Genomic DNA, 57,671 nt, shown 5'->3' on the forward strand with positions numbered 1-57,671 from the left:
TTGCGGCCGTAGCGGGCGGCGAACTGGAAGGCGAGCTGGGCTTGTTCGCGGTAGGAGGCCGGGGCGGCGAAGTCGGCGCCATAGCGCACCGGCACGTTCTCGGCATCTCGCTCGGCGGCGGGGTAGGTGTTGGCCATCCAGCCCGGCATGGTCTTGAGGCACGCTAATACCTCAATGCCTTCCGCCTTCAAGCCAGTGTAAAGCGCATCATAGTTCCAGCTGCCCATGTGGGAGGGGTTGAAGGTGTAGGCGCCCTGCACCGACTCCAGTTTGTCCCAGTCCAGGTAGTGGCGCATGCCCCGGAAGTTGCGCATGGCTCTCATCCGGGTGGAATCTATAACTAACGGGTCATTACCGTCTTCCAGATCCCACTCAAAAGCATTAACACCGAAAGTTTTCTGCAACATTACGTGCTTCTGTTGAGCCAATTGGGCAGCAGTAGGCACGGGTGTGGCCGAAGGGGTGGGCAGCGTGTAGGAGCCATACAATTCCATCTCGGTGGGGTAGGCCCACGACGAGGTCAGGACGATGTAGCGGGCGTTGGTGATGACGTTGTCGAGGGTGAAGGTGGTGGGCCGGTTCGGGTACGGCCCGATCCACTGCTGGTCGTTCACGCCATGAAAGGCCCCAATCGGGATACGCTGCCAGGTGTCGGTGATGATGGAAATGGTCATCGGAGCCGAGGGGTTCTGACCCCAGCCGTCGAAGAGGCGGATGCTTTCAATAGTGAAGTTCTCACCCGGCTTGAGTGGGTAAAACGAGTCGAAGGTGCCAATCACCCGCCCGTAGCCGTTAGGTACATTGGCACTGGTAATGCCGTCGGTGAGAGCGGCTATGCCATCCGGCGAGTTAGTAACCTGAAACCAGCGGCTGCCATCAATCGGAATTTTACCGGTTGTTATTTGCTGCCCATGAGCAGTTGATACCAAGAAGTGACTTGCCAGAAAACCCAGCAGTGAGATTCCTTTATAGAAGTGTCTCATAGAAAAGAGTTAGTTATGTTTTCGAGGATTGATCAGACGCTATGAACCAAGCCATAGCCTGAAGAGTAGTGCGTAGAGGAGGACTAACTATTTTGGCCCTTTTATCAAGGAGAATTTTGTATTAAAATCAGTAAGCGAAAGTTTCTTAAAAGGCGTCAGAATGCCTGATTTATTCGTTGGTGACTTTTATAATTTTGCTTGATACCAAGTTAGGGGCGTATAACACCCTAGTAAAGCAGGACTGTTTATTTTCTAATAATAGTATAATATATTATGTATAAACCTCATAATAGAGGCGATTTTGTTCTTTTTATAGTTGTTGTTTATAAAAAAAGTTAAAGTTGATTTTAGTAATTATCTATTATTGATGTTTAATAAAATATAATTAAATTAAGTAGTTGCATATTTTTTATACTTGTTTGTTGCTTGTAGTTGCCTTGGTAGCAGCCTGAGCGATACTAGAATTATATTTATGTGCTTGGGTTGGGTGTATTTCCAAGGGTATCACTTCGCCTCTGCAAGGCGCAATTGGCGAGTGTGGCAGAGAACAGAAGCATTGAGCGACTCGACTCATTAGGTCGTTGTCCGTCAGCCAGCTATTTGCGCTGAAACCCCAGTAGTAGCAGTCACTTAGTTTCTGGTAGCTGCCGGCTGCCTCCTAGGGTAGCGCGGAGCAATGCACTGCTAGGTATGAGTTGTTCTTGGCCAGCCTATGACGGCAGCAGTGCCTCCATAAACGGCGGCGTTGGCGTTATTCCTTACTGATGAAAAGCTGAAAGCCCAGCAGACTAGAATGCGGTGCTAGCAGCGCTGCATTTGGCATGTGGCTAGCCGCATTACCACGGGTGTGAAGACTTGTCTCGATGGCTGTTAGCACAGTGCCAACGTGGTTTTTTCGCTTACCTGCCGTTGGTAATGTGAAAAGTAGAGCTAAGCTCTGCTTGCCCTGAAAGCTGGCAGGAGTAGAACGGTTATGAGGAATACGCCTGCTGTTCGATACCTGGCAGAAGGAACTGTTGCACGTTTTGGTGCCAGAGCATCACTGGTTACTGGCTAGTTCTTGCTGCTAAATCAAAGAAGCCTTACTCTCTGTTACTTACACTACAATGCGCCAGTACCAGGGCTTTAATAAGTGCCGAAGGCCATCAGTGATAGAAAGAAGGATTAGCGAGTGCATGATATAGGACAGTGATTTTTCAAATATTTCATACTCGTATTTGAATTTCACAAAATTACAAAGTAGTTTAGCATTTAAGTATTATATAATGTGGTTTTAGGTAGTGTCTGTTGCCGCCACGTAGCAGATTGGGCTCCGTCAATTCCGTGAGCTACTCACAAACTGACTTAAATCCGCCCAAATTTTTAGTGTAATGCCTTCGAAGTCGGTTGTTGATATGCGTAATGTAAAAGCTGTCATTTTTGATGTCGACGGCACTTTATACGAACAGTCGCGGCTTCGCTCAAAAATGCTGGTTGATTTGCTGGCTTACTACGCTTTGCGGCCCTGGCGGCTACAAGAAATGCGTATTCTCCAACGTTTCCGCTCGGAGCGGGAAAAGCGCCCCGGTGCCTCCGGCCCCGACCTGGAAAATGCCCAATACGCTTGGTGTGCCGACAAAGGGCGCTTTCCCATCCAAAAAGTCAGGCAGGTAGTAGACCGGTGGATGTTCACGCACCCCAACCAATACTTGCTGAACTGCGTCTATCCGGGTACGCACTCTTTTTTCGATGCTATCCGCCAGCAAGGCATCAAGATTGGCATCTACTCTGATTATAAAGCGCATGATAAACTGGCGGCCATGAAACTGGCGGCCGATATTGTGGTCAGCTCCACTGACCAAGAAATAGACCAGTTGAAACCGGCTCCGGCCGGGCTGCTTTACATTGCCGAAGCGCTGAACCTGGCTCCCGGGGAATGCCTGTTTATCGGGGACCGGCAAGAACTGGATGGGCTTTGTGCCGAGCGCGCCGGTATGCCTTATCTTATTGTTGATAAACAGCCTTTTAGCAGCTTCACTTTCTACCAAGACCTCGAACAACGTCTCCACACCACACTAGCATCTACTACATTATGAGTCAGAATACTATTTCTTCTGCCGCCCTGGCAAGCGAGCCTGAAGTGTCTTTGGTCCCGGCGGGACTGAAGGACTATATTGCTATTGCCCGCCCCGATAACTGGGCGAAAAACGTATTTATGATGCCTGGGGTGCTGTTTGCCCTCATCATTTACCGAGCCCCTCTCGACGCTGCTTTCCTGATTAAGCTGGTCATGGGCGTAGCCAGTACCTGTCTGGTAGCATCGGCCAACTACGTAATCAACGAGTACCTCGACGCCGAATTCGACAAGTTTCATCCCCTGAAGAAGAAGCGTACTTCGGTTGTGCGGGTGGTGAATCCGGTGCTAGTGTACTCAGAGTGGGCAGGCTTGGCTTTGGTAGGCTTTGCGCTGGCGTATCAGATTAGCCTACAGTTCCTGCTGGTATCGGCCTTCCTGCTGTTTATGGGGGTGATGTACAACGTACGGCCCTTCCGCACCAAAGAGCGGGTGTACCTGGATGTGCTGTCGGAGTCGGTCAACAACCCCATTCGGTTTGCGCTGGGGTGGTTTATTGTAGCGCCCGCTCTCACCTTTAGCGAGTTCGATGGCATTGCGTTTTTCAACAGCTTGCCCCCTTCCAGTATCATTGTTGCTTACTGGATGGGTGGTGCTTATCTGATGGCTACCAAGCGTTTCGCTGAATATCGGCTGATTAAGGACCCCGAGTTGGCTGGCCTGTATCGTCGGTCGTTCAAGTTCTACACCGAGCACAGCCTGCTGATATCCATGTTCTTTTATGCGCTGACTTCGGCTTTCTTCCTCGGGATATTCTTGGTGAAAAACCGCATCGAACTGCTGGTAAGCTTCCCGTTCTTCGCGCTCCTGTTCGCCTGGTATCTGCGGATTGGGCTGTTGGAAAACTCGCCGGTGCAAGGTTCCGAAAAGCTCTACACTCGCAAATGGTTTATGCTGTACGTAGTGCTGTTCTGCTGCCTGCTGGTCACGCTGATGTTCGTTGACATTCCGCTTCTGAGCAACCTGCTGGCCGACCATTACAACTTAAACCAGCGCTAATCCGCCACCAACGCTAGCTACCTATAAGCCAAAGACCGGGCTCCCAGGCGGATCCTGTCTTTGGCTTTGGTTTGCGTGATAAAGGTTATCGGTAAACACCCCACTCGAAAACACAGTCTGGTTGCTTTAAAGTAGCGCATAGCATTGCGTTGTTGCTGGCAGCTAAGCTCGAAACCGTCTTTATTTTCTTTTTTCAACTGCTATAGCGTTTTATATAAGTATGGCAAAGAAGTATTCCTTCTGGATTCTGTTTGGATTGTTACTTGTAATACACAGTTGTATACTGCTTTCCATCAACTATTTTCCTTTTGCTGATGTACCTAACCACTTAGCCGAGGCAACTGTATATAAATATTATGCTAGCACTTTCAATGATTTTGATAAGTATTACGAGCTGAATTATTTCATGTATCCTAATACATTTCATTTATTCTTTTTTTCGCTGCCAATATTTAGTAATGTAGAAATAGCCAATAAGATATTTCATCTGCTTATCATCACTAGCCTGCCACTGCTGGTTTTATTGGTTATAACGGAGCTGAAAGGCAACAAATGGTTTGCGGTTGCTTCCTTTATTCTGGTGTACGGCTTCAACCTAACGTTTGGCTTCACCGATAATGCGTTGGCTAACAATGTAGTGTTGCTGATTCTGTGGCTGTGGCTGCGGAGCGTGGATCAGCACAGGAACCACACAGCAGCCATGCTAGGTATTGCGGCCCTGCTGGTTGCCGTGTATTTCCTGCATGCCATGATGGCTCTGTTCTGCCTGCTGATGGTTTTTGCCTTCATCCTGTACCGCTACCGGACCAACTTTCCGGGCTTGGTAGCCCACTCATTTGTGCTGGTACCGCTAGGGCTCCTGATAGTATACTGGTGGTTTTTCCTGCAACACTCAGCCGAAAGCACCACGGGCTACCGCAACGAAGACGTGTCCACTTTGCAGTCGATGAAGGGGTACTACGCCTCCGAGTTTCTGCAAACTTATAAGTGGCGACTCATGTTTTTGTTTGCTGATAACTACCAGTTGTTTGCAGGAAATGCTGGCTACCTTACAGGTGTTTTGCTTTCATTTATTCTGATTTCACCTATTTTTTATATTGTTTATAAATTATTTTTTGGTAAAAAGAAGTATCTAGAAGTGGTTCCTGCTTTGCAGGACAATAAGTTTGTTTATATTCTTATTTTATTTGTAGTAGCTGCTGTTTGCTTTTTTCTGCTGCCCAAACGAATTCCAGGGCAGGAGCCGCTGTATGAACGGTTCTGCACAATATTGTTGTTGTCTATTCTCTTTATTGGGTGCAGAATATTTCAGGAGAATAACCGGATATTTGCTGGTGCCGCCGTTTTGGTAGCCATAGTGCACTTGGCATTATGGGGGCAATATTTTCAGCAATTCGACCGGGAAAACCAGAATTTTGCGGAATTGCTGCCACAAGACAAAACCAAAGTGCTGTCGTATCTGAATTACGACCCGGCTTTTCGGGGCCGCATGGTGTACGACCAGTTTCAGAACTACTTCATTGTGCGCAAACAAGGTATTGCCACCAGCAAAATCATTGATTTTCGGTTTGGAATGATTCGGCGCAAGGAAAGCGGCGGCCTACCTACTCAAGGTGACATCTACCGGGGCGCCGGCCCTCGTGAGTTGATGAAAAGAGCCGATTACCTTTTGGTGAGGGGAGTGCCTAGTCCTGATCATCAGCGCATTCTGGACTCATTGGGTACTTTCAGCCAAATAAAAACCCTTGGGAAGTGGCATCTTCTAGAAAAGCAAGCCGCTCCCAGCGCGGTGGCCACAGTAGAGAACTAGCTGGAGGATGAGCCCGACCCGGAGCCGCCAGGATCGGTTGCAGTGAAATTCAGCCTACCTTGGATTGCCTTTTTCGCTTGAATAATCAGAGAGCAGTCTTCAGCAGGGCCCCCAACATGAGTTCTTACCCGCCTTACCATATCACCCATGTGCAGTTGCATGCCCAGCCGGGTATGCCGCAGCTTGCCCAAAACGGGCAGGGTAACTATTTGGTATTCTGGTGGGAGCAGATTGCGTTGGGCGATGTGTACCTGGAAGCCGACCAAGTGCCTGATGAAGAAGCATACCGGGCTATTGTGCTAAAGGCTATTACGCCTGCCGTGCAGCATTACGCCGCCAAAACCGGCCACCCCCCCAACCATTGGTCCGCTTGGTATAGTCAGCAGGAATTTGCGCGGTGGATTAGCTGGATGCAAACGGTGTTTGCGCCATACCAGCATGCTGCCTTGCCGCCACGGGTGCCCGTATCAGTGGTGATTTGCACCCGCAACCGAGCCGCTATTCTGCGGCTTTGTCTGGAGTCGTTGAGGGGCCTTGCCTGTCAGCCCGAAGAAATTGTGGTGGTAGATAATGCACCTACTGATGACAGCACCCAGCAAGTAGTAGCCGCTTACCCCGGCGTTCGGTATTGCGTGGAGCCCCGCCCTGGTTTGTCGCACGCTCGCAATACGGGGGTGGCTCAGGCTTCTTGCAGTATTCTGGCTTTCACCGATGATGATGTGGTGCTACATCCTGACTGGGTGTATCAGGTGTGGCAAACCTTCCAGGACCAAACGGTTTTTGCCATGACCGGACTGGTATTGGTGTCGGAACTACAAACGGAGGCCCAGCAGATATTCGAGAAGCACTGGAGCTTCAACCGCGGCTACCAGGACATTTATTACGACCCGGCGTACTTGCAGCGGGTGTTGCCCACCGGGCCACCAGTGTGGCACATTGGGGCCGGCGCCAACAATGCCTTTCGCAAAGCAGTGTTCGAGGAAGTGGGGCTGTTCGATGAGCGGTTGGGTGCCGGCGCATCGGGCTGTAGCGAAGATTCTGAAATGTGGTTTCGGATTCTAACGCACGGCCACACCATCCATTACAACCCGCGCGCCGTGGTATACCACGCGCACCGCCAACACCTGCACGAGCTGCAAAAACAGATTTTTGCTTACATGAGGGGGCACGCTGCCGCTGCCCTCATTCAGCAGGAGCAATGCCCGCAGGCGGGGTACACCAACTATCTGTATTGGAGCATGCCCAAGTATTATGCTCTTCTGATAAGAATCGGCTTTCCTTTTTTTCGTTTCCGGAGCCGGACGCTGTGGACAGAGGTAAAAGGCCTGGCTTCAGGAGTGCTCTTTTATTATCGGAACCGGAAGCGGGCTTCCAACTTACCCTCTTAGTCATGGCCGCTCCCACGCCTGCGTATCCATTGGTTTCAGTTATTATTCCGTGCTACAACCATGGGCGGTATCTACCGGAAGCCTTTGCCAGCGTTTGGCAGCAAGACTATCCGGCAGTGGAAGTGGTGGTAGTAGATGATGGCTCAACTGATACCACCCGGGCCGTAACCGCCACCGACCCGCGGGTGAAGTATGTTTATCAGGAAAACCAGGGACTATCTGCGGCGCGCAACACTGGCATCGACCATAGTACCGGGCAATATCTGGTGTTTCTTGATGCCGATGACTGGTTGCTGCCCGACGCGCTAAAAATCAATGCCGGGTATCTGATTCAAAATCCGGCGCTGGCGTTTGTGTCGGGAGGGCACGACAAGGTGTTTACGGCTCTAGGGCGCATCAAGCAGGAGGCGCAGGAAGTTACCACCGACCATTATCTGCACATGCTGCAAGGCAATTATATCGGTATGCACGCCACCGTTATGTACCAGCGCTGGGTGTTCGATGCGGTGCGCTACGATCCTACCCTCCGGGCCTGCGAGGATTACGACGTGTACTTGCGCATTGCCCGCACTCACCCGGTTGCCCATCATACGCACCGGATTGCCGCCTACCGCCTACACGACACCAATATGTCGGGCAATATCCCGATGATGCTACGCACAGTGCTGGCCGTGCAAGCGCGGCAGCAGCCTCTATTGCGCACCGATGCAGAAAAGCAAGCGTACGCACACGGCCAATTCGTGTGGAAAAAGTATTATAGTGAAGAAATTTATTACAAAATAATGGCTGGTGCAAAACCGGCTACTCTGGCTGAGTTAACTACTTTGCTCTCTCTGAAACCACGCTTCGTACTGCGTTACATCCTCCAGCACCAGACCCCTATGATCAAGAAAACCATCAAGAAGATTACTCCCAATTCTGGGTTGCGTCTGCTGCATAAAGTGGGAGCTTACAACCAGTACATGCCTGCTATTGGCAAAGTAGACTTGGGAGACTTTGCGCGCACCACGCCCTTTAGCACCGAGTTTGGCTACGACCGGGGCGGCCCCGTGGACCGCTACTACATCGAAAAATTCCTTACGCAGGAAGCCCCATCTATCAAAGGCCGAATCCTAGAGATAGGCGACAATGAGTACACGCTACGGTTTGGCAAAACGCAGGTGTTGCACAGCGACATTCTGCACGTGGATGCCAGCAATCCGCATGCTACCTTCATCGGCGACCTAAGCAACGCCCCGCATATTCCGGATAATACGTTTGACTGCGTGGTGCTCACCCAAACGCTGCACCTCATTTACGAGTACAAGCAGGCGCTGGCCACTTGCCACCGGATTCTGAAACCTGGCGGCGTGCTGCTGCTTACTGTGCCCGGCATTACGCCCATCGACCACGGCGAATGGAAGAAAACCTGGTACTGGTCGTTTACGGATAGTGCTTTGCATCGGCTGATGGCTGAAACCTTTCCCTCCGATAGCCTGACCATCACTTCGTACGGCAACGTATTTATTGCTACGGCCTTTCTCTACGGTTTGGGCTTGCAGGAGGTAACCCCAGCGCAGTTGGATGTGTATGATCCACAATTTCAGGTGATTAATGCGGTGAAAGCCGTAAAAGCTTATCCTCTTGCTTAAGCGTTTACGTTCCGTTCTGGGTTTGGCGTTGCCGCATCAGGCGTGCGTACTGATGTACCACCGCATTGCCAGCCCGGAAGCAGATATCTGGAAAATTGCCGTTGAGCCGGCCAACTTCGAGCAGCAAATCCAGTTCCTGGCCAAGAAAAGCACCGTTTTGTCGGTGCCGGAACTGGTAGAGGCCCTCAGCAAAAAGCAGGTTCGAAGCAATACGGTAGCCCTCACCTTCGATGATGGCTACGCCGACAACTTTCTGGTGGCGAAACCCATTCTCGACCACTATGGAGTGCCGGCTACTTTCTTCGTGGCCTCTCAAACCATCGACACAGCAGAGGAATTCTGGTGGGACGAGCTGGAAAACATCCTGCTGTTTACGCCGCAGCTCCCCACCACTTTTTCTCTGACTATTGCCGGCGAAGTGGTAGTTGGCTCCTTGGAACAGGAAGCGCACCTAAGCGCCGCCTTGCGGCAGCAGCTACAGCGCTGGGATGCCTGCGACGAGCCTGCTCCTTCGCGCCGGGCCGGCTTATTTCTGGAAGTATGGCGGAAGTTGCGGCTTCTGCCGTACACCGAGCAGCAACAGTATCTGCGCACTATTCGGGAGTGGGCAGGCGTACTGCCCAGCCAGCGGCCCGACTATCGGGCCCTGTCGTTGGCAGAATTGCGAGAGTTAGGAGCCAGTGAGCTGCACACTATTGGGTTGCACACGCACACGCATCCGGCGTTGGCATTTCATGCCGCCAAAGTGCAACAGCACGAAATCCAAAGCAACCAGTCCTTCCTGGAGCAAGAAACCGGCCGGCAACCAACCATCTTAGCGTATCCTTACGGCAACCACAATCAGGAAACCATAGCCGTAGCAGCCGAGTTGAAACTACAGGCCTGTTTCACCACCGAAGTAAAACCAGTGAACCGCGACGCAGACAAATTTCGGCTGGGGCGGTTTCAAGTGCTGAACAGCCCCTTATCTTCTTTCGCTCAGCAGCTACGCAAGTGGCAATCAGGCTAATCCGCTTCTTATGGTCGATTCTCGTTTCCCCCTTGTTTCCGTAGTGGTCGGCTTTCTCAATGAAGAGCGGTTTCTGGCCGAAACTATTGAAAGCGTACTGCACCAAACCTATCCGCACTGGGAATTGCTGCTGGTTGATGATGGTTCCACCGATCAAAGTACTGCTATTGCCAAGCATTACGCCGCCCGGTCGGAGGGGCGGATTATCTACTGTGAGCATGAGGGCCACCGCAACCGTGGAGTAACGGCTAGCCGCAACTATGGCGTGCAACTAGCTAAGGGTGAGCTGATTTGCATACTGGATGCCGACGATGTATGGCTGCCCACTAAGCTAGCCGAACAGGTTGCGCTTTTTCAGCAGTACCCCGGCATCGGGATGGTGGCAGAAGCTTCCGAATACTGGTACTCCTGGGAAGATGCCACCAAAGAAGACACCGTTGTGCTGGTAGGAGCCCCCGGCGGCCGCGCATACCAGCCTACCGAGCTACTGTATCTGCTGTATCCGTTGGTGCCCACGCCGGCACCCTGCCCATCGGGCCTGATGCTCACCAAGCAAGCCATTCTGAATGCCGGCGGCTTCGAGGAGTCTTTCACCAAGAAGTATCAACTGTATGAGGATCAGGCGTTTTTGTGTAAGATCTATCTAGCTGAGCGGGTGTACATCTCGGCGGCTTGCAACAACCGGTACCGCCAACGAGACGGTTCGTGCGTGCAGTCAGTGAATGAGGCAGGCCAGTACCATGAAGCCCGAAGGTTCTTCCTAAACTGGTTTGAAGCGTATTTGCGCGAACGGAATATTGCAGATTCGAAGCTAACGAAGTTGCTTGCCAAGTCTATTATGTTAAATAAAGTATCGGGCCTGTATGCTAAAGGAAAATTGTCGTTGAAGAAAGTGTTGAATAAGTAACCGAACATATTTATGCCTCGTTTATCCGTTTTGATGCCGGTGTATAATGCAGAGAAATTTTTGGCTGAGGCCATTGATAGTATTTTACAGCAAACCTTTACTGATTTCGAGTTTATTGTTATTGATGATTGCTCAACTGATTCGAGTGTAGCTATTGTTGAATCGTATCAGGATACCCGAATTCGATTGTATCGTAATGCCAGTAATTCAGGTATTTCCTACACGCTTAATAGAGGAATAGAATTAGCCGCCACCGACCTAATTGCGCGGATGGACGCCGATGATATTAGCTATCCGCAGCGGTTGCAACTACAGTATGATTATTTGCTGGCACATCCCGACTGTGCTATGGTTTCTTCGTTTGCCAGAATGATAACGGAAGAAAAGGAAGTAATCAGAATAGATGATTTTAAAAGCAAGCTGTATTACTATAATCTAACATTCTCCTGCTGGATTTATCACCCAACGGTAGTGTACCGCAAGCAGGCAGTGCAGCAAGTGGGCATGTATTCAGTGCCTTACGCCGAAGATTTTGACTTGTGGTGGCAGCTTTCGCGCCTCTTCGTAATTACTACACTGCCCGAAGTTTTACTTGATTACCGCGTTACCAGCCAGAGCTTGCATCAAGTGCAGAAAAGGCAAGAATACACGCAAGCTCAGCAAGACCAGATATTACGCAATATTCGCTATTACGCTGGTCCAGAGTATTATATTTCTGCCAACCACGTAGAGTGTTTGCAGCATAACTTCCAGCCGTTGCTGGATGAACAAAGCGTAAGTAGCGTACTGGAATGCTTGCGTAAGTTGGATTTTATATCGTCCTGCATTCTGGAAAAAGAAAACCCTAATCTTGATAAAGAAGACGTAGTAGAAGGTGCTTTTTACAAAAAATTATTTATTGCTCACTATTATATAGACCACCTGCCAAAACTGAAAGCTGCGCTTCTTGCTGCAAAACTAGGTTTGTTTAAAAAGTCGATAAGTGTTCTTATAAAATAATAATTGCTTATTATTTTAAGTGAATATTAATAATAATTAATAGCCATTTTAACTAAAAGCTTTGCTACTTTTCCATATAGTTTATAGTCTTTGTGCATATGTAAAAGCTGTTTTATAAAGCTTAGAGTCATTTTACGGTTGTGAGCCGTATGCCATACCTCTTCAGCTGTATACATGCCATAATGGCTGTGATAAGCTCTGGATTTTTTTAATAGCTCCTGTCTTTGATGAACAGGTATGTGTTGCTGGATGTATGACATGGCAAGCTCCAGGTCCAGAAAATACTCCCCATACGCGTGCTTGTTGCCAGATATCGAATTGGAGTGTCTGCGGTAGTCCGCTAGAATGTGGGGCGTATAGGCTATAGGATAGTTACGTGCAATGCGTACCCACATTTCCCAATCCTCCCCGTAGGTTATGCCATAAAACGAACCTAATTGCTCGTATACTTCTCGCTTAACAGCTATGGCCGCGTACTGAATTCTGTTGTTCTGGCTGATTTTGAGAAGCCAGTCGGGCAAAAGTCCCGGTTGCGGCGCTTCAATTGGGTGATCATACAATCTTTGGCCGCTTTCATTCATGTAACCAAAGCGGCAGAAGCCTGCTCCTGCTTCAGGGTATTGATTCAGCAAATGGCCAAGCTCCTCATAAAATCCTGGCCGTATTCTGTCGTCGCCGTGTAGCAGGTGGACTAGGCGCCCCCGTGAGCGGTTGATACAGGTTTCAAAGTTGCGTAGGCTGCCAACGTTATGTGCTTGGCGGAAGTAATGTATTCGGCCTTTGCCGACGCGCTGCACTAACGCCTCAACATCGGTATCGGTGCTGGCATCATCCACCACCTCAATTTGCATATCTGCTGCTGTTAGAGCCTGTACCAATACACTCTCCAAGGCTTCTGGCAGAAACTGACTGCAATTATATACAGGAATCATGACCGACCACAGAGGCCGTACCTCATAGCCGGGAAGTGGTGGAATGATTGGCGGTGCTAAAGGAATCCTATCCATAAAATGCAATCAGACCGCAGTAAGCAGAATATCAACTATGAAAATTATGCGCTAAGATGGTATATTTCCTAGTATGATTCAACATTTCTCTTAGGCATGCACAAGAGTACCGTTGAGCATAGGTGAGTTAATTGCCTGAACAGGAGCCCAGTTGTTTCTGTTTTATGTATTTGTGTTTGATGATTAAGCGGCTGAATTATAATTAGTTATATGTGAATAATTGAATTCCAATAATTCTCTGTGAGCTAGTTGATATTACTAGCAAAAGATTCAGGGAATAGGGGTGGTTCTGCTACATGCCTGATAAACGGATCATTGCTGGTTGATAGCGGTATCAGAAAATTCATATTTGCATTATTTGATTATAAAGCACGGAAAAAGCAACTTAAGTAAGGATAATTGTAGGATAATTGTTTAATAAACTATAAAATATTTGAGTTGTTGGGCTGTTGAGCTATATTTGTAGCTTCAGTAGTAGAGATAAATGCTTGTCAATGAGGATTGTATTAGTAGCAAGCAATGATCCTAGTTGTTTTGCTCTCTAATTCACGAGCATAATCTGAATAGGGCAGAATTGTTGGATGCCGGATCTATTCCGTCTGACAAAGCCATTTTACCAACAATAGCGCGCTGGGTTGTTAGTGAGAAAACAACGTTGCATTTCATATGCAAGCCCGCTGGCATTACCGCACTACCTATGGTGACTACCACTTCTTCTGAACAGGGTAAAGACAGGAACGCTATTTACTTTCCTGGCCTTAATGCCTTACGATATTTTGCTGCGGCTGCTGTAGTAGTGTGCCACGTGGAGGAAATGAAAGGAATCAGTCTGTATACCAATTGGTACGCTACTGTTTACGGGTTAGGCACTCTGGCAGTGACATTCTTTTTTGTGTTGAGTGGTTTCCTGATTACTTATTTGCTGCTTGTTGAGAAAGAAAAAATCAATACCGTTCGGATAAAGAATTTCTATATCCGACGGGCATTGCGGATTTGGCCGTTATATTATCTGATTGGCGCACTAGGATTACTAGTAATTCCGCATATCAGTTCGTTGGCAATACCGGAGTTTTCCGCTAAGGTGATACCAGCATATCCAACCAATATAGCATTGTATGCATTGTTCTTGCCCAATATTGCGGCGGGCTTAAAATATTATGTGCCCTACGCTTCACACTTATGGTCGGTGGGAGTGGAGGAGCAATTTTATTTGTTTTGGCCCTGGATATTTAAATATGTAAAAAAGCCTCTGCCCGTTATTATATCTGTGATTGTAGCCTTTGTGCTGATGCGCGTGTGCTGTAGCTATGCACTGGCACACTGGCCCGAACGGCAGGTGGAGTTGAGCATGCTGTACAAAATACTCGATTTAACCCGCATTGATTGTATGGCAGTAGGTGGTGTTGGAGCCTATATGGTGTTTCGAGATTTTTCCTGGTTTCGGGCGTATTTTATCAACTACAAAGCTGAGCTAGCTTCCTTGATTATACCCTTAGTGCTTATTGCAACGTCTACGAAGCTTGGTGATATTCAGCATACTGTATATTCATTCTGCTTTTTAATTTTTATAATTAATGTTTCCTGTGGTAGTAAGTCGTTCTTTCGTTTAGAGGGTAAAGTGTGGACTTTCTTAGGGAATATTTCTTATTCCATTTATATGTATCAGTATTTAGCAATTGGCATTGTAATGGTGCTGTTCAAAAAAGCTAATGCTTTATCTTTTACCATGCCCTATAATATAGCCTTCCATCTTTTGAGCCAGGTATTGGTGATTATCTTGGCTCAGCTTTCCTACCGCTTCCTCGAAACACCTTTTTTAAAGCTCAAGAAGAAGTTCATGGTTGTGCAGAGTACTACCAATTCTCCTGATGCAGGCTATACGCCTTTGGCAGCCAATGCCTTGAGTGATGCTGCCACGCTTGCCAAAGCCAGCAACGCCACGGGGGGGTAACTACACGGCTGCTCAGCAAGTAAGTGGCATCCCAACAGTTGCGGCGGCTTATAAAAACCGCAACACTGATGCTACGCGCCATTCTGGTAGCTTAGGGCGCAGTATTTGCCAGTGCGGGCAGGGCTCCTGCTGATGCTATTGGGCAAAACTCCATGTACTTATAACCCCCGAAAGATGACAGAGCAGGTATGTTCGTACGGCACCCGATTTTCAACGAAGCTGGCGGCAGTGTTATTCCTGCTCTTGTACTCCATAGCGTGTAGCTCCTGTAGCCAGCCTTCGGATGCGGGAAGCGCCGACCCCAACACAATTCCTATCAGCAGTAAATACTGGTATCAGCTCAACAATACGGGCGACCAGACGACGGATAGTACCGGCTTGCAACAACTGACGGACGGCGTCACCGATAAAGAGGTGTTCATGGGCTGGGGCAAGCTCCTGCCTAACTATGAGTCATACTATGAGTTCAAGGACCTGTCGGACGTTTCAATAACCAAAATCAGGTTTTTCGATGGGCAGAATTCCTTTGCCAAGCAGCCCTTCAAGCTGTACGCCAAAGCCTCGGCCACTACCGAGCCTGTGTTGCTGGCCACCTTTACCGGTGATGCCTATGGCCAATGGATAGAAGTGAGCCTGCCGAAGCCCGTGCCAGCGCAGTACTTAGTAGTGAATGCGTGGTGGGGTTTCCCAACGGAAATGCAGCTGTTCGGAACCTATAAGAAGCGCCCGGCCGTGGCGCTGCAACCTAAAAAGCCGGTAAAGCTTGCCAACGAGCTGGGGGTCAACTCCTTTGTGTGGGAATTTTTGCAAAACAACGAGGACCCCAACATCCGCGACCGGGTATACGAGCCGAATATGGCCTTGATGCAGGCCTTCACTCAATTTCGGGATTATGTGGACTGGGGAAAAATAGAAGATGCCCCCGGCAAATTCGCATTCAACCCCACCGTATCGGGGGGCTGGAACTACGACTTGCAGTATAAGCGGCTGAAGGCGGAAGGCAAAGAGGTGCTTGCTTGCTTGAAAACGGTGCCAAACTGGTTTCTGGAAAGCAACTACCCTGCCGACCAGCGAGATGCCGAGAATATACCAGCTGCCTTCAAAGCCGACTTGCTGGCGCCGGCATCTTACCAGCAGCAAGCCAAATTTGCGTTCCAGTTTGCTGCTCGGTACGGGAGCAACACCAAGGTAAACCCCAGCTTGTTGAGCGGGGTAATGACCGGGCCGGTGTATGCTACGGCTCCGGAAGCCGGTGTCCGGACGCGGGAGGTAGGGCTGGGCTACATCAGGTACATCGAGTGTGAAAACGAGCGGGATAAGTGGTGGAAGGGCCGCAAAGCCTACCAAACCGCCCGCGAATACGCGGCCAACCTCTCCGCCTTTTACGATGGCCACAAGAACACGATGGGCCCCGGTGTGGGCGTCAAAAACGCCGACCCCACCATGCAAGTGGTGATGGGTGGCACCGCTTCCCCCACCACCGATTACCTCCGCGGCATTATCGATTGGTGCAAGGAGCACCGGGGCTACAAAGCCGATGGCACCGTGGATTTGTGCTTTGATGTTATCAACTACCACTGCTATTCCAACGCTTCGGGCGTGTCGCAGAGCAATACCTCGGCCCGCGGCGCGGCCCCCGAAGTGACGGGCATTGGCCGCTACGCCGACGACTTTGTGGCGCTAGGCCGCGAATACAACAAAGAGGTTTGGGTGACGGAGGCTGGCTACGACGTTAACGCTACCAGCCCGTTGCGCGCCCCTGCTATCGGCAGCAAAACGCCCGAGCAAGTACAGGCCGACTGGATTCTGCGCACGGCGCTGCTTTACGCGCGGCACGGCGTAAACCGGCTCTTTCTTTATCAAACGTATGATTTGAGCCTCACCAGCGGTGAGCAGTTTGCATCGTCGGGCCTGCTGAATGCCAGCACCCACCGCCGTAAGCCCGCCGCCGATTATCTGTACCAAGCTCAAAAGCTGATGGGCAACTACGTGTACAAGGAAACCATCAGCCAGAACCCGCTGGTAGACCGGTACGAGCTCAATGGCCAATCCATCTACTCCTTGGTGATGCCAACCGAAGATGGAAAAACGGGTAGTTACACGCTCAACTTAGGCAAAGCGGGAACGGCGCAAGTGTACACTCCCAAAATCGGCGCTGATGCTATGACGGCGCGAGTAGCCACTGGTGCGAGCGGCGCACTAAAGCTACCTGTAACCGAAACCCCCATTTTCGTGCGGCCTGCAACCAGCGCACAATAGCCCAACAGGCAGGCAAACATTTGCACCCTCAAGCCAGAAAGCCCCCGAGCCGCCGCTCGGGGGCTTTCTGGCTTCAAAACAGCTCGTACTGCGCATTGGCGTAAGAAACATGGCCTCTGCTGCCTCACATGAACATGTGAGGCAGTGAGTTGCGGCTAGTTGCCAATGGTTGGTGTATGTGATTGATATACAGTTGCTTGTGAAATGAATAGCCAAGTGGAATAACTAATGCTCCTCATTAAGCGGAGATCAACAAATAGCAATAGCATTTACTATTCTGAATATTATATACATATTTGCCTATCATTATTTTTTACTACTGTTTATATGAATAGTTACAGCTTAACAGTAGCGGACACTACCTGTGCAGCTTGGCTGCTGCTTGGTGCGCCAAATAGAAGCGCAGCACCGCCAGGTGCTACATCACCACCATAAATCTGCTCGTGAGAACTGCCACTCTTGCCTCACTAATGAGGACAGGATGTGCAGGAAAGCGACGGACTGCAAACTACCCGTTGCCATTAGAAGCTAACAGTCAACCTGCCCTACAGCAAGCGGAACACTCTCCGCTCTTATTTCTTTTTTCACCCCAATTCCTTTCCAACCGATGAAAAACGTCGACCCATCAGATTTGCGGCTGCTAACAGCCGACGGCCCCCTCTCGGTGCCCGACTACACCCGTACCGCCCGCGCTTGGAAGGCCAAGCTTGTCCTGTTTTTGTGCTTGCTACTATGCAGCATGAGCACCCGCAGCTTTGCCGCCGCCGACAGCAAGGGCACCGACTTCTGGCTAACTTTCCCAGGCAACTATGTCAGCGGCTCGACGCTCACTTTATTTATTGCGGGCGACGTTGCCACTACGGGCAACGTCAGTATCCCTGGCTTGAGCTTCAGCAGTAACTTCAGCGTTACGCCTGGTGCTGTTACGTCGATAATCATTCCGGCAGGAGCGGAGCTTTTTGCTTCCAGCACTGTCGGCAACAATGGCATCCACGTTACATCTGCACAGGAAGTGACTATATACGGCCTGAACCGTCAGCAATTTACCACTGACGCGTATTTGGCGCTGCCTACTGATGTACTCGGTACCCAGTACATTAACCTGGCTTATTCAAACACTTCAGGATTAGATGGTACGCAATTAGCTGTTGTGGGTACTGTTAATGGTACCGTAGTAACTATTACGCCTTCGGTAGCGGCTGACAGTCATCCGGCAGGCGTCCCTTACAATGTTACCCTGAACCAAGGGCAAACCTATCTGCTAAGAAGCACAGCCCTTAGCAACACCGTGGACCTTTCCGGCAGCATCATCTCCTCAACCGCACCTATTGCTGTCTTTGGTGGGCATAAGTGCGCCAACGTGCCACATAACCACTCTGCCTGTGACCATTTAGTTGAGCAACTGCCTCCTACTACTGCCTGGGGCAAGCAGTTCGTATCAGTGCCACTCAAGACCCGGCTCAACGGCGACACCTTCCGATTCTTGGCTTCCACTAATAATACTCAGGTTCGGGTTAATGGCACTTTGGTGGCCACTCTCAACCGCGGTCAGTTTCACGAGCGTGTTATTGCCGGATCGGCTCAAATTGTTGCTACCGAGCCTATTCTGGTAGCTCAATATTCCAACGGGTCGTCGTTTGACGGGGTAACTTCCGACCCCTTCATGATGCTGATTCCGCCGTTCGAGCAGTTCTTGGGTAGCTATACGGTTACTACGCCTGCCACCGGTTTCTCCGGCAACTACATCAACGTGGTAGCCCCCGCGGCAGCAGTGGGTACGGTTCGGCTGGATGGAGTGGTAATTCCGGCGTCAAGCTTCAGTGCCATTGGCAGCAGCGGCTTTTCGGGCGCGCAGCTTACCGTGAGCTTAGGCACTCACCAAGTAACGGGCGGCATCTATCCAATTGGGGCTTTCGTGTACGGCTTCGATTCCTATGATTCGTATGGTTATCCGGGCGGGCAGTCGTTTGCGCCGGTAGCTACCGTCACCAGCCTCGCGCTGACCCCGGCTACGGGCAATGCCCAAACCGGTAGCCAGTACTGCGTGTCGGCAACGGTGCGCGACCAATTCAACAATCCGGTGGTAGGCGTGCGGGTGGATTTTGCCGTTAGTGGCGCCAACAGCACGTCTGGCTTTGCCAATACCGATGCCAACGGCGTAGCACCTTTCTGCTACATTGGCACCAATGCCGGTACTGATAACATTGTAGCCAGCCTTGGCGCCCTGAGCCGTACCGTGCAAGTTACCTGGACCTCAACTTGCGCCTTGCAGCTGACAACGGCCGTAACCAACGCCGGGTGCGGCGCACTGGGTGCCATCAACCTGAGCGTGGCCGGCGGCACCGGCCCTTATACCTATGCCTGGACTGGCCCTGGCGGCTTCACGGCCACTACCGAGGATATCAGCGGGCTTGCGGCGGGTACGTATTCGGTTACGGTTACCGATAATACCACGCAGTGCACCGCCACTACTTCGGCCACTGTAACGAGCACGGGTACCGACACCACTCCACCCGTACTGCGGGCCGCAGGCTTCATCACAGCTCTCGAAAGCAACGGCACCCGCACCATTGAGGCCGCCGACGTAGATTGGGGCAGCACTGACGCATGCAGCGGCATTGCCACCATGACGATTAGCCCGAGCACCTTCACCTGCGCCAACGTGGGCCCCAACCAAGTGACGCTCACCGTAACCGACAACGCCGGTAACTCTGCTAGCGAAACGGTAACGGTTATCCTACTCGACAATTCGGCGCCGGTGTTGCGGGTGGCTGGCTTCCAGACGCAGTTGCAGAATGGAACCCGCACCATCTTCCCCGTGGATATTGACTACGGCAGCTTCGACAACTGCGGTACCCTGGCCTCCACAACGATTAGCCCGAGCACTTTCACCTGCGCTAACGTAGGTCCGAACCAAGTGACGTTCACGGCCACCGACAACTCCGGCAACGTGTCTACGCAGACGGTGACGGTTATCATCCTAGCCGATGGTACCTGCCCACCACCAGCAGTGCGGCCAGCTGACAGCAACACCAGCGTGGCCGCCGGTTCGGTGCAGGAGTTGCAAGTGTATCCGAACCCGGCCGGGGCACAGGCTACGCTTAGCTTCGCAGCCGAGCGGACGGAAGCGGCTCAAGTGCTGGTGTACAATCAGTTAGGCCGGGTAGTGGCCACCCTGTACCAAGGGCCGGTGCAAGCCGGGCAGCGCTACAGCTTCACCCTCAAAAGCCAGGACCTGCCCGCCGGTTTGTATTCGTGCCAGGTGCGTACGGCCGGAGCCGCTGCTAAAACCACGCGCCTGCTTATCGTGAAGTAAGCATAAGCCGCAAGGCCGCATTCAAATACACCAACGGGGTGGGGGAGCCAAGCTCCTTCACCCCGTTGGTGTTTAGGTATATCTGGGGGGGGCTGCTTGCATTCGTTTGCATTGCTAGTAGGTAATGAATAATAGGATGGAATGAATTTTATCAGTTACATTTATACTTGTTATAGGTCAATTATCTGTCAATAGTGAAACTATGTTTCAATACGTACGTTAGCGGGCTGATGAGCAGCCTATCCTCTCTATAGGGGACGTAATAACTCCTTTCCAAAGTCTTTCAGGCTGTTTTGGCATTTCAAAGCGTGAAATACAGCTTGATAAAAGCTTGATTTCAATTTTTCACCTATTTATTACCTGTTCCGGTTACCACCTCATGCAACACATTAACTCTGATTGCCTTCCTAATTCCCACCAGTACTTCCTGCCACCGCCTGCCACTGCCCGCTTTGCTCGTACATTCAGCTCCTCACTGCGTACCCGGCTCGTGCACTCCTTATTGTTGCCAGCGGTGTTGCTCTGTGGCACTGCCAAACAGAGCTTTGCTCAATCCACCTGCGCATTGCAGCTGACAACAGCAGTGACCAACGCAGAATGCGGAACGCTGGGCGCCGTTAACCTGGGGGTAAGCGGCGGCACGGGCTCTTACACCTATGCCTGGACCGGTCCGAGCGGTTTCAGAGCCAGCACCGAAGACTTGAGCAGCTTGGCGGCCGGTACCTATGCCGTTACTGTCACCGATAACGCCACCCAATGCTCGGCCACTACTACCGCTACCATTGCGTCCATCCCCGACACCACCCCGCCGGTGCTCCGGGCGGCTGGTTTCGAAGTTACGTTGGTTAATGGAGCGGCTACCATCCTGGCCGACGACGTGGATTACGGCAGCTTCGATACGTGCAGCGGCTTGGCTTCTATCCGCATTAGCCCCAGCACGTTCAGCTGCGCCAACGTGGGGTCCAACAACGTCACCTTCACCGCCACCGACAATGCGGGCAACACGGCTTCTGCTATAGTAACTGTGATTGTACAAGCTGATGCTACTTGCCTGCCGCTGTCGGGTACTACGGCGGCTACCGCTCCTCAGCGGCTGCAAGTGTATCCGAATCCGGCTACTAGCGCCGCTACATTGGCATTCATTGCCGAAAAATCTGGCGCGGCACAATTGGCGGTATACAATAGCCTGGGCCAGCAGGTTGCACTGCTTTACAACGGCGCGGTGCAGGCCGGCCGTGAATACCGATTCACGCTGCAAAGTGAGGCACTGGCTGGCGGAGTATATACGTGCCGGGTGCGCACGGCCGGCCACGTGTATACCACCCGCTTACTGATTGCCAAATAGACGAATACGTTACATTGCATACACCAACGGGGTGGGGAAGCTAGGCTTCTCCACCCCGTTTTTTTTGTGAAGCAGCCCCGGCATCAGCAATAACAGGAAGCCTGCCTAGTGCTGAGGTGCCGCCTCAGGCAAAAGGTAGTTATGTGAGTTACCATAGGCTGGAAGCTGCACGGATACAAGCTGAGTTCGGTGGTGAAGACATCTGTACATTAAAACGGACACGGCTGACAATTTTTGTTTGACCTATTAAATGTTGATAATCAATTATTTGCATATGAATGCAGGCTTTCCAGTATATGTTCAGCTTTTAATGTGTTGCCGACAGCTGAGATTGTGATAGTCCTAAACTGCTCAGGAAACCGACTAAAAAGGCAGTTACTATATAGTAGTACTTTAAGGTGAAACTATGGAATTTGAAAAGACTTGGCAATGCACAACGGATTGCACTTAAGCTCAAAAATATTATGCAATCGATTGCTATTATCCTCTTTATATATGGGCAGCTGCATACATTGGTTTCTATGCAAGTAGGTGTTTCTGGTATACCAAATTGAGGTCAGGGTCTATAAACAAGTTGATACTGTCATAATTGTAGAAAGAATTACAATTTTACTAGATAGAGCAGATAATTTTCAACAGATAAAAAATTTGTATTTAGATTTACAACCGTCAAAGTAGACGAATGGATATTCGCTGTATTTATAAGCGAATAACGAGCGAGTCTTGTAGATACATATAATCTAACTCGGGTCGAAAAAGTGCAATACTTTGACGCTATTGCCGCCGCTAGTAGGTACAGAAGTGAATAGGTACCTATATCATACACTCATTTCACTTCGATGAGTGTATAGTAACCGCCAGAGCACCAGCTCTTAGCAACCATCTTTCAGCTCAGATAGGAGTTAGGGAAAGTGGCTGCCTACACAACGAGCTAACTGAAAGCAGGCCTTGTGTCGCCACAAGGCACTTATAGTACGCTGTCCGAACAGTTCATCAAAACAGATACCAAGGGGTCTGGCTGATGCTGTATGCCCTTACCATACCAACCACAACCGCGCCTTTTACCTACTCTTTTTTCAATGGGGAACACCAACAAAGCCAGCATGCTGGTAGCTTACCTAATTAGCTACCTGCTCATTTTCTCTGCCTACGGCCAGAATACAGGCTCCCGAATTGGCATCACGGCCATTACGCCAAGCATCAACACAGGGCAGAACTACAACCCCTGGTTGAACGATAACATGAACGACCTGGTGGCCGACCACTGGGCACCCATCAACCAGCAGTACATCGACGTTACGCTCACGCTGGCCAGCCAGACCAACATTACTCGGCTCTCACTCTATGATTATCAGGGGGTTTTCACGAACCGGCCGGCTACCATCTACGCCCTAAACGGTACCCAACGCACCTTGCTAGGAACGTTTACGGGGCAGACCTATATGAACTGGGTGGACATGGTGGCTGCTACGCCTATTACGGCCAATGCCATTGTTATTCATAAGTATGGCAACAACATCCCGGTTAAGCTGAAGATTTTCGGTAACCCCATCAGCACTACTCCGGCTCAGGTACAGTCGGTTATCAGCTTTGGAGCCTTAGCCACCAGAACGGCAGGAACGGCTCCTTTTGACCTGGTAGCAAGCAGCAACAACACGGCTACCCCCATTACGTTCTCGTCTTCCAACTCATCGGTCGTATCGGTTTCGAACTCGAGCGGGCGCTGGCAGGCCACGGTGGGTGCTGCGGGTACAGCTACTATTACGGCTTCGCAAGCTGGCAATTCGGCGTATTTGGCGGCGGCCAACGTAGCGCAAACCTTGGTGGTGCAGGCGCCGGCCCCTACGCAGGTGCAGTCAGTTATCAACTTCCCGGCTATTCCCAACAAAACAACCGGGGCTGCTGCGTTTGATTTGGTAGCCACGAGCAACAACACGGCCACGCCCATTACGTTCGTGTCCTCCAACCCGGCGGTGCTAACTGTTTCCAACTCAGGCGGCCGTTGGCAGGCCTTGGTTGGTACGCCGGGCACGGCTACCATCACAGCGTCACAAGCTGGCAACACGGCCTACCTGGCCGCTGTTAATGCAACCCAAACTGTAACGGTGCAGGTAGTATCCAGCGGAACATCCCTCGCCGGTAAAATTCCGATTGATGGCAGCCGCTGGTTCCAGATTACCAATTCCCCCGACGATTTGCGCGCCCTCACCGATGGCGTCACCAGCGTGAACGTGCCCAACGGCTACGGGCGGGTGATTGGCACCTTCGACTCGTTCTACCCGCTCAAGCCGGGCGAAACGTTCCGTATTGAAAGCATCCGCCTTTTCGACGGCTGGGGCCAGAACCCCTCGGCCCCGATGACCATTTCCGTCATCACCGATACCTGGCAGCGCGTGCATGTTGGCTCTTTCAACGGCGTAAACGACCAGCAGTGGATTGGGCCGTACCCGAACCGGCCCACCACCTTCACCCTCGACAACGTCATCACCAACGCCCGCTACATCGTCCTGACCTCGTCGTGGGCCTACCCCACCGAAATGGAATTGTATGGCTCCTACACGCTGCCCACCCCTTCGGCCACGCCCGTGCCTACCGCTGCGGGGTTGGCTAGCCAAAAGCACGTAGAACTCCGTCAGGCTTGTGGTGTTAACGCTTTCGAGTGGGATGTTATTGATGGGGCTAACCCGCTAGTAGTGGACCCAGCACGAGTGGCGGCCATAAAGAACTTCAACGGAATCCGCCACTACCTGGATTGGGACAAACTGGAGTCGGTGCAGGGCGCCTACACCTTCAACCCCTCCCACATGGGCAGCTGGAACTATGATGCCATGTACCAGAGCCTCAAAACAGAAGGAGTTGAAGTGCTGGCTTGTCTTAAAACGATGCCGGGCTGGATGTTGAATACGTATCCTGCTGGAGAGCGAGATGCCGAGAACGTGCCGGTGCGCTACGGGGCCGACTTCGCCGCCCCGGCCTCCTACCGCGAACAAGCCCAGCTCGCCTTCCAGTTCGCCGCCCGCTACGGCCGCAACCCCAGCGTCGACCGCAGCCTGCTGCGCGTGAGCCAGGCCCCCCCCCGCTGGACCAACGACCCCGTCAACCAGGTCCGCGTCGGCCTGGACCTGATTACCTACATCGAGTGCGACAACGAGCGCGACAAGTGGTGGAAAGGCCGCCTGGGCTACCAGACCGCCTTCGAGTACGCCGCCAACCTCTCCGCCTTCTACGACGGCCACAAAAATACCCTCGGCCCCGGCGTGGGCGTCAAAAACGCCGACCCCACCATGCAAGTGGTCATGGGCGGGCTGGCCTCGCCCAACCCCGACTACGTCAAGGGCATGGTCGAGTGGTGCCGCCAGCACCGCGGCTACAAGCCCGACGGCTCGGTCAACCTGTGCTGGGACATCATCAACTACCACCACTACGCCAACGACGCCGGCTCCTCGCAGGGCGGCAACCCCACCCGCGGCAGCGCCCCGGAAGTCTCCGACGCCGGCGAGCGGGCCGCCGCCTTCCTGCGCATGGCCCACGAGTACGCCGGCGACATGCCCGTGTGGATCACCGAGACCGGCTACGACCACCACCAGGGCAGCCCGCTCAAGGCCATTGCCGTCGGCGGCCGCTCGGTGGAGCAGACCCAGGCCGACTGGATCCTGCGCTCGAGCCTGAGCTATGCGCGCTGGGGCATCGAGCGCGTGTTTCACTACCAGGCCTACGACGACAACCCGACCAGCAGCATCCAGTTCGGCTCGATGGGCCTGCTGAACAGCAACCGCACCCCGCGCCTGGCCGCGCAGTACTTGCAGCAGACCCAGCGCCTGCTCGGCCGCTACCGCTTCGAGCAGACCCTGAACGCCGACCCGCTCGTGGACCGCTACAGCCTCAACGGCCAAAGCGCCTACATGCTCGTCGTGCCTGATGAGCGCGGGCGTACGGCCTCCTATACTTTGCAAGTAGGAAACATAGCTTACGCCGATGTGTATCGCCCGCAAGCTAACAGCATCAGCATGAGCGTACAGCGCGTGAGCGTTACCAATGGCCAGATTCAGCTTAACGTGACGGAAACTCCGCTCTTCGTGCTGCCAGCTGGCACTACTACAACCATTGCGCCGCCAGTACCCACTGCTTGCTCGGCAACCGGTACGATTTTGCGCGAGCAGTGGAACAACGTGAACGGCTGGGCAGTGAGTGATATTCCGCTGAAAACCATGCCAAGCAGCACCAGCCAACTCACTCAGCTGGAAAGCAATGCTAACATCGGCAGCTCATACGGCGCCCGTATCCGGGGGTACATTTGCGCACCCCAGACCGGGGCCTATACCTTCTGGATTTCCGGCGACGACAACTGTGAGCTGTGGCTGAGTACGGATGACAATCCGGACAACAGAGTCAAGATTGCCAGTGTAGAGGGCAATGGCGCCTGGACTAATGCCCGCGAATGGTATAAGTATCCGTCTCAGCAGTCGGCGCAGGTAAACCTGGTTGCCGGTGGCCGCTACTACGTTGAAGTGTTGCACAAGGAAGATGCCGGCGGCGACGTAGTGAGCGTAGCCTGGCGCATGCCGAACAGCGTTATGGAAGGCCCAATTCTTGGTAATCGGCTTTCTCCTTACGTAGAAGGCGCAAACCGCTCGGCTGCTACTTCCAGCACAACTGCTGTGGCCGGCACCGCTCTTGCTACTACTGCCGCCGGAACAGGCAAAACCGCCGAACTAACGGCTGCTCCGAATCCTTTCAGCCAGGATAGCTACGTGCGGTTCAAGATGGCTGCTGCTGGCAAGGCTACAGTGGTTGTGTACGACATGCAGGGCCGCCAGGTACGGAAGCTGTTTTCTGGTAGCCTGAAAGCGTTGCAAGTGCAGGAAGTGCAGTTTAAAGCAGAAGAGTTGCCTGCCGGTATTTACACCATTCGCCTCACCACCGATACCGAGGTGGTGCACCAGCGGGTGATACTAACCAAATAATAGGGTCTTCCCGCGCAGTACACCTGTGTGCTGCGCGGGAGGATACTGCGGAGTAGCTTTTGTACAAGCTCTGCAACGAAAAGGGGACTCTGCTCAGCAGAGTCCCCTTTTTGTTGCAGAGCTTGTCTTTTTATAGCTGATGAACGGCGGCGCTCAACTTGCGTAAGCCCGCTGCGGCTTTTTCATACATTCCAACCAACTGCGGCTTGATAATATCGGGGTGAAATTCCTGCTCGTAGCACTGGCGGGCATTATGCGCCATAGCCGAGTACTCGGTAGGGGTGAGGGCGAATATCTTGGTGAGAGCCTGCGCTGCTTCCTCGGCGTTGTTCACGGCAAAACCTGCTTTGTGCGCCACAATTTTGCCATGAATGGGCACTTGCGTGGACACAACTACTGGCTTGTAGCACGAAAGTGCCTGAGCAATGCTTAACCCAAAGCCCTCCGTGCGCGACAACTGCATATACGCCTTCGACTGAGCAAGTAGGCTGTTGCGTTCGGGCTCCGGTATCTTATTCGTGAATATTACGTCCTGGCCAATACGCAAGCCGAGTTTCTGGCAGATAAACTCCCGCTCCTGTGTTGCGTGCGCATCGGCAGGACCAATAAGAACATACGTTACATCAGCTGCATCCTGGCTCTGCTCCTTGAATAAGTGAAAGGCCGTGAGGGCTATGTCAATGCCTTTTCGAAAAATATCGAAGCGGCCAATAAAGCATACCTGCTCTTTTAACGACGCTACATCGAACGGAATGCGCATGTCATTCACCTGATTGGTTACCACCGAAACAGGAGTTTTAGTGACGTTGCTTAAATAAGTAGCGCACATTTCCGATATACCATGAACTACCGTGGCATTATCGAGCACGTATTTATCGAATACAGAAACAAATACATTTCTGTACCATCTTTTTAGAAATGGCCGCGCTTGAGTATAAGCGGGGTCATACACGAAGGAATCGTGAGGGGTGATAATAAACGGAATGGAAAGCCGTTTTAATTGGCGGCACACCAAATAATTATCGATATTATAAATATGGCTCAGGTGAAATACGCAGTTGGTATTATCAAGCTGCTCGAGCCAGTTCTGGAAAGCGGTTGGCAGTTGGAATTTGCTTCTGCTTTTGGCCCCGAACAAGTGAATGAGAACATTCTCTTTGGTTTCGGTGCCGTGCCAGTCGCTGTTTTTGGTGCCGTCAAACTCAATAAACTGAATGCTGAATTGTTCTTTTAATAATTGGGTGATTCTGTAGTTGAATTCAGCTAGGCCATCGGCGGCGCCGGCTCTGTAATGGCCTACTATGTAAATAGTTAAGTTGTGTGAAGTGGTTGGGTCCATGACGGCGCATTGGGTTGGCGGAGTGGCAGATTATAGCATAAGTAAAACAGATTTGTTACGTGATAAAGGAGATAGGGTAGCAGCTAATCCAATAAAATAGCTCGCTTTGAATGGGGGGAGGGCGTGCTTGCCAGAATAGCCTAGCAAGCAGCCCCAAAGTATAGCAGTAGTTACCGGCTACTTTAAATGCAGATGCCGCTTGAGGCGCATAATAGTGCCCTTTACCAAGCCGCCGTCTATTTGAATGCGCCGGTCGGTGGTCCAGACAGTTGCTTTGGAACTGCCTACGTAATGAAACTTCTTGTTGAACGTGTTGCGCAGCTTCAGCCCTAGCCAGCCATCTTCGTTGCTGCCTACCGGGTGGTTGAAGCTGTCTACTTGCAGGCCCTCGGCTCTTCTGAAGGCGGAATTGAAACCGTAAATATTAACAGCTTCTTCACGGAATTTCTTGTTTATCCATTTAGAAACGTCGGAGGCATATTCGTACACCAGAAACACCGGGCGCGGGGTTCCTTCGGTTGGAATAAAAGCAAAGTTGCCATACACCATGGCCACATCCTGCTTATATAAGGGCGAAACCATCTGGTCTATCCACTCGGGCGGATAAATAGTATCGGCGTCGGCATTTAAAATATATTCGCCTTTCGCCTGGCTTAATCCTGCGTTTCGGGCATGTGTAATTCCTTGTTTGGTTTCCAGTATACACGTTGCGCCCGCAAGACGAACCAACTCTTCGGTTTCGTCTTTGGAATTATTATTCACTACTATGATTTCTATTTTCTTAGTAGTGGTGGTATCAGCTAACGATGATAAGGTTTTTAAAATATTCTCCGCTTCGTTGTAAGCCGGTATAACAATGGATATATCGGGGGTGGGAGAATACAGGTTCTGAATTTGCTTGCGTACTGTTTCTGCTCTACCTCTAAGCACCTCTTTGGGCTGGTTGTGTTTAGTTATGTAGGCAGGAAGGCCGATGTGTCGCATAGCTACGGGAGAGAGGTACTGAAGTGAAGGAAAGGTAGCTGATTATTGAGGGCAGAACGAGTTGTGCGGGGTAGGCGGCTGGCTGAGCCGATGCGTAAACAGCTACAGCTTAAGGCACTAAGCGTTTGCCGAAGTGAATATCGTAGTTGTATTTCACTTGTCTGAAAACTAGCCGAACACCGGCAATAAGCAAGTTGTTGCTGGAGCGCCAGTCGCTACGGGCAACCGTGCTTGGCTCTTCCGATGAGTTTTCCTGCAAAAACAACTCCTTGAACTTGGTGTAGAACAAGGCCCGGCCTTTGTTCTGGATAAAGGAGATGCACATCAGGTACTCGGTGCGGTCCGATTTGATACCCTCTTTGTAGCGCCCAAACCGTTCGAAGAAGTTGCTGCGCCGCAGGTGCGGATGGTCGCTGTAGTTGTAGATTTTGCCGGTGTGCGTGAACCACGGCTTGTACAGCATTTCCGCAAATCCTTTGCGGTAGGGCTTCAGGTAAGGATAAGCGTAATAGGCGTAGAAGCGGGCAATATCAATGTCGGGCGCTTCTTCCATCATGGCAAAAGCATCAAGGAAGTGAGGCAGAAACTGGTCGGTAGGCACGAAATCTTCCTGCACGTAAAGCGTGTAAGGCGTCTTGACGGCGTCTTGCCCTTTGTTCAGGTTGTTGCCTAAGCCTTTGTTAACGGGCGTAGTCACCAGATTGAATTTGCGCTTCTGCTGGAGTTCCTTGAGCGCCTGCACATGCTCGGGTTTGCTCCCATCGTCCGACACGACAATATCTCCAAACGTCACGTTGAGTTCGGCAAAAGAATCGAGGAGCCGCTCCAGCGACTTACTGCGGTTATAGTGGGTGACCAGTAAGGTGACGGTAGGAAAATTTGCCGTTGACATCAATCGAAGGGTTTAATAATAGCGCTTAGGCTTAGCTTACAGATAGGGGGCCGCACACCACGCCTCAGGCAACTAGGCCACCGATGGGCGGTGCGCCTTCTCCCAGGCCGCCGGTTGCGAATTCCGCACGAAGCGGCCAAAGCCCCGGAAGGCTGCTACGTTCATCATGGTAAAATAGAGCGGCACCAGCGCCGCCCCCGCTTTGCGGTTGCGGGTAGCCAGCCACCAGCCCACGGCGCTGCTCAGGTAGAACAGCACTTGCAGCACAAACAGCAGCGTGTAGATACCTTGCTGAGTATAGGCCAGGTAGGCATTCAGTGGCAGCAGCAAGGCCAGCAAGGCGGGAGTCAGGCTCCAGCGCAATACCCGGTGCGAAACGTACAGGAACGTTACTACAGGCTGCCGAAATGGGTTGAGCAGAAAAGTCAGGCGAGCCATTGACTGCCAGCCGCCGGCACAGATACGCACCTTACGGCCCATTTCCTCGGGCAAAGAAGTGGATGGCGGCTCCATGGCATAGGCTTTGGGCTCATATACCACCCGGTAACCCGCTCCCACAATGCGCATAGACTGCACGAAGTCGTCGAGAATGGTGTCGTGCTCGAGCGGTTTGAACAACTCCGTACGGAACGAAACCAACTCGCCGGCCGCGCCCATCAAACTGCATATTTTGGAGTCACAACGCTTCAGAAACGATTCGTATTTCCAATACAGGCCCTCGCCCGAACCCGACGCACTGCCGTCGTTGAGCACAACTTTTTCGCCGGAAACTGCGCCCACTTTCGGATCTTGGTAGTGGCGAATCATGGCGCGCACCGCTTCCGGATTCAGCATGGTGTTGCAATCCGTGAAGATTACGTAGGGCGTGTGCACGTACTGCATCGAGCGGTTCTCGGCCATTGATTTGCCGCCGCGCTCCGGCACGTGCAGGTGCTGCACCGTAGGAAAAGCGGCCAACACCTTGCCCGACTCATCCGTGGAACCATCGGTGATAAACAGCAGCTTCAGCTTGCTAGCCGGATAGTCGAGCGCCAGGCAGTTGTTGACCTTGGCGGCCAGGATAGAAGCCTCATTATAGGCCGGAACAATCAGCGTGACTTCAGGCTCGAAATCTGCCGTTGATGCGGTGTGCGAGGAGCGGGTTAGTTTAGCCCACACACCTACCAGCAGTCCGTAGCCTACGTAGGTGTAAAAGATGACTCCCAGAGACACCCAGAATAGCAATACAAGCATGAGCAAAGCAAGAAAAGAAATGAGGCAAGCCAGCTGATAAGCCGCTCACTTCCTGGTGATAGTATGTTTTCAATTGCGTGTTAGTCTGCTACGTAACTCAGTAGCAAGTAGGAGTTGGCTAACAACGATAGGCGTGATTTAAGGCCTGCCAAGTCGCCTGCTTACAGGCGGTTGGTGGGCGGTGTGCAGAGCGGCGGTACAAAGATGTGTGCTGAACGGGTAGGGCCAATGAAGGTTTCAGTCGCGCACCCTGATAAATCGAAGAAAAGAGGTGGCTTTCTTATTTAAAAGGTTGTAGGCTTTTCGGAGCATCCGGCTCGACTCCAGCCGGGGACGGTAGCCGCGCCATTCGGTTTGGTTGAGGTAGTGAAAAAACAGGTCTTTATAAGCCGGGTTGTGCTCATACATTTTGAATATTGGTTTGCGACCAATAAAATGAATCAGAAAGGGCTTCTCTACCGTGGACATGGGTACGCAGTTCCACAGCGGGTCAAGCTCCAGCCACTGCTCCGCCAGCACCACATTAAGCCCGTATTGGTCAGGGAAGCCAGCATACGCCTTGTTGTTGTTGATGCACGCAAGCACCTTATTGGTTAGGTTCATTTCGCGCCACAATGGCATATCAATTACCAAAAGGCCAGAGTTGAAATACTTGGCTTCAGGATTGAGTCCAAGCTCTTTGTAGTTTTTGATTCCGCCCCAGGGGTTGCTCACCTTCTCCGTCCGGTCAACTGCCGCCGCCAGCACGTGCCCTTGCAAATCGACATTCCACAGCACGGAAATGTCTTCCAGCAAAATCATGTCAGCATCCAAGTAAATGATTTTCTTCACCTTGCTGTCAACGAAGTAAGGAGCAAACAGGCGAATGTAGGCGCTGATTGGAAAAGACGAATTATCCATAGGAATAACCATATTCCTGGGAATGGCATCCTGCATCTTGATCCACACCAAAGATATCTGGGGTGAATCAATGCATCTAGTCAGCTTGGCTCGGTTTGTAGCGCTTAACCCATCGTCAACAATATACAGGGTGATGGTTTCCGCTGACTTATGAGTTACATCCAGTGATTTGAGCAGCGCTGCAAGTAAAACCGCAAAATGATTATTGCAGACTACAACGAGGGTTATGGTTTCCTGTGCAGTCATAAACGATGTAGCATAGGGGTGTGCAATGAGGCGGGCAGACGTGTTCGTAAGTAGTGCAGTATTCTTGCATGCTAAATAGGAGGGTAATAAACAGATAAGCGGAGGGTCGTATTGTAAAGTGAATTTAAAGCGAAAAGTACAGAAATATATAGGTGAAGTGAAATTTAAAGCGCAGATAATAAGTGCTTAACGCACTCTGTCCCAAGTGCCGGAAGAGGCATTGTACTGTTTAATTACTCGGGCCGGGTTGCCACCAACTACCGCATAAGCCGGCACGTCTTTGGTAACTACGCTGCCAGCCGCAACCACTGCATGCTTACCAATGTGCACTCCTGCGGTGATAACAGCATTGGCCCCAATCCAGGCCTCATCGTCCACTACAATGGCTGCCGTCGAGCATGGCTGGTCGTTTATGGGCATCGTAATGTCCTGATAGCCATGATTCAGCCCGGAGAAAACTACATGCTGAGCAATAATTACGTCATTACCCAACCGAATTGGGCCAATCAGAACGCTGGAAATACCAATGAGGGAACGGTCGCCGATGAATACGCCGCCCATGCCATTATTGATGGTAACATAATCCTCGATAATTGCCTTGGCGCCAACCTCGAATGGGTTGAAAGGCAACACATCTAGGCGGGTTTTCCAGCGCACCAAGGAGCCGCGGCCGTAACGATGCTTGAATGGGTTAACCAGCCAGCGTACCCATAGCCGGGGGCGTGCCTCCTGCGGAACGACCAGCAAGTACAGCACCAGCTTTTTCAGTTTTGGGTTGTTTTTGATGCTGTCGACTACTGACATAGAAAGGAAACCAAGTGAAGGCAGGGTAGCGTTGCAACGCTCCAATCAATTAATGGTACTAGGGCTGATAGGCGGGCTTCTGACGACCAATTCAGCAAGCAGGAATAAGCCTTTCTTTATTGCGAAGAAACTGTGTAAAACAGGTCCAACTATTAGGCAGGTTGCTTCTTAGCCGATGCTGACTCAACTATATCCCAGAAGTAAGCCACTCGGGCCTGCCAGGTATTGAGGGCTGCCTTGGCTATGCGAGCCTGTTTTCTCTCAGCGCTATCCTCCTGAATTGCCTGATTAATCTTCGCCACAAATTCTTCTTCCGTCTGGGCAATGTAAGCCACATCACCGAAGTCCTGAATGTCTTCGGAGAAGGCAGTGGCAATAACCGGCTTACCAGCCGTCAGGTACTCATTTATCTTCAGCGGGTAAATGCTCTTCGTCAGAACACTGTACTCGAACGGAATGAGCAGGCAGTCGCTGTGCTGAAGGTAGGAGGGTAGGTCTTTTATGTCGCGGGAACCGGTGAAGATGACGTTGGGCAGTTTGTCTAAGTCAAACTCTTTATGGTCTTCATTGCTAACAGGACCTACCATCAGCAGTATTTTATCGGTGTGGGTTTGCGCCACCTTCTTTAGCAGGCTGTAATTGATACGGCTGCCAATATTACCCGTGTAGCAAATAATCTTTTTATCGATACCAACTAATTCTTTAGGCCGCGCAAGCTGCTCAGTTGCTGCTTTCTGGAACAAACTAAAGTCAGCCGCATTGGGCATGCAGAAAGCCGCCGGTGTATAGCGAGAAATCAGATGCGTTAGTTGTTTGGAAGTACCCATACTCACATCGGAGTTGAGAATCACTTCTTTCTCTAAGCGCACCCCATGCCTAGCAATATAGGTTTCCTGCGTGATGTCGTCAATCGTCTGGTACACCTTTACCACTGGCTGGATGTCCGCCTCAATCGACCTAAAATAAAAGGGGTCAAAGGAATTAAAGAATACGTACTTCTTAATATTGAAATCTTTAATTGTCTTCTTCAAGGCATTCTGCACAATACGGTCATTGAATTTCCAGAGTGTATTGTACAGAGTTCCTTCCTCAAGCCAGTTGATAGGTAAAGTAACCTTTGGTGTTACAATAGTTAAGTTATCGGGTAACCCGTCTATTTTACGGTAAATACTCTTCCCCAAAAACAAAGCAGGTATCCTCGACTTCACCATATCCTTGTTGGAATACTGTGAAGCAACTTCATTCAGAGAAAAAGGATGATCTATATAAAAGACCCTGTTGTTCTTCGCAAATTCTTTAGCAAAGCTAAATCCTACTGACGAGTAAGGATTGTCCCACCTGGAAGTTGAAATGATAACAATGTCGCAGTCGTTTCTCATGTTAGTAGCAGGAGTAGTAAGTTTCATACTGTGCCTTTCAATAATGAGTAGATAAAAAATTGATTATATCATTATCATTTTTGGCATGCAGAATCTGCGCTCCAGAAAGCAAAGGAAAGAAATTGGCAAACTCATTGAACATTATTTCCAATCCCCCTCCCGTGGCTGGGTTATCGTTGCCCTTCGATAGTATAATATTGACTCCTCCAAAATAACTTGCCAGCGTTGCTGTGCCCCCATGCACTGAAACAAAGCGTTGGCAATTTGCATAAACCATCAACTGTAGATGATTAAAATTATTTACTGAGGCTTGATGCTTTCTGTATAGATCATCCAATAATATAACTTCAGGGTGAAATTCGTTTAGCCATTTATGCTCGCCTAAATCAAGTATTTCACTATTGTCTTCAACAATATGGGCTGGTAAAGGTCTGTTGTATATTATTTGGTATTTGCTTTTGTATTTGGATATGATTTCGTTTAAGACTTCAATACTTAAAAAATTTAATGGTGGCCCATCCCACTCAACGTTGTATTTATTGGCAATGACCATGATAGGCTTTTCAAAAACGAAGATATCGTTCTTGTAATGCTCTTTTAACGGCACAGGTGCCCATTTTTGATAACTTTTAGAAATGCTATGGGTGGTATTAGGAGTGTCAAAGTTCTCGTAAGCAAATCGAGCATTCCTAAAATCATATCTCTCTTCATGGTTCTCACTAAAGAAATAAAATTCTTTAGTGCCTTTGCAAGATATGGTTTTGGCTAATGTTCCATTTAAGTGATGCCAATAGGCAAACGGTAGTATATGGCAAATTTCTGTTTGAAATTCTCCCGAATAATTTATCTCTTTGTATTTTTTCTTAACAATATAATCGTCAGTGAAGAATCTTATCTGATTTAACCTGCTAAAGTAATTGTCGCGAATATAATAGCGAATGCCTTTATCCATTTTTGGATATTGAATAAAGGTTATAGCTGACAAGACTTTAAGTATGATACTCTTCATTGAGCCGAAAGCAAGGTGGTTATGGGTGATAGTACCTATAAAGCTTTTGCTGATGATCTTATATCTGTTAGCGAAACTTTGTACAGCAGGGTTAATACTGCGTAGATGGATCCCCCAATACACACCTGTACTATAGTATTGGTGAGGCCAACATAGCCAACTGTAATTTTATAGATGTAGATTGCTCCAATCATTAGCAAGCAGAATAAGGTAGTTTTCAACACATTCAATACGAATTCGCGCATAAAGTCTCCAACTAAATATTGAACGATGAAAAAGTTTAATACTAGATTTACCAAGGTTGCAGTTAGATAGGCATAGGCTATACCAATTACACCCCACTCTTTGCCGAAAAGGTATAGCAGAGGGATTTTTACGATTAGGGTAATCAAATTAAGGTATAATAGAAATTCGGGTTTACCCTTCGAGTATACTAAAGTGAAAAGCGGATGTGCCAAGCAAGTGAATATACTTACGAAGACAAAGATTTTTATCAACTCAATTGTCTGCTCCCAGCCAGGACCGTACATCAATGGTACTACACTATCCGCAGTTATGTACAGGCCAGCCAACAGCGGAAAGTTAAGGTAGCTTACTAAGTCCAAGATCTTTAAGTAAGACCTTTTAAGGCTAAGAGGATCTTCCTTCATTTTAGCAAGAATAGGATAGGCTACCTGTAGAATAATTGGGTTTAGCTTGCTAACAGGAAATATTGTCAATTGTGAAGCAATTGTGTAGAAGCCCAGCGCTTTTACACCCAATATTCCGCCAATTGCAATATTGTCAGAATTATTCTGTACAAAAGAAATAAATCCTTCTCCCACGTTGTAGATGCCAAATCTGAGGTGCTCTTTCGTAATAGAAAGATCAAAATTCAGCATGGGAATAAAATATTTACGTCCGAATATTATCTGCAATACTGATCTGGTTACAGCCATTACTAACTGCCCGAATATCAGGGATAATTCTTCGAATTTAAGATAAGCTAATATTATAGTAGTTGCCGTTCCAAAAACAGCTCCAATTATATCAATAATAGCCGTTGATTTGAATTTTAAATTTTTTTGCAGTAGGAAGGAATATATTTGACCGAAATACGCTACCAGAAAATATAGGGATGATAGCTTGATTACATTTTCTAATTTGGGTTCTTTGTAGTAACTAATAACTAATGGAGTGCAGAAATAAATTATAACTGCCATAGATGCTCCAAGCAGTATGTTTAATATGTATAAGGTGGATAATACTTTTCTGTCGTCTTCCTGCTTGTAAATTATTGAATTGGAAAATCCAAGATTGCCAAATATGTTAAAGAAGTTTATTATCAACGCGCTTACGCTAACAATGCCAAAAGCAGCTGGCGGTAGTAGCCGAGCGAGGATAGCAACCTGCGCAAATTGAAAACAGGTTGAAATAACAGTTGCGACGGTTACCCACTTTCCACCATTGATTGCCTTTTCTTTATTACTCATTTTGCGTTGCGACTACACGTGGTGGAGGCTTGGAACCGTGGTATATGCACAGGATTGTGTAACAAGACGCACGGTGATACGCTTGCCAAGCGAGCAAGTGAAATAAGGTTCCTGCTTCTTAATTGAAGTAAGGTGTGTTACCTAGTTATGCTTGTTTTTGCAATATTAGGCTATAGTTAGCTCTAAGCCATACTATATAGCCCAGTCATTTCTCAGAGGCTGCCCGTAAACCGTACTTTATTCCTAATACAAGGCAGGCGAGAGCAGGCAGGAAGACTATTTCCCAAGGCATAAAACAGATAGTTAGTGCTGGGGAGTATCCATGCCAGAACTGGTAGCATGCGGAGTAGGCATGAAGGAAGACTTGGCTTTCTTGATTTGCAGCAGTGCCAGTACCATTGAAACCAAAGCCAGCGGCAAGTGCAGAATAGCCTGCGCTACCTGACGATTGTATAACCGGGCCGGCAAGGAAAGGAGCAGTGCCCCCCCCGTGCCGAGTAGCAATCCGGCCCAAAACAATGGAGAAGGTCCTACGGGTAGCCGAAGCAGAGACAAGAGAAATAGCACTCCCAACAAGCCTAATAGCAGAATGCGCGGCACCAGCAGGGTTTGCAGCACTTTATCGAAGAACTCAACATTACCACGAAACAACTGCACCGGGCCTTCCCAGAAGTACTTCTGAAGAAATTCCACCTGGGCAGCTATCCAACGGGTTCTTTGAGTGGTAAAAGCCTGAGAGTTAGGGATTTTCTCGTCGTAAACGTAGGCGTTAGGCAGGTACCCGATTTTGATTTCGTCTTTCACCGTGCGGAAATCCATTTCCTTATCCTCGCCGGGCGTTTCGCCAATGTCTTGCATCAGCTTCCGCAGGTACTGGAACTCGAAAGCCATACCTGAGCCGATGAGAGCCGCCGACATACCCAAGCTGGCGTGGCCCTGGCGGAAGATGTGGTTGTTAATCTCCTCGTTGCAGGCGTCGAGAACGGCAAAGGCCGAATCCAGGTTCTTGGCGGTACGGTGGCCCTGTACTACCCGATAACCGGCCGCAAAGGCATCATTTACCTGAGTCAGGAAGCCAGCATCCATGATGTTGTCCACGTCTAGCACTACGGCCACATCGTAGGCATCATTTGGCAAGGATTGCAACGCCGTTAATAGCGCCTTGCCCTTGGTGCTCTTCTCGAAGAATACCTCGATAACGCCAATTTGCTGGCGGCGCAGCGCCTGTACGGTGGCTGGCTGCAACCCATCAGCAATAACGTGGACGTCCATCTGGCCTGGGTAGGCCTGGCGGAGAGCGGCCGGAGCAGTTTCCAGAATTACGGCGTCAGAATGGTAGGCAGGAATAAGTACGCACATCCGCCGATAGGCTGTGCCTGCGGGTGCTTTAGGAATGGGGGCAGGTTTACGGTGTCCGGCTATTGCAAAAAGCAGCAGGTACAGCACGTTGAGCAACAAGAATATTCCCAACGCATAGAAGAGTAGGGAAATGATGGTCAGTACGATGCTCATGAAAGAAAATGGTTTTGGTGCACATTATGGGGGTGAAGGTGCCACTTGAGCCCCCGCCACAACGCGTCTAAATATTTTTGCTCTAGATGGAGCCCATACACCAGCCCTTGCTTGGGCACAGCTACAAATAGAAAGAAAAGCATGCCACTCCAAAACCGCACGCCCGACGAATTGCGCCGGATATACAATAGGCGGTTGCGGTACATGTAATACGTGCGCATCACCGAGCCTTGCCCCACCGAAACCGACTCTTTGTGGTAGACGGTGCCTTGGGCCACGTAGTGGCTTTCATAGCCCCCGCGTTTAATCATTTCGCACCAGTCCAGTTCCTCGTAGTAAAGGAAATAAAGCTCGGGCATCAGACCTACCTTCCGGATTACTTCCATCGGTACCATCATGGCGGCACCGTGGATGAGCGGGGTGGGGGAGGAGACGTTGTGTTGGCCTTCATCCTTTTCCATCAGCCCAAACGTCACGCTACGGCCGGTCCAAGGATTGATGCCTCCACACCCAGCGTACTGAATCAGGTTGTCGGTGCCGTGGAATATGATTTTGGGCGAGGCGATACCCGCTTTAGGATTTGCCTCAAACAACTCGACCAGCGGCTCTAGAAAGCCGGGGTCTACTTCAGTGTCGTTGTTAAGAAACAGCAGGTATTTACCCTTTGCAACGGCAATGCCTAAGTTATTGCCCCCGGCAAAGCCCAGGTTTTCAGGGGACCGAATAAGGTGAACCTCTGGGAATTGGTCGGCAATAGGCTGTATTTCCGCTTCCGGCGACGCATTGTCAACTACAATTACCTCGTAGTTAGGATACGTTATCTGCCGGAGCGAAGCCAGCATTTCACAGGTAACGCTGGCTTGCTTGTAGTTGATGGAAATGATGGAAACGAGCGGCTTATCCATAAGTAAATCAGGTAGTAGGAGAAGCTTTATCGAGTTCCGGACCAAGGAAAACAAACACCCAGGAGATATACACAATCATGGCCGTGGGCACCTGGTTCATGATTTCGTTGCCGTAGCTACAGAACAGAATGCCGCTGAAGCCGGCCGTAAGCGCCAACAGTTGTTGTCGGAGCTGCGGGTTGCGGATACGCCAGACAATGCCACAGCATTTGCCCAGAATATAGAGCATCATGCCAAACCAGATAGTGAAACCCACGATGCCGTATTCTGCCCAAATCTTAACGTAGTAGCTGTCGGGCTCAATGGTGGATATAAACTTGTCTTTGTTGAACTCGTGCCCCCACGTACCTATGGTGCCAACTCCTTCGCCGAACGGCTTAGTAGCCAGGTAGGCACGCAGAGTGGCCTGATTGGTGAGGCGCAACTGCAACGAGGGGTCGTTGGGGTCCAAGGACGAGCGGAAGCGGAAGACGTCAGGGTTGCCGTTACCAATGTTGGTATACTTCAGCACTCCTAGAGCTCCTACTGCCAATACGCAGCCAATAATCAACACTTTGGTTTGCTTACTTAACAGCAGGTACACAAAAATACCGGCTGCCAGCACAAACATAGCGCCGCGCGTACCGGAAATAAGCATACCATACAATAAGATAAAACTGGCCAAGCCAAAGGAAATCCGCTTCCACCAAGCAAATGGGCCCAGTGCCAGAATAAGGCAGATGAGGCTGATATGTGCCTGGGAAGAACCAAACTGGGCAGCCTCACTATAGAAGCCGAAAATGCGGAGCTTGCCCCAAATAAGGTGGGTTTCGGCAGCTCCGGCATCCAGCCATAGCTGTTCCATGGCGTCCACCCCGAGCACTTTTTGCTTGATGCCGTAGAAGCTGGCCAGCAACGAAAACCCGATGATGAGCAGCAAAAACAGCCGTAAGTCGCGGCGCTTATTGAACAGCACAAACCCCAGGGGCACGGTAAGCAGCCAATACAGCGAGATGTTACGCATCTCATAAAACCAGCCCGCAACGCTAGGGCGCGAAGGATTAGCAATTTCCAGCACGGTAATGCCAAACCATATCACCCCTAGCAACGACAAGTCATTTTTCGCACGGGTCCAGGTAATTTGCTCGGAACGGTGAAAGATGACCCCCAGCCAAGTAAGCACCAGCAGCCCATCCATACCGAGCCCAAAGGGTATTCCCGTAACGTGCCGCCCGATGTAGCCCAGTACAAAGCAGTAGACAATGTAGGAGATGAACCCAGCCCGGGGGTTAAGAAAAATCAGGACCAGGAAGAATACCAACAGCGTAATGCCCAGCAACAAACCAGGCACTAAGGTGCCAACCTGCCCAGCCGACCACCCCAGCCCCAATGCTACTAACAACGCCACCGGTAGTAGCCAGCGGGAGTTGAGAAGGGTTTCAGAAAATGGCGGGGTAAGCTTCATACGCTGGCGGCGCGGCAGACCGCGCCAAACTTAACTTAACACTTCTTCGCCGTGTTGCGGCGATACGCCTGACAAAACAACCTCAACGGGGGCTGTTGTTGCAGTGCGAAGATAATCAACAGTTTGCTGATCGGTGGGGCGCCAGGTGCGCGTGGCCGGTACCGTTAGAAACACCAGATTCAGCTGCCGCAGAATACCCACTGGCACTGCTTCCTCGCGAAGCGCCGGGAATTCAACCAGCACCACTTGCACATTGGGCGAGCTAATTTCCGACATGCGCTTCGGTACGGCATGCTGAATCAACTGATCAAGGGGCCAGCCTTGTACAGCCGCTGCTTCCGATGGATAGAACAACGACGGTGCCTCAAACGTGTCGTCTACGTCGTTGTGGTCGGGGTACAGGGCTAGAGTTTGCACTCCCATTTCGTGGCAGCGCTGGGCCAAGGCTTGGCACAAGGTGGTTTTTCCTTCTTCCCGCTGCACGCTAAACACGCCCACCACAAAGGGAGATGGTGTTTGCGAAGAGTTGGCTTTCAACAGGATGTGGCGTACCAACTGGTCGAGGCTGCGCTGCTGGGAGGCTTGCAGTTGTTTGGTAGGAGTTACCTGCTTGTCCAGCATGATGCCGGCCACTGGCAGGCCAATACGGCGGGCAGCAATTTGAGGGTTCTTCAACGAACGGTCGAGCAAGCCTAAGCCCAATACCAGACCCGTAGTGAACACAAAGCCACCGACACTGCTCAGCAGTACCAACAGCAGCAGCTTGCTGGTTTTAGGTGAGGTTGGCAGATTTGGCGCATCAACGATTTTGAGGTGCGTGGCAGTAAGCTGTGAGTTCTGCTGCGACGAACGGCTGGCGTTCAGGCTGGCTAATATGCCCAGATACTCTTTCTCCGCCAGCTCTATTTCCCGCTCAATCCGTTTTTTAGTGGCACCAAGTGGCGCCATGCGCTGGTATTCCTGCTCAAACTCCTGTAGGCGCCGATTCATAACCCCCAGCTTGGCCTTGCTGGTTTCCACCTGTATCATGTCCTGCATCCATTGCGAAAGCAGATCCTTATTGGCAATACCTTCGGTGGAGTTGCTATTGGCAACTACCTCATCCACATTGTTTTGCAGATTCTGAATAGTTCTGTTGGCTTCCGCTTGCAGCTGACGAGCTTTGTCAGCCGAGCCAGCTTCTTTTTGCTGGCTGTACAGCTGCTGATCTGCAATGGCTGCGTTCAGTCGACTCAGTTTTTCCTTCTGTTCAATTACTTTTCTGCTACTCAGTAAAGCTCCTTGCTTACCACCAAGCTTCCGGTTTATGGCTTGCAAAGCAGCCTGAGCTCCCGCATAGTCTTGGTTCATTTGGGCCAGTTGGCTGGCCAGAGCTTCTCTCTCGTTGGCTACCGTGCTCGACTGCTCATCGTAGTTGATGATGTTGTTGTCGCGGTTGAAGGCTAGGTTCTCGTTTTCAGCTTTCGCCAAACGGGCCTTTGCCTTCGTTAGCTCGTTTTCGTAGTACTCGATAACCGACTCAGTCTGGCCTTCACGCAGGTTTCTCGACTGGTTCATAAATACCTGAGTAGCCAAGGCCAACGTGGCGCGGCATAACTCCGGGTCGTAGCTCTCAAACTCCAGCCGTACTAAGTCACTAGTGCCAATGCGCGTTCCTATCAGGTTGTTGAGCGCCGCCAAAGAATAGGTGGGGCTGCCAGAGTTCAGCAGCTGATAAAGCAAGTTGGTGTTGTTGGCCTTGGCGTAGCGCCGTACGTTTTCCGCTGTGGCCTCAAGCGTTGGGCCGGTTAGCTGCTGGCGTAAACGCTCAGGGAGTACTTCTTGTAGCTCCTCGTAGGGGCCACCGCTGCCAAGCAACGCCGGTTGCTTGCTACTCTGCCACAAGTGGCTGGCCAACAGCTGGTAAACAACTTCTTCCTTGGTAGAACGAGCCTTAATCAGGTTGATAAGGTTATCGAAGGCGTTGGCTGTAGACGCGTAGTCGGTCTGCGCATTGCCAGTGAGCGAATAACCCGAAGCAATACCCGTGTAAATGGTGGTATCGGAGCTATAAACTTTAGGAAGATGCCGAGCGAAAAAATAGGTTGAAACGCCGAGCACCACGGGTACCAGTACCAGCAGAAGCCATTTTCGCGCCAGCAACCGGAGTACGTCAGATAAGCTCATGGGGTCTGCATTAAAGAAGAAATAGTGGTTCCTACCACTTCTTCCAATATCATGAATGATGTATCGTATTGATTACGAGCGGTTTCCTGCGACATGGCCGATTGATTCAGCTGATTGGTCGCCTCAGAAAGTTCCGTTAGCGTGAGCTGGCCCTGCCGAAACTGCTTTTCTGCTAACCGGTAGTTGGTTTGCACCGTCACGTAAGACTCTTGTTGCAGCGTCAGTAGCTTTTTGGCCAGCACCACGTTCTGATACAGTTGAATTACCTGTTGGCGCAATTGGTTTTCCTGTTCTTTGCGCGTGAGTTCATTGCGCTGGTAATTCAGCTGTTCCTTTTTGATCAGGGTGTTGCGGGAAAGTACCTGCAAGAGCGGTAACGCCACTGAAACACCAGCCGCATACAGGCCCGCATTACGTCCTCTGTCGTAACCTGGCACACCTGGGTTGATGGCGCCAATGGTACCTTGGTTACCGTAAGTGTAGTTGCCTATTACGCCTACACCACCGAGTATCTGGCGCTTGGCGATTTTTATGTCCTGCTCATTGATAGACTTCCCTACTTCCATCGACTGCAACTGAGCCGAGTGCTGGATGGCAGCAGCCGTGAGCCGTGGCAAGGCAATAGTCGGAGAATCAAAAAAGACAGTTTGCCAGGTGCTGGCAGGCGCAGTCTTCGCCTGTCCTAGCGCTACAGTGGTGTAGAACGCCAGGATCAGGCTGCCCAATAACTTTCTCATTAAACGCTTTCCTTTTGGAATAATGCTGGTATCGTCTTCAACACGATTTCGATGTCTTTCTTCAGCGAGTAGTTTTTAGCGTACTCCACGTCCAGCATTTTGCGCTCCTCCTCCGACATGTCGCCGCCTTTGCCGCGCTTGGTTACCTGCCACAGGCCAGTAATGCCAGCCGGGGCAATAAAGCGTGCCGCAAATTGGTCGGTGGTAATCTTTTCGGCTTCGTACAGCGGCAGCGGCCGGTTGCCGACAATCGACATATCACCTCGCAGCACGTTGTAGAGCTGGGGCAATTCATCGATGCTGGTGTTACGAATGATTTTGCCAATGAAAGTTACGCGGGGGTCATTCGCAATTTTAACGAAGGCGGCGCCGGCTTGTGCTTTCTTGAGTAGCTGGTGCTGGCTCTCGCAAATCACTTGGCCTTTATCGTCAATCAATTGAGCTTGGCAAGGTGTATCGCCGGCCAGGCACTGAGGGCACAACGCCGATACCGAAACCTGCTCTTGCTCGGCTTCTGCTTGGTACTGATTGAGGCCCTTCATAGAGGAGAGCATCTGGTCAGCATCCTGCCGCATCGAGCGGAATTTCCAGAATTTAAACACCCGGTAGCCCGTTCCAACCCGGTAAGAGTAGTAAAAGATTGGCCCCTTCGATTCCAGCTTGATAAGTAAGCCAACTATCAGAAAGAGAGGGGATAAGCAAAGCAGGATGAAAGCAGCAAAGAGAGTATCGAAAATCCGTTTGCTGATGGGAAAGTGCAGAGAATATGGGTTGCTGGCTGCTTCAGGAGCAGCTGCCGGATTGTAACTGGGAAACTTGTTCAGGTGCGGACCTACCCTTTCCTTACCTGTCCCTTGGAACATGGGATTTGTGATACTTGCATTCATAACAACGTGAGTGTGTGGTGTTGCGCAACGTGCGCATTAGGACAACAGGGCGGGTAGTAATAGGGTAGTAAACGGGGCGAGGATGCTTATACTTTCACTTTATCTAAAAGCTTTCTAACCCGCAGATCTAACTCCTCCGGATTGAATGGCTTGACCACGTAGTCGTCGGCACCTTGTTTGAGGCATTTGATTTTGTTGCTGGTTTCATCCTTGCCCGAAAGCATCAATAGCGGAGTGCTGTGGTGCAGGATGTTAGCGCGCAAGCGTTTGATGAAGTCCAAGCCATCCATAACTGGCATGGCGTAATCGGCTATGATGGCATCGGCGTTATTGCCCTTTTCCAGCCATTGGATGGCCTCCAACCCGTTTGATTTCAACACTACATCGAAATCAGAGGTGAAGTAATGTTCTAGGATCAGGCGAATCGACGGCTCATCATCGACTACTAGTAAGGTTTTTTTCATAACCAATATCAGGAGGTGATGAGGTGGAAAGAAATTTCGTGTTCTACGCAGGGGGATAGGCTCTCCCTGTGAAAATAAGTCAATTTGTTATGATTTGAGTTACAAATATAGGTGTCTGTATGGGAATAACAAAACTCTATCGATTTTATGCAATGATTTGGTAATCTTCACAAGGACGAGCTACACAGCTAATGTGCCATTCTGAAACCTATGAGCTACTGCAAAAAGCTTCCTTGACTTATAGGAAACATACAGTATAAAACTTCATTCTTCTAAGTGAAACAAAGCCAGAACGAAAATAACTAATTAAAAATTAAGGATTGTATATAATAAATCTAGCCTAGTTGGCCCTCATTCAATCAGCCAGTGCCCATTCTTTGAAATGTACTTTGAACATGAGTAAGTCATATACAGGAACCGGTTAAGGTGCCTAATACGTGGGTTAAAAAATTTTGGCCATATTTTTTGAAAAAAGATCAATAAACAGTGGAGTGGCCTTGGAAATGGCAGTGGCTAACGTATAAAATTCGCTCTTAGACGGAATAGGAGTGGTTTCTGCCAACGCCTCAAGCTTCTTAAGATGGTTTGTTTCTGGCTGGATGTTGAGGCTGCCGAAGGTGGTTTTCAGGCTGTGGGCCTCCTGGGCCACCGTCGGCCAGTCGTTTCGCTCAATGGCATCCTGCAAAGACCGAACCTGCTGGGGCACTCTCTCCACGAATAGCTCCAGAATCTTGTAAATGAACACGGGGTCGTTGCCCAACTTGCCGAGCAGATTGAAATCATAATGCAAACCCAGCTCTGCCGGCGCCGCTGGTTCTTCCGGTAGCGGTAGGCCACCACCAGGAGCCCGCTTGCTCACTTGAGCAAGCAGATTATACAAGGCCACATCGGTGTAGGGCTTGGTGAGGTAATGCGTGAAGCCCAACGACTGGTAGGAACCCGCATTGATGCGAATTGCATCCGCCGACAACGCAATAATGGGTACATGCTGGTTCGGGCCGGGTGCAGCGCGGAGGCGGGCCGTAGCTTCTATGCCATCGAGCATAGGCATCTGCACATCCATCAGAATCAGGTCGTACTTGCTTTGCGACGATTTAAGCAAGGCTTCCTCTCCGTTCTGCGCCATTTCCACCCGCACTTTCCACTGCCCCAGCATCGAAACGCCAATCAGTTGGTTGACGGCGTTGTCTTCGGCCAGCAGCACCGTGAGGCCTTGCAGCAGATTGGGGTCTTTGATAACCGCTGCATTTTCCGTTAAAGGGGCTTCGCTCACTGCGTACGGAATAGTGAACCGGAAGCAGCTTCCGCGGCCTAGCTCACTTTCCACCTCAATGGAGCCACCCTGTAGCTCAATCAGGTTCTTGCAGATAGTCAGCCCAAGGCCCGTGCCACCGTACAAGCGTGGAATGCTGCTGTCGGCCTGCCGGAAGCTGTTGAATATCTGGCTGATGTTCTCAGGGCTGATGCCAATACCCGTGTCGGCTACACTGAAGGTGATGGGCAAACTGCTGCCTTGGCACTGGCTGGCATCAATGGTGATGGTAATGGCGCCTTGGCGCGTGAACTTGATGGCGTTGCTGATTAGGTTGACTAGCACCTGATGCAGCCGGAAAGGGTCGCCTGTGGCAAGTGGTAGGGGGGCTTCCGGACTCACAATGCGCAGTAGCAAGCCTTTCTCGTCGGATTTGAAACTCAACGAGCGAGCCGCATTCTGAACCGTAGATAGCACATCGAATGGGATATTCTCCAAGCTAATCTTGCCGGACTCGATTTTGGCAAAATCCAGGATGTCGTTGATAACTACCAGCAAGTTCTCGGTGCTGGACTTAATCATATCCACGTAATCGGTTTGCTCCGTGGAGAGGGGCTCCTTCTTCAGCAAGTCCGCCAAGCCCATAATTCCGTGCAAAGGCGTCCGGATTTCGTGGCTCATATTGGCCATAAACAGCTGCCGGGCTTGCACCGATTCTTCGGCCACCTGGTGGGCCCGTTTCAGGTCGGTAATGTCCGACGAAAACGTAAGAATGTAGTCCGAGCCATCTGCCTGCGCCAACGGGCTTTTGGTGGTGTAATACCACACCGTTTGCCCATCCTTAAGGTGGTAGCATTCCTCGAATGACGTGGTAACTATCGGGCGGCTTATTGCTTCTGTTGGGTCAGTGTCCGGGCTGGCAGGGCTTTCTTCTTCCACCGAAGCCGGGCTGATTTGCTGCTCAAGCAACTCAATGTAGCGCTTGTTGGCTAAGATGCATCGGCCGGCCTGGTCTTCTACATACACCAGGTTCGGGCTGTTATCAATCACCAAGCGCACTAGGCCCTGCTGGTCTTCCAGCTGCTGCTCGGTTTGTTTGAGCTGGCTAACTACCCTGGCTAAGTTGTGCGCCGCCTCCGGCGACGATACCAGGGTGGTAGAAGCGGTATCCACTGTTTCCAGCAGGGTTCTAAGCCGGGCTACTTCGGCTTCGGCTTCTTTCCGCCTTTGGCGTTCGAGGGCTAGGGTGACCTTCAGACTCATAAGCAGGGAAAAGTATGCTGCACCAGACAGGGGCCGCCCCACCGAATTACTCATTTAGCGAAACGGCTAAATGAGTAATTCGGTGCGCGGCACATTATCCTCGGAAAGATACCGGACTTTACTGGAAGAGTCACACAGGATGGTGCAATGGTAGACAGGCGCTGGCTAATAGACAGGGCCTGTAAAGTCGCCTAACGGGGTAAGTCCTACCTTTGCTACGCCTTACTAGCTCGGCTGCTCGGCGCTGGCCGCTACTTTATATTATATGCCATTCACTTTTTCGCATCCGGCACTGGTTGTCCCGTTGTTATACGCCCGGCGTAAGTACCAGTGGATATCCGCTACTGGGCTGATAGTGGGTAGCATGGCGCCCGACTGCGAGAAATTTATCCGGCTTAAGCTGGCTAGCGCGCACAGCCACACGGTAGCCAGCATCTTTTATTTCAGCTGCCCGGTTACGTTGGCGGTGGCTTTTATTTTCCACCTGCTGGTGCGGCGCCCACTCCTGGCGCACTTGCCGGGAGTGCTGTATCGGCGCCTGGAAAAATACATGAGCTTTGACTGGTTAAACTACTTCCGGCGCTACTACTGGGGTGTGCTGTTGAGCGCCATAGTAGGCGCTGCGCTGCATCTGTTCTGGGATAGTTTCACGCACAACCATACCCTGACAGCGGAAATGCTACCCGGCCTGCGTGGTATCATGTGGGTGGGCAGCCGCACCGTACCCATATTTCACGTGGTGGCCTTTGTGAGTTCCGCAGTTGGTGGGGCCATCATTGCGCTGGCTGTCTGGCTCATGCCTGCGCGGCAACTCAAAGCTGTGCCCGCTACTGCCAGCGTGCTGCACTATTGGGGCCTGGCGGTTGTGATAGGGGTAGTGCTGGAAATACAATGGGTGCTACTAGTGCAGCCACGTATCCTGAGTGCTGGCATTGCCGCTATTACCGCCGGGCTGATAGGCATACTTGCCGCTTCCGTTTATTTCCGGCGGCGTATGGCCGTACGGCGCTCTTAGTTGAGTGCCAGCAAACCCCACTGAAATTGACTGGAGCGGGCCTTTAATTGCCACTATAAAGCACTCTGCTGCCGTAGCAGTGCTTCCGCTAGCAGCAAATCATCGGGAGTTGTGATTTTCAAGTTGCAGTAGTCACCGGCTACCAAGTGAATGGGGTGCATGTCTTCCACTACGCTGGCATCGTCGGTGAACGTGGCTAGCTCAGGTAACTGGTAGGCCCGCCGTAGCAAGTTGATTTCAAAGCACTGAGGCGTTTGCACCAACCGCAAGCGGCTACGGTCTAAAGCATAGGAACCCTGCTGGCTTAATCCGCGCACCGAATCTTTGGGAGGCACAGCGGCTATAGCTGCCCCGTGGGTGGCGGCAGCGGCGTAAGTATTCTCAATAACGGTCACTGGCGTCAGGGGGCGTACTCCATCATGCACAGCCACTACGCCCGTTGGGTAGCTGGCCAATTCTGCCAGCCCGTTGCGCACCGAGGCCCACCGTGAGGCCCCACCTGCTACCACCGTATGCGGCAACTGAATGTGGTAAGTGGCACACAGCTGCGCCCAGGTTTCAAACTGGTCGGCAGGCAGCACCAGCACAATGGCCACTACGCTCAGCACCGGATCAGCAAACCGGCGGAGTGTATGCAGTAGCACTGGCTCCCCGGCCAACTCCAGAAACTGCTTGGGCCGGTCGGCCCCCATGCGCGTACCGCTGCCACCGGCCACTATAATGGCGTATCTGTTTGAAGAAGCAGAAGCTAAAGTGCCAGACGACGAAGCCATAGTAGGGGGTGAGGTAAGAACGTGGGAATGGTAGCAAAAGTAAAGGCCCAGCCGTTTTCAGGGGCTAGGCCTTTGCAAGAATCAAACGCTGTGGTAGCAGCAACCAGTTGCTGCTTGCTTACAAGATCAGCATGGCGTCGCCGTAGCTGAAGAACTTGTACTTCTCTTTAATTGCCGTCTGGTACGCCTCAATCAGGAACTCGTGGCCGGCAAAGGCTGAGGCCATCATCATGAGCGTGCTTTCCGGCGTATGGAAGTTGGTGAGCAGCGTATTGGCAATTTTGAAATCGTAGGGCGGGAAGATGAACCGGTCGGTCCAGCCTTCATTGGCCTTCAGGCGGGAATTAGCCGAAACCGACGATTCCATGGCGCGCATCGAAGTAGTGCCCACTGCGCACACTCGCTTCTTGGCATCCAGCGCCTTGTTCACCACTACAGCCGAAGCCGCGGGCACAATGAAATTCTCGGAATCCATCTTGTGCTTGGTCAGGTCTTCCACGTCCACGGTGCGGAACGTGCCCAGGCCTACGTGCAGCGTAACCGGTACCACTTCCACACCTCTGATTTCCAGGCGCTTCATTACCTCACGGGTGAAGTGCAGGCCCGCCGATGGGGCCGCTACCGCACCCGTGTGCTTGGCGTAGATAGTCTGGTAACGCTCCTTGTCGGCTGGCTCGGCGTCGCGGGTGATGGACTCGCGCGGTAGTGGCGTTTCGCCCAGGTTGTGCAGCGCTTTGTAGAACTCCTCGTCGGAGCCGTCGAACAGGAACTTGATGGTGCGGCCGCGCGACGTGGTGTTGTCGATAACCTCGGCTACCACTTCACCTTCATCGTCGAAATACAGCTTGTTGCCCACCCGGATTTTACGAGCCGGGTCAACCAGCACGTCCCAGAGGTGAATTTCCTTGTTCAGCTCACGCAGCAGGAACACCTCAATCTTGGCGCCGGTTTTTTCTTTGTTGCCATAAAGGCGGGCCGGAAATACCTTAGTATCATTAACCACAAATACGTCGCCTTCGCCGAAGTATTCAATGATGTCTTTGAAAGTCCGGTGCTCTATCTTGCCGCTGTCACGGTGCAGCACCATGAGGCGGGATTCGTCGCGGTTTTTGGCTGGGTGTTGGGCCACCAGGGCCTCGGGCAGGTCAAACTTGAACTCGGAGAGCTTCATATAGGCAGGAAAGGCAAAGGCAATAGCTGGGGAAGCTAAAGAAAATTTGGGTGGGCAAAAGTACGCAACCTCGCTTGATTTATCGTTACTTTTCGGGCGGAAAGGTGAAATTGTGAATTTGTGAGGTGGTGAGCCTGTCGTTGGAAACAGCGGCATGTAGGCCAGCCGAACATCAAACTCACCACCTCACAAATTCACAATTTCACTTTATGAAAGCTCTGCGTCTGACTTTAGAAAGCTTCCGCTTTGCGTGGCAAGCCCTAAAATCAAATTTGTTGCGGACCATTCTTTCGTTGTTGGGCGTTACGGTGGGCATTTTCGCCATCATATCGGTCTTCACCGTCGTCGATTCGCTGGAGGCCAACGTGCGCCAGAGCATGAGCTTTGTGGGCGACAAGGTGATTTACGTGATGAAAATGCCGTGGACCTTCGACCAGCCCGACTACCCGTGGTGGCGCTATTTTCAGCGGCCGGCCCCCACGGTGCGCGAGTATCAGCTGTTGCAGCGCAGCCTGTCCGATAACCAGCGGGGCGTTGCTATTTATGCGGCTACCGGCGGCAATACCCTGCGGGTGGGTTCCAATAGCCTACAAGGCTGCGCACTCATGGGCGTTTCCTACGATTACCGCAACGTGGCCGACCTGCCCATTGAGGAAGGCCGCTACTTCACCACCCAGGAAGTGGAAGCAGCGCGCAACGTGGCCATTGTGGGCGCCGATATTGCCAGCACGCTATTCCCGAACGGCTCGGCGCTGGGGCAGCAGTTCAAGGCCCGCGGCCTGACGTTCACCATCATTGGCATCGTAAAGAAAGAAGGCAAGAAAATTCTGGATACCCCCAGCAACGATACCAACTGCGTTATTCCGTTCGGGGCGTTCAGCAAGATATTCGCGCTGAGCACCAACGGCCTGACTGGCGTAACGCCCACCATTGCCGTGAAAGGCCGCGACGAGGACGTAGGGCTGCTCGACCTGGAATACGAAATGAAGGGCCTGATTCGCAACATCCGCACCCTCAAACCCCGTGAGGAAGACAACTTCGCCCTCAACCGCCCCGAAATGCTGACCAACATGGTAGGTAAGCTGTTCTCGGTTATTGGTATTGCGGGGGCCGTTATTGGCTCGTTTGCTATGCTGGTAGGCGGTTTCGGTATTGCCAATATCATGTTCGTGTCGGTGAAGGAGCGCACCAACATCATCGGTATTCAGAAGTCGTTGGGAGCCAAGAACTACTTCATCTTGTTCCAGTTTCTGTTTGAAGCCATTTTCCTGTGCTTGATTGGTGGAGCCGCCGGCATCTTTCTGGTATGGCTCATTACGCTGGTGCCGCAGGACGCCATGCCGCTCACCCTGTCGGCGGCCAATATCACCCTGGGCCTTACCGTATCGGTGGTGATTGGGGTACTGGCGGGGATTATCCCGGCCGTACTGGCTGCCAACCTCGACCCGGTTATTGCTATTCGGAGCAAGTAAGGCGTCAAATAGTTACTTATTGATGGTGAACTTCAGCGAGTTGTAATTCACTGCCAATTAGTTAATGCACTTGTAGAGCTGGGGTACCCGGTCCGACGGTTTTTGGGCCGTCGGGCCGAAGCCACTTAACGATTCAGCAATCAACAATTCAATAACCTAACCGAGCAACTATTCACAAGCATCCTGTAATTTGCACGCCTGTTCTTTTAGCCGCTCTAATTGCGTGGGGCGGCTTTTTCTTTTCCCACAATTCCCCATTTTTCCGGCAATCCAGCTCGGCTGGTTTTTGCCTGTAGTTACCCCAGAACCTATGTCTAAGCTCAAAAAAACCAGCCGCACCAAGGCCTCCGATGAGGTGATGAACGCCGGCAGCGGCCAAACTATCCGGCAGCCCGACGTGAATGATAACAAGGTGAAAACCATTAGTGACATTCGGGAGCAAACCCACGGCCAGCGCACCGTGCAGCTCGACGACGAGCAGCGCATCCGCAAAGCCTTCGTTGATAAAGACTGGAACGAAATCAAGATTGCCGACTCCTGGCAGATCTTCAAGGTGATGGCCGAGTTTGTGGAAGGCTTCGAGAAGATGTCGAAAATCGGTCCGTGCGTGAGCATTTTCGGTTCGGCCCGCACCAAGCCCGATAATCCGTACTACAAGATGGCCGAGGAAATTGCGGCCAAGCTGGTGCGCCACGGCTACGGCGTGATTACGGGCGGCGGCCCCGGTATTATGGAGGCCGGCAACAAAGGCGCGCACTCGGAAGGCGGCCGTTCGGTGGGCTTGAACATCGAGCTGCCCTTCGAGCAGTTCAACAACATCTACATCGACCCCGACAAAATCATCAACTTCGACTACTTCTTTGTGCGGAAGGTGATGTTCGTGAAGTATGCGCAGGGCTTCATCGGTATGCCCGGTGGCTTCGGCACCCTCGATGAGCTGTTTGAGGCCATTACCCTGATTCAGACCAAGAAAATTGGCCGCTTCCCCATCGTGCTGGTGGGTACGGCGTACTGGAAAGGCATGTTCGAGTGGATTGAGCAGGTGATGCTGCACGAAGAGCACAACATTTCGCCCGAAGACATGCACCTAGTGCAGCTGGTGGATGACGCCGAGTCGGCCGTGAAAATCATCGACGACTTCTATTCCAAGTATCTGCTTTCGCCGAACTTCTAGTAGGCTTAGCTTCCTGTATAAAGTCAGCTCCTCTGATGAGAAGCTGACTTTTTTATTGTTTGGCCGGGATTGTATATTTTAAAGATTATTAGAATTTTTGAAGTGTAAAATCCAGTCTTCCAAAAACCGCAGTATATGGAAGACGTGTTTCAAAATTCCCTATCTTATGATGTCAGCTCCAACTCAAACGCAAAAAAAAGAAGTGTTCATTGTGCCACGCTGGGCTGGTGCGCCGCACGACGATTGGTATTCGTGGCTTGGCGAGCAGTTGCAGGCAGTGGCCACCGAAGATGGCTTTGATTATCAAGTACGTACGCTGCCAATGCCCGCCTGGGATTTACCAGTTATCGAGCGGGCAGTGGGCTACTTGCAAGAAGTATTGCCGGCGCACAAGCTGAATTCCAACGTGTATTTGGTAGGGCATAGCGTAGGCTGCCTGGCTATTCTGCACTACCTGGCTACTATTGCTAAGGCCACCCCCAACGCCCCCCAAATTGGCGGTGTGCTGTGCGTAGCCGGCTGGTTTTCGGTGGATAGTCCGTGGCAGGAAGTGCTGGATTGGATGCACGCCCCCATCGACTACGAAGCAGCGCGCCGGCTCATTCCGCAAGACAAACTGATTGTGTTGCTGTCCGATGACGACCCGTACACTTCCGGCTACCAAAACAACGAGCAGCTGTGGGTGGAACGGTTGCATTCCCAGGTTAGCATCTTGCCCGGCCGGCAGCACTTCAGTGCCCAGCTGGATTTCGACGTGCGGGATGCCGTGCGCGACCTGGCCGGGGCCATGACTGCGCCGGTACTGAGCTAACAGCACCAGCCAGCACAATGCAAAGCGGGGCCGCAACCGAAGTTTGGTTGCGGCCCCGCTTTATGGTTTCTGAATTCACTCTACCTTGCAACTGCCGTTGTGTTCGAGCGGTTGTGTGTGCGTGACTATACCTTCCAACTACGATTACCTGATAGTGGGCGGCGGCGCGGCCGGCCTTAGCTTGGCCTACCACATCAGCCAGGAACCCCGGCTGGCTACCAAGCGGGTGCTCCTGATTGAGCCCGAAGCCAAAGACCAGAACGACCGTACCTGGTCGTTTTGGGCCGACGAGCCCATGCTATTCGATGGAATTGTAGCGCATGAGTGGAGCAAGATTGCCTTTCGCAGCCCTGGCTTCGAGCGGGTATTCCCGCTGACCCGGCACCGCTACAAAATGATTAGGGGGCTGGACTACTACCAGTTTGTACGCACGGCGCTGGCTGCCGCGCCCCAGTTCACCTGCCTGCGAGGTTCGGTGTCGAAGCTGCAAGCTGCCGCGGCCGGGGTGGCTGCCGAAACCAGTGCCGGGACTTTCACGGCGCAATATGCCTTCGACAGCCGCCCGCCCCAGATGAGCCAGCGCCCCGACAAGCACCGATACTTGTTGCAGCACTTTGTGGGATGGGAAGTGGAAACCACGCAGCCCGCTTTCGACCCCGGCACGGTGGAGTTCATGGATTTCCGGGGCGAGCAGCAGCACGAGGCGCGGTTCATGTACGTGCTGCCATTCAGTGAACGACGAGCGTTGGTGGAATACACCCTGTTCTCGGCGGAAGTGCTGCCGAAAGCAGAGTATGAGCAAGCCATGCGCGACTATCTGGCCGGTTTGGGGGTGACCGACTTTCGGATAGAAGCCGAAGAAGTGGGGGCCATTCCGATGACTGACCACCCGCTGCCTGCTACAGGTGGGGTGCATATCATCAATCTAGGCACCAGAGCTGGCCGGGCCAAGCCTAGCACTGGTTACGCGTTTAAGCGTATTCAGGCCCACTCGGCGCGCTTGGTGCAGGCCTTGGCTGCCACGGGCCGGCCACCCACCAACCCCACCGGTGACCGGTGGCAGTTTCACCTCTTCGACACCTTGCTGCTTGATATTATGCAGCGCCAAGGGCAGCAGACCCGTGAGATTTTTACGGAGATGTTTCAGCGGAACTCCCCGGAACGGATGTTCGACTTTCTGGATGAGAAAACTTCCTGGAAGGAGAACTTTCAGGTAATGAACTCCGTGACGCCGTGGCCTTTCCTGCGCTCCATCTGGCATGTACTGCGCGGGCGCCCCGGCCAACGCAAAGAGGGTGTGTAAAGCTCTTGCCAGGGCGAAGTATTATGGCTTAAGCAGTTAAAGCGTCAAACCAGTGAATCGTGAAGGTGGTGCCTTCGTCTACAACGCTGGCTACCTCCAGATGCCCGCCCCGGCTGCTGATGATGCGCTGCACCAAGTACATGCCTACGCCGGCGCCGCCAATCTGCGGATGCTGACGGGTGAAAGGCTGGAAAACGAGTGCCGGCTCTTCGGGTAGAACCATGCCGCGGCCGTTGTCCTGCACAATAAGAAGAGGGTTGCCCGAATCGGCGGGGATACTGCGCAACAGCACGTGCGGAACACGCTCGGGGTGCGCAAACTTGAGGGCGTTGCTGAGCAGGTTGTGCAGAATGGAGCGCAGATTGGCGCGGCCGTAGGTGAGGGTAGGGGCTTGCTCGAAATCCAGCTCAAGTACGGCGCCCGACTCTTGTACCTGCGTCCGTAAACCCAGTAGCACTTCCTCGGTCACGCTGCGCAAATCCAGCGGTTCGGCCGGGGCCGAAAGGCCGCGCTGGTCCTGTACGGTAGCGGCCAAGTCCTGAAGCGTCAGTTCAAGCTGATGCAGCGCATCGTCCACCATGGTTATTATCTCTGCTTCCTGGGGGTCATCGAACGAAGCCGAGCGGCGCAACTCATCAAACAGGCCCCGCAGGTTGAGCAGCGGCTGTTTCAAATCGTGAGAGGCCGTGTACACGAAGGTGTCCAGGTCGCGGTTGGTGCGGGCCAACTCGTCGTACTGGGTTTGCAATACCTGGCGGAGCCGGTGCTGGTCGTCTACGTCGGTGCAGGCGCCAAACCAGCGGAGGCCGCGGGCATCGGTAAGCTGCCGGGCCCGGATGATGTGCCAACGGTAACGCCCGTCGTGGCGGCGCATCCGGTACAGGCCTTCGTACGACTCGCCGGTAGCAATGCTATGAATCCAACGCCGCGCGGCACCAGCTTGCTCGGTGGGAGCCAGTAAGCTGATCCAGCCGGCCGGCCCCAGTTCTTCGCCGGTCAGCCCCGAGTATTCTCCCGAATACTTGTTGTAATAGTCGATGAAACCCTCGGCGGTGGCAGTCCAGATAAGCTCCGGAATACTGTCGGCCAGAAACCGTAATTCGGCCTCACCCCGGCGCAATGCCTCCGATAATTCGCGCTGGTCATGAATTTCGGTGAGGGCACCGTGCCAGAAAACGGGTTTATCGGGAGCGTGTAGCTCAGGCAAGGCCCGGCTTAGCATCCAGCGGTACTGCCCGTCGTGCCGACGGAGGCGGTACTCGTAGCTCCAGCCCACCCCCGCCGACCGGGCGGCTTCGGTTTGATAGAGCACCCGCAACCGGTCATCGGGGTGGATGAGCAGAGGCCAAATGGCGTTCAGATCGGTCATGGGCGGCTGGCCCGTGAAATAGTACCACTGAGGGCTGACGTATTCGTAAGTGCCCTCAGCATCTACCGTAAACGTGATTTGCGGCACTGTTTCGGTGAGTACCCGCAGGCGCGTATCGAGGCGGCGGGTTTCAATGGCTAGCTCGTGGGTGCGTTGGCGGGCTTCTTCCTGGCCCGTTACGTCCATGGCAAACAGCAGCAAGCCACTCACGGGGCCACCGCCTTCCCGAACCGGCTCTAGCGCAACATCATAATAGCGCTGGGTGGCGGGCGTATCGGGGGCGGTTGTTATCGGCAAGCAGTAGGCCTTGGCTACGTAGGGCTGCCCCCGCTGGTACACCTGTTGCATCACCTCTAGCAGGTCGGCCGGAATGATGCCGGGCTGTTCCATCACCGACTGCCCTTCCGTAATTGGGCTGCCGAGCACCGACTGCATGGCTTCATTCACAAAACCATACCGAAGCTCCGGACCTTGCAAGGTGGCTACTCCTGCCGGCATGTGCCGTAGAATGTCCTGCAATTGCTGCTCACGCATAATCGAAAAGTAAAGAGGTAATATGCCACCTTACTCCCAGCCAGACACGGTGAAGATGAACGAGTACGGTTAAAACAACCACATTTACTGCTGTGTGGGTTCAGTGGCAACAGGCTCGGCCCCAAATACGGCCAGCTTCACCAAGTCCAGAAGCATGGCGTCGGCAATGGTGAGCGAGCTAGGCGGCGGCATAATGTGCGCTGGTAGCAGAAATCCTTGAAGGGTCTCGAAGCCACTGTTTTCCAATGGGTGAAACGCCATCGACCAATCGGGAAAGCTGCGCGCGTTGATGGGCTTACTAATCAGCTTATTCACGTTGGAATGCCGTCCGTCCTGGGCTATTCGCTCGAACAGTGGGTCGAGTATTTCTTGTTCGCCCTCAATGAGTTGCGCAATATTGCCGTGGCTGTAGAAAAGCACACCCGTTACGTTGTGCCGCTCATTGTCGCGGCGGCACTGGGCTAGTAAGCTCTGCAAATC

The 57,671-nt window shown here is 51.7% G+C and carries 41 protein-coding genes and 1 pseudogene (1 of these 42 running past the window's edge); 19 read left to right on the forward strand and 23 right to left on the reverse strand.

Going from position 1 to position 57,671, the window contains the following annotated elements:
- A pseudogene (locus tag J0X19_RS02410) lies at positions 1-983 on the reverse strand (carbohydrate-binding protein); the annotation flags it as partial.
- Between the two features lie 1,394 nt (positions 984-2,377).
- Here J0X19_RS02410 and J0X19_RS02415 point away from each other — a divergent pair.
- The 8 genes from J0X19_RS02415 (at position 2,378) to J0X19_RS02450 (ending at position 11,839) form a co-directional block, all read left to right on the forward strand.
- Positions 2,378-3,058, forward strand: coding sequence for an HAD family hydrolase (locus J0X19_RS02415; RefSeq protein WP_206980523.1), 681 nt, complete (start codon positions 2,378-2,380; stop codon positions 3,056-3,058).
- Positions 3,055-4,095, forward strand: a complete 1,041-nt coding sequence (locus J0X19_RS02420; protein WP_206980532.1) for a UbiA family prenyltransferase — start codon at positions 3,055-3,057, stop codon at positions 4,093-4,095. Before J0X19_RS02415 ends, J0X19_RS02420 begins: the two co-directional genes overlap by 4 nt.
- 928 nt (positions 4,096-5,023) lie before the next feature.
- Positions 5,024-5,905, forward strand: a complete 882-nt coding sequence (locus tag J0X19_RS02425) for a hypothetical protein (protein WP_206980534.1) — start codon at positions 5,024-5,026, stop codon at positions 5,903-5,905.
- Between the two features lie 173 nt (positions 5,906-6,078).
- Positions 6,079-7,293, forward strand: coding sequence for a glycosyltransferase family 2 protein (locus J0X19_RS02430; protein WP_242581898.1), 1,215 nt, complete (start codon positions 6,079-6,081; stop codon positions 7,291-7,293).
- 2 nt (positions 7,294-7,295) lie between these two features.
- On the forward strand, positions 7,296-8,924 hold the full coding sequence (locus J0X19_RS02435) for a glycosyltransferase (RefSeq protein ID WP_206980537.1): 1,629 nt from the start codon (positions 7,296-7,298) through the stop codon (positions 8,922-8,924).
- Positions 8,917-9,933, forward strand: coding sequence for a polysaccharide deacetylase family protein (locus J0X19_RS02440; RefSeq protein WP_206980546.1), 1,017 nt, complete (start codon positions 8,917-8,919; stop codon positions 9,931-9,933). Before J0X19_RS02435 ends, J0X19_RS02440 begins: the two co-directional genes overlap by 8 nt.
- A gap of 10 nt (positions 9,934-9,943) precedes the next feature.
- The gene (locus J0X19_RS02445) at positions 9,944-10,840 is read left to right on the forward strand and encodes a glycosyltransferase family 2 protein (RefSeq protein WP_206980550.1); all 897 of its coding nucleotides are present in this window, start codon (positions 9,944-9,946) and stop codon (positions 10,838-10,840) included.
- A gap of 12 nt (positions 10,841-10,852) precedes the next feature.
- Entirely contained in the window at positions 10,853-11,839 is a 987-nt protein-coding gene (locus tag J0X19_RS02450; RefSeq protein ID WP_206980553.1) for a glycosyltransferase family 2 protein, read from the forward strand.
- Positions 11,840-11,865: 26 nt separating this feature from the next.
- On the opposite strand, the gene J0X19_RS02455 is transcribed toward J0X19_RS02450, so the two are convergent.
- Complete coding sequence (locus J0X19_RS02455; RefSeq protein ID WP_242581901.1) at positions 11,866-12,771, reverse strand: glycosyltransferase family 2 protein; 906 nt, start codon at positions 12,769-12,771, stop codon at positions 11,866-11,868.
- Between the two features lie 772 nt (positions 12,772-13,543).
- Between J0X19_RS02455 and J0X19_RS02460 the strand changes: the two genes are divergently transcribed.
- The 5 genes from J0X19_RS02460 (at position 13,544) to J0X19_RS02480 (ending at position 26,681) form a co-directional block, all read left to right on the forward strand.
- Complete coding sequence (locus J0X19_RS02460) at positions 13,544-14,797, forward strand: acyltransferase family protein (RefSeq protein ID WP_206980557.1); 1,254 nt, start codon at positions 13,544-13,546, stop codon at positions 14,795-14,797.
- Between the two features lie 243 nt (positions 14,798-15,040).
- Complete coding sequence (locus tag J0X19_RS02465) at positions 15,041-17,056, forward strand: hypothetical protein (RefSeq protein WP_206980559.1); 2,016 nt, start codon at positions 15,041-15,043, stop codon at positions 17,054-17,056.
- Between the two features lie 607 nt (positions 17,057-17,663).
- The gene (locus tag J0X19_RS02470) at positions 17,664-20,372 is read left to right on the forward strand and encodes a T9SS type A sorting domain-containing protein (RefSeq protein ID WP_206980561.1); all 2,709 of its coding nucleotides are present in this window, start codon (positions 17,664-17,666) and stop codon (positions 20,370-20,372) included.
- A gap of 583 nt (positions 20,373-20,955) precedes the next feature.
- Positions 20,956-21,717 (forward strand): T9SS type A sorting domain-containing protein, encoded by a 762-nt coding sequence (locus J0X19_RS02475; RefSeq protein WP_206980567.1) that lies wholly within the window; start codon positions 20,956-20,958, stop codon positions 21,715-21,717.
- A gap of 1,079 nt (positions 21,718-22,796) precedes the next feature.
- A complete protein-coding gene (locus J0X19_RS02480; protein WP_206980591.1) occupies positions 22,797-26,681 on the forward strand; it encodes a PA14 domain-containing protein in 3,885 nt (1,294 codons plus the stop codon).
- Between the two features lie 130 nt (positions 26,682-26,811).
- Here the strand turns inward: J0X19_RS02480 and J0X19_RS02485 are convergent, their stop codons facing one another.
- Entirely contained in the window at positions 26,812-27,510 is a 699-nt protein-coding gene (locus J0X19_RS02485) for a glycosyltransferase family 4 protein (RefSeq protein ID WP_206980592.1), read from the reverse strand.
- 207 nt (positions 27,511-27,717) lie between these two features.
- Between J0X19_RS02485 and J0X19_RS02490 the strand changes: the two genes are divergently transcribed.
- A complete protein-coding gene (locus tag J0X19_RS02490) occupies positions 27,718-27,915 on the forward strand; it encodes a hypothetical protein (protein ID WP_206980594.1) in 198 nt (65 codons plus the stop codon).
- Between the two features lie 282 nt (positions 27,916-28,197).
- Here J0X19_RS02490 and J0X19_RS02495 read toward each other — a convergent pair whose 3' ends face one another.
- The 16 genes from J0X19_RS02495 to J0X19_RS02570 form a co-directional block, all read right to left on the reverse strand.
- A complete protein-coding gene (locus tag J0X19_RS02495; protein ID WP_206980596.1) occupies positions 28,198-29,004 on the reverse strand; it encodes a glycosyltransferase family 2 protein in 807 nt (268 codons plus the stop codon).
- A 109-nt stretch (positions 29,005-29,113) separates the two neighbouring features.
- On the reverse strand, positions 29,114-29,896 hold the full coding sequence (locus J0X19_RS02500) for a glycosyltransferase family 2 protein (protein WP_206980598.1): 783 nt from the start codon (positions 29,894-29,896) through the stop codon (positions 29,114-29,116).
- Between the two features lie 72 nt (positions 29,897-29,968).
- Positions 29,969-31,129, reverse strand: coding sequence for a glycosyltransferase family 2 protein (locus J0X19_RS02505; RefSeq protein WP_206980599.1), 1,161 nt, complete (start codon positions 31,127-31,129; stop codon positions 29,969-29,971).
- A 237-nt stretch (positions 31,130-31,366) separates the two neighbouring features.
- Complete coding sequence (locus J0X19_RS02510; RefSeq protein ID WP_206980600.1) at positions 31,367-32,275, reverse strand: glycosyltransferase family 8 protein; 909 nt, start codon at positions 32,273-32,275, stop codon at positions 31,367-31,369.
- 186 nt (positions 32,276-32,461) lie between these two features.
- Positions 32,462-33,079: an acyltransferase gene (locus J0X19_RS02515; RefSeq protein WP_206980601.1), complete on the reverse strand. Its 618-nt coding sequence runs from the start codon at positions 33,077-33,079 to the stop codon at positions 32,462-32,464.
- 152 nt (positions 33,080-33,231) lie between these two features.
- Positions 33,232-34,458, reverse strand: a complete 1,227-nt coding sequence (locus J0X19_RS02520) for a glycosyltransferase (protein ID WP_206980603.1) — start codon at positions 34,456-34,458, stop codon at positions 33,232-33,234.
- 37 nt (positions 34,459-34,495) lie between these two features.
- A complete protein-coding gene (locus J0X19_RS02525; RefSeq protein ID WP_307788224.1) occupies positions 34,496-35,443 on the reverse strand; it encodes a hypothetical protein in 948 nt (315 codons plus the stop codon).
- 59 nt (positions 35,444-35,502) lie between these two features.
- Positions 35,503-36,939, reverse strand: coding sequence for an MOP flippase family protein (locus J0X19_RS02530; RefSeq protein WP_206980607.1), 1,437 nt, complete (start codon positions 36,937-36,939; stop codon positions 35,503-35,505).
- 303 nt (positions 36,940-37,242) lie between these two features.
- The gene (locus J0X19_RS02535) at positions 37,243-38,451 is read right to left on the reverse strand and encodes a glycosyltransferase (protein ID WP_206980617.1); all 1,209 of its coding nucleotides are present in this window, start codon (positions 38,449-38,451) and stop codon (positions 37,243-37,245) included.
- Positions 38,448-39,356: a glycosyltransferase family 2 protein gene (locus tag J0X19_RS02540; protein ID WP_206980619.1), complete on the reverse strand. Its 909-nt coding sequence runs from the start codon at positions 39,354-39,356 to the stop codon at positions 38,448-38,450. The genes J0X19_RS02535 and J0X19_RS02540 overlap by 4 nt, the downstream gene beginning before the upstream one ends.
- 7 nt (positions 39,357-39,363) lie before the next feature.
- Complete coding sequence (locus tag J0X19_RS02545) at positions 39,364-40,800, reverse strand: O-antigen ligase family protein (RefSeq protein WP_206980628.1); 1,437 nt, start codon at positions 40,798-40,800, stop codon at positions 39,364-39,366.
- Between the two features lie 30 nt (positions 40,801-40,830).
- Positions 40,831-42,966, reverse strand: a complete 2,136-nt coding sequence (locus tag J0X19_RS02550; protein WP_206980630.1) for a Wzz/FepE/Etk N-terminal domain-containing protein — start codon at positions 42,964-42,966, stop codon at positions 40,831-40,833.
- Positions 42,963-43,703, reverse strand: a complete 741-nt coding sequence (locus J0X19_RS02555) for a TolC family protein (protein ID WP_206980632.1) — start codon at positions 43,701-43,703, stop codon at positions 42,963-42,965. Before J0X19_RS02555 ends, J0X19_RS02550 begins: the two co-directional genes overlap by 4 nt.
- Positions 43,703-44,590 carry a sugar transferase gene (locus tag J0X19_RS02560; RefSeq protein WP_317194735.1) on the reverse strand — a complete coding sequence of 296 codons (888 nt, stop codon included), beginning with the start codon at positions 44,588-44,590 and terminating at the stop codon, positions 43,703-43,705. The genes J0X19_RS02555 and J0X19_RS02560 overlap by 1 nt, the downstream gene beginning before the upstream one ends.
- 86 nt (positions 44,591-44,676) lie before the next feature.
- Positions 44,677-45,054, reverse strand: a complete 378-nt coding sequence (locus tag J0X19_RS02565; protein ID WP_242581907.1) for a response regulator transcription factor — start codon at positions 45,052-45,054, stop codon at positions 44,677-44,679.
- 442 nt (positions 45,055-45,496) lie between these two features.
- Positions 45,497-47,569: a PAS domain-containing hybrid sensor histidine kinase/response regulator gene (locus J0X19_RS02570; protein WP_206980645.1), complete on the reverse strand. Its 2,073-nt coding sequence runs from the start codon at positions 47,567-47,569 to the stop codon at positions 45,497-45,499.
- Between the two features lie 265 nt (positions 47,570-47,834).
- Here J0X19_RS02570 and J0X19_RS02575 point away from each other — a divergent pair, with 265 nt between their 5' ends.
- Positions 47,835-48,584 (forward strand): DUF4184 family protein, encoded by a 750-nt coding sequence (locus tag J0X19_RS02575; RefSeq protein WP_206980647.1) that lies wholly within the window; start codon positions 47,835-47,837, stop codon positions 48,582-48,584.
- A gap of 53 nt (positions 48,585-48,637) precedes the next feature.
- Here J0X19_RS02575 and J0X19_RS02580 read toward each other — a convergent pair whose 3' ends face one another.
- The gene (locus J0X19_RS02580; RefSeq protein ID WP_206980649.1) at positions 48,638-49,357 is read right to left on the reverse strand and encodes a 2-C-methyl-D-erythritol 4-phosphate cytidylyltransferase; all 720 of its coding nucleotides are present in this window, start codon (positions 49,355-49,357) and stop codon (positions 48,638-48,640) included.
- Positions 49,358-49,475: 118 nt separating this feature from the next.
- On the reverse strand, positions 49,476-50,528 hold the full coding sequence (gene queA / locus J0X19_RS02585) for a tRNA preQ1(34) S-adenosylmethionine ribosyltransferase-isomerase QueA (protein ID WP_206980651.1): 1,053 nt from the start codon (positions 50,526-50,528) through the stop codon (positions 49,476-49,478).
- A gap of 209 nt (positions 50,529-50,737) precedes the next feature.
- Here queA and J0X19_RS02590 point away from each other — a divergent pair, with 209 nt between their 5' ends.
- The 4 genes from J0X19_RS02590 to J0X19_RS02605 all read left to right on the forward strand — a co-directional run bounded on the left by J0X19_RS02590 (position 50,738) and on the right by J0X19_RS02605 (position 55,288).
- Positions 50,738-52,000: an ABC transporter permease gene (locus J0X19_RS02590; protein ID WP_206980659.1), complete on the forward strand. Its 1,263-nt coding sequence runs from the start codon at positions 50,738-50,740 to the stop codon at positions 51,998-52,000.
- A 310-nt stretch (positions 52,001-52,310) separates the two neighbouring features.
- A complete protein-coding gene (locus J0X19_RS02595) occupies positions 52,311-53,174 on the forward strand; it encodes an LOG family protein (RefSeq protein ID WP_206980668.1) in 864 nt (287 codons plus the stop codon).
- Between the two features lie 166 nt (positions 53,175-53,340).
- Positions 53,341-53,985 (forward strand): RBBP9/YdeN family alpha/beta hydrolase, encoded by a 645-nt coding sequence (locus tag J0X19_RS02600; protein ID WP_206980669.1) that lies wholly within the window; start codon positions 53,341-53,343, stop codon positions 53,983-53,985.
- Between the two features lie 121 nt (positions 53,986-54,106).
- Positions 54,107-55,288 carry a lycopene cyclase family protein gene (locus tag J0X19_RS02605; RefSeq protein ID WP_206980670.1) on the forward strand — a complete coding sequence of 394 codons (1,182 nt, stop codon included), beginning with the start codon at positions 54,107-54,109 and terminating at the stop codon, positions 55,286-55,288.
- A 28-nt stretch (positions 55,289-55,316) separates the two neighbouring features.
- Here the strand turns inward: J0X19_RS02605 and J0X19_RS02610 are convergent, their stop codons facing one another.
- Together J0X19_RS02610 and J0X19_RS02615 are read right to left on the reverse strand one after the other, a co-directional pair.
- The gene (locus tag J0X19_RS02610) at positions 55,317-57,191 is read right to left on the reverse strand and encodes a PAS domain-containing sensor histidine kinase (RefSeq protein WP_206980671.1); all 1,875 of its coding nucleotides are present in this window, start codon (positions 57,189-57,191) and stop codon (positions 55,317-55,319) included.
- 84 nt (positions 57,192-57,275) lie between these two features.
- Positions 57,276-57,671, reverse strand: the 3' portion of a protein-coding gene (locus tag J0X19_RS02615; protein ID WP_206980672.1) for a BLUF domain-containing protein. It continues 51 nt past the right edge of the window; only the last 396 of its 447 coding nucleotides appear in the window; its start codon lies off the right edge, out of view — the gene reads right to left on this strand; its stop codon occupies positions 57,276-57,278.

The organism is Hymenobacter telluris, from assembly GCF_017313265.1.
GTDB lineage: Bacteria > Bacteroidota > Bacteroidia > Cytophagales > Hymenobacteraceae > Hymenobacter > Hymenobacter telluris.

What these genes read in the sequence shown, in the direction of transcription:
- J0X19_RS02610 (WP_206980671.1), bottom strand. Translation starts at nt 57,191, where the DNA reads ATGCGTGAGCAGCAATTGCAGGACATTCTACGGCACATGCCGGCAGGA.
- J0X19_RS02510 (WP_206980600.1), bottom strand. Translation starts at nt 32,275, where the DNA reads ATGACTGCACAGGAAACCATAACCCTCGTTGTAGTCTGCAATAATCAT.
- J0X19_RS02495 (WP_206980596.1), bottom strand. Translation starts at nt 29,004, where the DNA reads ATGCGACACATCGGCCTTCCTGCCTACATAACTAAACACAACCAGCCC.
- J0X19_RS02540 (WP_206980619.1), bottom strand. Translation starts at nt 39,356, where the DNA reads ATGGATAAGCCGCTCGTTTCCATCATTTCCATCAACTACAAGCAAGCC.
- J0X19_RS02570 (WP_206980645.1), bottom strand. Translation starts at nt 47,569, where the DNA reads ATGAGTCTGAAGGTCACCCTAGCCCTCGAACGCCAAAGGCGGAAAGAA.
- J0X19_RS02415 (WP_206980523.1), top strand. Translation starts at nt 2,378, where the DNA reads ATGCGTAATGTAAAAGCTGTCATTTTTGATGTCGACGGCACTTTATAC.
- J0X19_RS02580 (WP_206980649.1), bottom strand. Translation starts at nt 49,357, where the DNA reads ATGGCTTCGTCGTCTGGCACTTTAGCTTCTGCTTCTTCAAACAGATAC.
- J0X19_RS02490 (WP_206980594.1), top strand. Translation starts at nt 27,718, where the DNA reads ATGGCTCAGGTGAAATACGCAGTTGGTATTATCAAGCTGCTCGAGCCA.
- J0X19_RS02435 (WP_206980537.1), top strand. Translation starts at nt 7,296, where the DNA reads ATGGCCGCTCCCACGCCTGCGTATCCATTGGTTTCAGTTATTATTCCG.
- J0X19_RS02550 (WP_206980630.1), bottom strand. Translation starts at nt 42,966, where the DNA reads ATGAGCTTATCTGACGTACTCCGGTTGCTGGCGCGAAAATGGCTTCTG.
- J0X19_RS02430 (WP_242581898.1), top strand. Translation starts at nt 6,079, where the DNA reads ATGCCGCAGCTTGCCCAAAACGGGCAGGGTAACTATTTGGTATTCTGG.
- J0X19_RS02575 (WP_206980647.1), top strand. Translation starts at nt 47,835, where the DNA reads ATGCCATTCACTTTTTCGCATCCGGCACTGGTTGTCCCGTTGTTATAC.
- J0X19_RS02485 (WP_206980592.1), bottom strand. Translation starts at nt 27,510, where the DNA reads ATGTGCGCTACTTATTTAAGCAACGTCACTAAAACTCCTGTTTCGGTG.
- J0X19_RS02460 (WP_206980557.1), top strand. Translation starts at nt 13,544, where the DNA reads ATGGTGACTACCACTTCTTCTGAACAGGGTAAAGACAGGAACGCTATT.
- J0X19_RS02595 (WP_206980668.1), top strand. Translation starts at nt 52,311, where the DNA reads ATGTCTAAGCTCAAAAAAACCAGCCGCACCAAGGCCTCCGATGAGGTG.
- J0X19_RS02455 (WP_242581901.1), bottom strand. Translation starts at nt 12,771, where the DNA reads ATGATTCCTGTATATAATTGCAGTCAGTTTCTGCCAGAAGCCTTGGAG.
- J0X19_RS02420 (WP_206980532.1), top strand. Translation starts at nt 3,055, where the DNA reads ATGAGTCAGAATACTATTTCTTCTGCCGCCCTGGCAAGCGAGCCTGAA.
- J0X19_RS02445 (WP_206980550.1), top strand. Translation starts at nt 9,944, where the DNA reads ATGGTCGATTCTCGTTTCCCCCTTGTTTCCGTAGTGGTCGGCTTTCTC.
- J0X19_RS02515 (WP_206980601.1), bottom strand. Translation starts at nt 33,079, where the DNA reads ATGTCAGTAGTCGACAGCATCAAAAACAACCCAAAACTGAAAAAGCTG.
- J0X19_RS02500 (WP_206980598.1), bottom strand. Translation starts at nt 29,896, where the DNA reads ATGTCAACGGCAAATTTTCCTACCGTCACCTTACTGGTCACCCACTAT.
- J0X19_RS02470 (WP_206980561.1), top strand. Translation starts at nt 17,664, where the DNA reads ATGAAAAACGTCGACCCATCAGATTTGCGGCTGCTAACAGCCGACGGC.
- J0X19_RS02480 (WP_206980591.1), top strand. Translation starts at nt 22,797, where the DNA reads ATGGGGAACACCAACAAAGCCAGCATGCTGGTAGCTTACCTAATTAGC.
- J0X19_RS02565 (WP_242581907.1), bottom strand. Translation starts at nt 45,054, where the DNA reads ATGAAAAAAACCTTACTAGTAGTCGATGATGAGCCGTCGATTCGCCTG.
- J0X19_RS02555 (WP_206980632.1), bottom strand. Translation starts at nt 43,703, where the DNA reads ATGAGAAAGTTATTGGGCAGCCTGATCCTGGCGTTCTACACCACTGTA.
- J0X19_RS02545 (WP_206980628.1), bottom strand. Translation starts at nt 40,800, where the DNA reads ATGAAGCTTACCCCGCCATTTTCTGAAACCCTTCTCAACTCCCGCTGG.
- J0X19_RS02600 (WP_206980669.1), top strand. Translation starts at nt 53,341, where the DNA reads ATGATGTCAGCTCCAACTCAAACGCAAAAAAAAGAAGTGTTCATTGTG.
- J0X19_RS02560 (WP_317194735.1), bottom strand. Translation starts at nt 44,590, where the DNA reads ATGAATGCAAGTATCACAAATCCCATGTTCCAAGGGACAGGTAAGGAA.
- J0X19_RS02590 (WP_206980659.1), top strand. Translation starts at nt 50,738, where the DNA reads ATGAAAGCTCTGCGTCTGACTTTAGAAAGCTTCCGCTTTGCGTGGCAA.
- J0X19_RS02530 (WP_206980607.1), bottom strand. Translation starts at nt 36,939, where the DNA reads ATGAGTAATAAAGAAAAGGCAATCAATGGTGGAAAGTGGGTAACCGTC.
- J0X19_RS02535 (WP_206980617.1), bottom strand. Translation starts at nt 38,451, where the DNA reads ATGAGCATCGTACTGACCATCATTTCCCTACTCTTCTATGCGTTGGGA.
- queA (WP_206980651.1), bottom strand. Translation starts at nt 50,528, where the DNA reads ATGAAGCTCTCCGAGTTCAAGTTTGACCTGCCCGAGGCCCTGGTGGCC.
- J0X19_RS02450 (WP_206980553.1), top strand. Translation starts at nt 10,853, where the DNA reads ATGCCTCGTTTATCCGTTTTGATGCCGGTGTATAATGCAGAGAAATTT.
- J0X19_RS02520 (WP_206980603.1), bottom strand. Translation starts at nt 34,458, where the DNA reads ATGAGAAACGACTGCGACATTGTTATCATTTCAACTTCCAGGTGGGAC.
- J0X19_RS02505 (WP_206980599.1), bottom strand. Translation starts at nt 31,129, where the DNA reads ATGCTTGTATTGCTATTCTGGGTGTCTCTGGGAGTCATCTTTTACACC.